This window comes from Nocardia aurea (genome assembly GCF_003123685.1).
Taxonomy (GTDB): Bacteria; Actinomycetota; Actinomycetes; order Mycobacteriales; family Mycobacteriaceae; genus Nocardia; species Nocardia aurea.
On the sequence record NZ_QCYJ01000018.1, the window covers coordinates 113,392 to 171,062 of the forward strand.

A 57,671-nucleotide genomic window follows, 5' to 3' on the forward strand; every position below is an offset into this window, starting at 1 on the left:
ACCGCGTGACTCTCCAGTCCACGGAACCGCCCCGGGCTCTCGATGAATCCGATTCCGGCCCTGCGTTCCAGTACCGCGCGCGCGACCTCGACCGAGTTACCCGACTCCAGCGCGATGGTGGTCTCCGGCGCCGCCTTCCGCAACATCATCAACCAGGCCGGGAACAGGTATTCGGCGACGGTCTGGCTCGCGGCGACCCGCAGCCTGGAATGCCGTTGCGCGCGCAGGGTGTCGATCCCGGCGTCGAGTTGTCGGGCGGCGTCCACCACGCCGCGCGCCCACTCGATGATCAGCGCACCGGCCGGGGTGGGCCGCGAGCCGAGCGTGGTCCGTTCCAGCACCGGCATTCCGACCAGTTTCTCCAGGTAGCGGATCCGCGAGGACGCGGAGGGCTGGCTGATGCCGTGCGCCTGGGCCGCACGCCCGATACTGCCCAGTTCCAGCACCGAGACCAGGAGGTCGAGAGCGGCCAGATCGGGCACGCGCGGTGACAGGGGCATAGAACCAGTCTATGTATTCATAGGCGGACGGTGTCTACGCCGCGGGCCGGGTGGGAGCGAGGCTGGAGCCATGACCGCCACCGTGATGTTCGAGACACCCCGGCGACCGGCGCCCGCGCGGCGTCGCTCCGTCGTGAGCACCGACACCCGATTGCGCGAGCTCGGTCCGAACTGGTTCGCCATCGTGATGGGCACCTCGATCGTGGCCACGGCCGCCGTCACCCTGCCGCTGCGCTTCCCCGGTCTGCGCGCCGCGGCGACCGTGATGTGGGCGCTGGCCGCGGCGGTGCTGGTGGCGCTGACGGTGGCGTGGGTCGCGCAGCGGCTCCGCTGTCCGGAGGCCGCGCGGGCCCACCTCGATCATCCGGTGATGACGCATTTCTTCGGCGCTCCCCCGATGGCGCTGGTGACCGTCGGCGCGGGCACCCTGCTACTCGGCGGTGATGTGATCGGCATGCCCGCCGCCGTGGCCGTGGACTGGGTGTTGTGGACGGCGGGCACCGTCCTCGGCGTGGCGACCGCCTTCGCCATCCCCTACCGGATGATCACCCGTCCGCGCGTCGAACCCGCCGTCGCCTTCGGCGGCTGGCTGATGCCCGTCGTCGCGCCGATGGTGTCGGCCGCGCTCGGCGCACTGCTCGTCCCGCACACCCCCGAGGGACAGTGGCGGCTGACCATGTTCCTCGGCTGCCTGGCGATGTTCGGGCTGAGCCTGATCGCGGCGATGCTGACCATCTCGGCGATCTGGTCGCACCTGCTGCGTCACGGCGCGCCGCGCGGTGCCATGACGCCCACCCTGTGGCTGGTTCTCGGTCCGCTCGGGCAGTCGGTGACCGCCGCCGGACTGCTCGCCGACGCCGCACCGCTCACCGTGCCCGCCCCCTACGCCCGAGGGCTGTCCGTGTTCTCGGTCGTCTTCGGGCTCAGCACCTGGGGTTTCGCGATGCTGTGGCTGGCACTGGCCGCCGCCGTCACCCTGCGGACGGCCCGTTCGGGCGAATTGACGTTCAGCCTGACCTGGTGGGGGTTCACCTTCCCGCTCGGCACCTGCGTGACCGGCAGCGCGGTGCTCTACCACCACACCGGCGCGTACCTGTTCGCGGGCGCGGCGGTACTCATGTACGCGGCGCTGGTCGCGCTCTGGGCGGTGGTCGCGACGCGCACGGTCCGCGCGCTGATCGACGGCTCGCTGTTGAGACCGGCGAAGAAGTTTTCGCATACCGTCCCGCTTCCGGTATGAAGGACGGTATCTTGGGTGACGAAACCGCCTCCGGGCGATGGGGTTACGGCGCCGAGGGGTAGCCGCGACCGCCCTCGCGCGGCGGATGAGCAGCCATGCCGACCACTCGATTCTCCGGGCGAGCGACCTCGCGCGCCCATGGTCGGCCCGGTGCGGATCCACGGAGCGCCGACTCCCGCCGCGCCCGGTGGGCAGAGGACGAAGAGGTGCGCCACGTCATGACGAAATCCGCCGTGGAATTCGATCCGTTCTCCGAGGAGTTCTACGCGAATCCGTACGAGATCTACCGCCGGATGCGCCAGGACGCACCCGTCTACTACAACGCCGAATACGACTTCTACGCGCTGACCCGGCACGAGGATGTCGCGGCGGCGTTCAAGGACCACCAGACCTATTCCTCGGCGCGCGGTGTCGATCTGGCCCAGATCAAATCCGGCGTGCCCCCGCACAGGTCGATCATCTTCATGGATCCGCCGGATCACCGGCATATGCGCAATCTGCTCAGCCGGGCATTCACCCCGCGCGCGATCCAGACCCAGCGCGACACCGTCGTCGAACTGGTCCGCAAATACCTCGACCGGGTCGACCCGACCGGCTTCGACCTGATCCAGGATTTCTCGGCCCTGTTCCCGGTGGAAGTCATCACCCGGATGGCGGGCGTGCCCGAGGAATTCCGCCAGCAGGTCCGCCTGTGGATCGATGAGACTTTGCATCGCGAACCGGGGCAGATGGAGTCGACCGAGGCCGGCGCCCAGGCCGCCGCCGACACCGCGATCTTCTACTACAACCTCGTCCAGGAACGGCGTGCGGACCCGCGCGACGACATGATCAGCACCCTGATCGCCGCGGAGATCGAACGCGACAACGGCGAGATGACCAGTCTCGACGATCTCGAGATCGCCGCGTTCGCCACCCTGCTGGGCGGGGCCGGGGCCGAGACGGTCACCAAACTGCTGGGCAACGCGATCGCGACCTTCGCCCGTCATCCCGATCAATGGCGCACACTTCTCGACGATCGCTCCAGGATTCCGGCGGCGGTCGAAGAGATCCTGCGCTACGAAGGGCCGGTCCAATACAACGTCCGCTGTACCCGCAAAGCGGTGCGGGTACACGAGATCACCATCCCCGAGGGCAAACCGGTATTCCTCATCGGCGCGTCCGCCAACCGCGACCCGGACGCGTTCACCGACGCCGACACCTTCGATATCGATCGCGACCGCACTCAATCGCAGAATCTGGGACTCGGCTACGGAATCCACAGTTGCCTCGGCGCGGCCCTCGCGCGTTTGGAGACGACGATCGCGCTCGACCATCTCCTCGATTTCATGCCGCGCTACGACATCGACTGGGAGCGTTGCGAACGGGTCACCATGCAGAATGTCGCCGGGTGGTCCCGGCTGCCGGTGCGGGTGCTGTCATGAGAATCGAAGTGGATTTCGGACTGTGCGAGAGCAACGGCGTCTGCATGGGCATCATCCCCGAGGTCTTCCAACTCGGTGACGACGACCAGCTCAGCGTCGCCCGCACCGACGTGACCGAACAGATCGAAGCGCCGGTGCGCGACGCCGTCCGTCAGTGTCCACGGCAGGCGATCACCGTGGTCGACTGACAGACCGCGCGCACGACTACTTCGCGACGGCCTTGGCGCCGTTCGGCGCGACCGCGAACCACGTTCCGCCGACACCCTGTCCGAGCAGATCGCCGGGCCTGGCGTCCTTGGAGAAGTAGTACACCGGCCAGCCGCCGACGGTGATCTGGCAGGTGCCGTCGGCGCGCTCGATGAAGCCGACCTGCTGGGGATCCACGCCCGCCGCGAACAGCGCCTGATCCCGGTTCACGGTCAGCGGCGGCCACGTCACCGCGCACTGGCCGGAGCAATTGGACGCCGACGGCTGCGCGGTGTCCTTGTCGAACCGGTACAGCGAGCGGCCCGCGCCGTCCGAGACGTACTTCCCGACGGCCGGGTTGTCGACGATGTTCAGTTGGACCGCGCTGGTACCGGCCGGAGCGGTGCCCGCGTAGATCTTCAGCCAGCCCTGGGTCTTCGCCACCGTCGGCGCCTGGCCCGCGACCGGTGCGGACGCGGCGGCGGTGGCCTGCGTACTCGCTGTCGCGGCGGTCGCGGCGGGCACGGCCTGCGATCCCTCGTCGCTGCCGCACGCGCTGAGCAGGCCGACGAGGACGACGGCCGATGCCGCGACGGGAACCATGGAACGCGTGATCCGCTTGGCAGAAAACATCTTTCACCCTCCGGTGCTTTTCGGCGTGGCATTCCCGCGCCTTCTCACCCCATTCCACGAGCCCGGGCCGACTCCGGTTCACCGCCGAATCCGGAACGACGATGAGTGCTGCGTCACAGTCGTCTCGCGGCCTACGGCACGCCGGGTGCGAAGCCGTCACGCGGCGGTGATCTAAGCTGCTGTTCAAATGGCTCTCAACGCGACAGTGCACAATTTCACCGTTCAGGTGGCCGACGTGGACCGTGGCGTCTACGAGGATCTGTCGTTGCGGCTGGCGCGTCACCCGTCCGAGACCGCCGAATTCATGCTGACGCGACTGCTCGCCTACTGCCTCGAATACGAGGAAGGCATCACGTTCAGCGAGGGCGGCGTCTCCTCGACCGACGAACCCGCCGTCCTGGTGCGCGATCTCACCGGCCGCGTCACCGCGTGGATCGAGGTGGGCGCACCGGACGCCGAACGTGTGCATCGCGGCAGCAAACTCGCAGGCCGGGCCGCCGTGTACACCCATCGCGACCCCGCCAAGGTGCTGGCCCAGTTCGCGGGCAAACGCATCCACCGGGCCGAGGAGATCCCCCTCTACAGTTTCGACCGCGCCTTCGTCGACGCCGCGGCCGCCGCGATCGAACGGCGCAACACCGTCACGCTGTCGGTCACCGAACGCCTGATGTACCTGGATCTGAACGGGATCAGCCTCAGCGTGCCCGTCGAAGAGCACCGTCTCGGGTAGTTCCACGCACGAGCCCGGACAGGAGTACCGATGTCGGTCCATATGATCGAGGATCTGATCGAAGGATCGATCCGGTTACTGGACAAGCACTTTCCCGCCGAGGATCGACGCGTGCGGGACCGGATCTCGGCGCTGTACCGATTCCAGGACATCTTCGACTGCTCGTTCACGCATTTCCGGGTGATGGAGGTGCTTCTGAAGCGCGGATTCACCTACCGCGTCCCCCTGACCGACCATCCCGAATATCCGCGACGGCAGACGTATTTCGACGCCCTGACGGAATTCACCGCCCTCGCACCGATCGAGGACGACGAAGACCCGAGCGGCTGGCTGGACCAGGGTTACGTCGACCCGCCGCACCTCTACTGCGACGCGGGCACCACGCTGTGGACTCGGCTCGTGGAATCCGGCAGGATCCCGGCCGAACCGGCGCAGCGAATCCCACTCGTGGACGTGGTGCGCGACGTGGTGACGGCGGCCGAAACCGACGGCGATGTCGAACTGATCGCCCTGTGGCACGCGATGGGCTGGGACATGCTCGTCGGCAGCGGGTACGTCGACGATCCCCGCGAGTCACCCGAACTCGCCGCCGTCCGTTCGGTGGCGATCCGGACGGGGGCGACGACGTTCGCGCTGCCTGAGGGCTACCGACCTCACGCCGAGTACTACGAGGACGACGAGATCGGAACCTGGTGGGCCGGAATTAATTCCGATTGGGAGTGAAATTCGGGATCGAGACATATGGTCGATGGGCAAGCCATGTCACCAACCGTGCGGAGGTAATCGGGTGAAGTCCGCGACCCGCGGTGCCGAACCGCCGACCGAACTCCGCGTCCGGCACCTGCTGCCGATCGCACCGCCTATCGGTCAGCAGCCCGCGATGTAGTCGTGGGCCGGGACGGCGTCGACGAAAGTCTCGACCCGGCAGGCCCATTCCCGCATCGTGTCCTCGCCGAGCATGGCGAGCAGGTCGGCGGTTTGGGTCGCCTGGGCGCGCAGGGCGACCAGTTTGCGGTCGGCGGCGGCGTCATCGAGGTGCAGTTCCACGGCGAGTTCGTCGGGCCGGGCGCGGGCGGGGAGGTCGTCGCCGTCGAACATGGCGAGGCGGGCATAGAGGTCGCGCCAGGTGTCGAAGAAATCGGCGGTGCCCCGCGCGTGCAGCAGTCGGGCGCGCGGGGCGGCCAGGTCACGGGTCGCGCCCGCCCAGGCGGAGACGATGCGGTGGTCGGGGTGGCCGGTGAAACCGTCGGGGCCGAAGGTGAGCACGACCTCGGGGCGCACCTCGGCGGCGATCGCGCTGAGGCGTGCCACCACCGCGTCGAAAGGCGCCGCGGCGCAATCGCCGTCGGGCAGGTCGAGGTGATGGTGTTCGGTGACGCCGAGTGCGGCCAGGCTGGCGCGCAGTTCGGCGGTGCGGACCCGCGCCAGGCGCGCGGGCGGCCAGCGTTGGGGATCGGCGGTGCCGTGCTCGCCCCTCGTCGCGGTGACGCAGACGACGCGGCGACCCGAATCCCGGGCGGCGGCCATCAGACCGCCGGACAGGTAGACCTCGTCGTCGGGGTGTGCCCAGATCCCCAGGACGGGGCCGGTGCCGGGCAGTTGGTGAACAGTCATGGGAAACAGTGCCTTTCGTGGGCCGGGGGCCGACATCACGGTGTCGACCCCCGGACCGCGGTGGTTCGAGGAGCAGCGGTGACGCGCGGCCATCGGACAACGGCGTCACCGAAAGGGGACGTTCAGGCGGTGATCTCGTACAGGATGTTGAAGGGGTTCTCCATCTCGACCCGGCGGACCGTGCCGAAACCGGCCCGCGCGCACATCTCACGCGCGGTGTGTTCGGGGAAACCGCAGGTGCCCAGGCCCGCGCCGCCGTCGGCGAGCGAGGTGGTCATGCAGAACAGCACGCTCACGCCGTAGAAGTAGGCGGCGACCGGGCCCGCGTTGTCCTCGAGGCGGTGGCTCGCGTTGATGTCCAGGCACAGGTAGCGGCCGTCGGGGCGCAGTGCGGCGCGGATGGCGCGCAGCATGCCGAGCGGGTCGGCGGCGTCGTGGATGACGTCGAAGGTGGTGATCACGTCGTAGTCGCCGGGCAGTTCGCCCGAGACGTCGCGGCATTCGAATCGCACCCGGTCGCCGACACCGGCGGCCAGCGCCGCCGCACGGGCCGCTTCGATGGATTCGGGGTGCACGTCGAAGCCGACGTAGCGGCCCGCGGGGAACTGCTCGGCCAGGCGGATCAGCGCCCGGCCCCGACCGCAGCCGACGTCGGCGACGTCGGCGCCGCGACGCAGCGTCTCGTGCAGATCGGGCAGCGCGGGCAGCCAGACCTGCGGCAGCAGATAGTCGAACCAGCCCGCGCTGAATCGCTCCAGGCCCTGCCACCAGTCCGTCGGGTAGGCCGACATCGGCACGCCGCCGCCGTAGCGGAAGGAGTCCAGTACCGCGCCGAGAATGCCGGTGAGGCCGAACAGCGCCTGGTGCAGGCCGCCGATGTGGGCGGGACTCTCCACCGCGAGGACCGGGACGTGGGCCGGAGGCAGGGTGAAGCGCGCGGACTCGGGGCTGTGGGTGAGGTAGCCGTGCGCCGTCATCGACGACAGCCATTCACGCACGTACCGTTCGTCGGTGCCGGTCGCGGCGGCCAGTTCGACGGCGGTGACCGGGCGGGAATCGGCCATCGCGCGCCACAGTCCGAGCCGGTCGCCGAGCATGGTCATGGTGGTGACCATCCAGGTCGCCGCGTCGCCGACGGCGCGCGCCGCGAAGGCTTCGATCTCGGCGGGATCGGGCGCGGTGGCGCCGGTGATGGGATCGAGGGTGGAAGTCATCGTCCTCGTACCTCCTGTTCGTTGGGGGACGATGCGAGGATGGAACGGCGCTGTTGCAGCACGGCTGCAGCGCGGTTGCGGCCGAGGACGGTGAGGTGGACGGGCCGGATGGAGTTCGGGGTGCTCGGAGCGTTGCGCGTGCGCGACGCCGACGGCGACGTGCGGATCGGCAGCCCGTCGCAGCGGCGGGTGCTGACCGCGCTGCTGGTGCACGCGGACACCGTCGTCTCCGTCGACCGACTGATATCGGCGCTGTGGGACGAGCGACCGCCCGAGACCGCGATCCGCACGCTGCACAGCTACCTCGCCCGGCTGCGCGGCGTACTACACGCCGACGGCGTCGAACGCCTGGTCACCCGGCCGCCCGGCTACCTGCTGCGCCTCGACGCCGCCGACCGATTCGACGCCGCCCGTTTCGACGAGTTGGTCAACGCCGCGCACCGTGATCCCGAACGCGCCGCCGCCCTGCTGGACGAGGCGCTCGCGCAATGGCGTGGCCCCGCCTACGCCGAATTCGCCGACACCGAATTCGCCCGCCCGGAGGCGCAGCGGCTGGACGCGTCACGACTGGACGCGATCGAGGAACGTTTCGAGATCGGACTGGCGCACGGCGCGCACGCCGAATGGATCGCCGCGCTCGACGCGCACGTGCGCGCCAATCCCCTGCGCGAACGCGCGGCATCGCAGTTGGTGCGCGCGCTGTACCGGGTCGGCAGGCAGGCCGACGCGCTGACGGTGTTGCGCACCGTGCGCACCCGGTTGGACGCCGAACTCGGCGTCGCACCGTCACCGGCCCTGCGCGCGCTGGAAACCGCTGTGCTGCGCCAGGATCCGGCGCTGGAAGCCCGAGTTCCCCCGACGCAGACCTCGATGCCCGTCGCGCGCCCCACCCCGGATAACTCACACCCCCGGCTTCCACCGGTCGCCGCCGCCCCCGTATCCCCCACCAGCACCGCGCACCACGCGCCCGCGTCGACTCCTGGGCACGCGGCACCCGTCCCGGCGGACGCACAGCCCATGCCCACCCCGACCATCACACAACCCGCGTTCAGCGCGACTGCCGCAGAGTCCACGCCCACGCCTGCCACCGGCAACTCGGCGCCCGTGCCGAGCACCGCGCACCCCGTACCCGTGCCGATCGAAGCCCTGGTTGGCCGCGAGGACGATCTCGCCCTCGTGGCCGCCGCGCTCGGGACGCACCGCATGCTGACTCTCGTCGGCCCCGGTGGTGTCGGGAAGACGACGTTGGCCCAGCACGTCGCCCATGCCGTGGACGGTGCCGTCGCGTGGTGTGAACTCGCACCGGTCACCGACGGCGGCGCGGTCGCCCTCGCCGTCGCGACCGCTTCGGGGGCACGCAGGCAGCCCGGCGCGGATGCGACGGAATCGCTGATCGCCTTCCTCGCTTCCCGCGAGATCCTGCTCGTGGTCGACAATTGCGAGCACGTGCTCGCCGACGCGGCCGAACTGGTGACCCGCATCCTTCGTCGCTGTCCGGCGGTGACGGTTCTCGCGACCAGTCGCGCCGCGCTCGGCGTCCCCGGCGAGCACCTGCATCCGACCGCGCCGCTCCCGGTACCGGACGGAACCGGTGACGCGGCGGCGTCACCCGCGGTGCGGCTGTTCACGGCACGGGCGCGGGCCGTGCGGCCGGATCTCGAACTGGACGCCGCGAATCTCGCGCATATCGCCGAGGTGTGCCGCCGCGTCGACGGACTGCCGCTGGCCCTGGAGTTGGCGGCGGCGCGGTTGCGCTCACTCAACCCCGCCGACCTCGCCGCACGACTCGTCGCCCCGCCCGACCACGCGCCACGGCCGGTCGTCCCCACCGAGCAGTCGGCCTCCCGCATCGGCCACGCGGTCGGGCCACCGACCGCCGTCGACGCCGCGCGGCCGGTCTCCCCCGCCGACCTGCTCACGGGTCCGCGCACGGCGGAACCGAGACACAGCATCCTGCGCGCGGTGATCGACTGGTCCTATGCCCTGCTCAGTCCCGCCGAACAGCGACTGTTCGCCCGACTCTCCGTGTTCGCGGGCGGTTTCGGTCTCGCCGCCGCCGAACAGGTCTGCGGGGAACCGGCACTGCTCGACGTGCTCACCGCGCTGGTGGACAACTCACTGGTCACCGTCGGAACGGCGGCGGGAACCGTGCGCTACTCGATGCTGGAGACGTTGCGCGATTACGGTCGCGACCGCTCGGCGCGACGCGGCGAAGCCGACACCCTGCGCGACGCGCATGCCGCGTGGTGTGCGGCACTGGCCGAGGAAGCGGGACGCGGCCTGCGCGGGCCGGAGGAAGCCCGCTGGATCACCACCGTCGCGGCCGACCTCGACAACCTGCGCGCGGCGCATCGGCACGCGGTGCGCCGGGGCGACACCGACCTCACCCTGCGCCTTTCGGCCGGACTGGCGCTGTCGGTGCTCTATCGCTTCCCGGACGAGGTGGTGGCGTGGAGCGAGACCGCGTTGACCCTGCCCGACGCCGCCGCGCATCCCCGTTACGCGTCGGTGTGCGGCGCGGTGGCCGAGGCGCTGACCTTCCGCGGCGAACACGAACGCGCCTTGCGCATCTGCGAACCAGCGCTGGACGCGCTACCCGATCCGCACGACGCGCGCCGGATGCCGCTGCTCAAGGTCGCGGCGGCCGTCGCGCTGTATCGAGGACAGTGGGCGGAATGCGCTACCGCGACCACGGCGCTGCTCGCCCTGGCCCGAGCGCACGGGGACGGCTGGTACGTGAGCGAGGCATTGCTTTTCGCGGGTTTGGCGCGCACGTACTCCGGCGATCCGGCGGGCGGCCGCACATCGGCCGCCGAGAACCTGACGGTCGCGCGAGCGGCGGGCAATCCCAGTCAGATCGCCTGGGCGCTCTACAGCGAGGCCGAGGCGCTCGCAGGCGATACTCCCGACCGCGCGCGCGATCGCTACCGCGAGGCGATCACCCAGGCCGCGCCGGTCGCGAGCATTTTCGTCACCAATGTCGCGCACGTCGGCCTGGCCGCCCTGCATACCAGGGCCGGAGCTATCCCCTCGGCACTGGCCGAATTCCGTGCGGCCGTGCGCGGCTGGCGTCGCATGCAGGTGTGGCACCACCAGTGGACGACACTGCGCAACCTGCTCCTGCTGCTGGCCGGCATCGACGCCGAGGCCGCGACCATTCTGTCCGGAGCATTGAACACCCACGCGGCCAACGGTTTCGGAGCCGATGCCGCCGCCGAGGCCGAAACCGTCGACATCTTGCGCGCCGATCTCGGCGAAGCGCGCTACGCCATCGCCCGAACGCACGGCGCGACATTGTCCCCCGAAGCGACGGTCACCTTCGCGCTCGATGTACTCGACCGGAATATCGAGGCCGAGCACTGATCCGCGCGAGCCGGATCCGCGCTACAGATCCGTACGAGCCGGATCCGTGCTCACGCCTCGACCACGACGGAATCCGGCTCGCGTGGCATACCGTGTAGACGGGCATGGGCGGGCGTGCGACGCGAGACATAGCGATGGGAAATACCCTGGTACGCCGCGGAATCGGACAGTCGAGAACTCCGGGAGCAGGAACGGCGCATGCGATCGAAGACAGTGGTAGCCGACGACGGGATCCCACTGCATGTCGGTGTCACGGGCGCGGGCCCGGATGTCGTCGTGCTGTCCGGCGGACCTGGCTGTGTCCATTACCTCGAGCACGACGAGTTGGCGCCGCGCGGCATGCGGGCGTGGTACCCGGAGCCGAGGGGTGTGGGTCGGTCGGGCGGCGGGCCGCATGACCTCGAACGCGCCGTCGCCGATCTCGAGGCGGTCCGGCGAGCGGGAAACATCGACAGCTGGGTTGTGCTCGGGCATTCGTGGGGCTCGGATCTGGCTGTGCGATACGCCCTCGATCATCCGGACCGGGTACGGGCGGTCGTCGGTGTCGCCGGACACGGATTGCACAAGGACCGCACCTGGTCCCGAGCCTACGAGTCCGGCAAACATCGGGAGGCCGCGATCGAGATCGACGGGGAGCCGGACGTTCACGCCGCGCTGAACGCTTCATTCATCCGATGGATCCACGAACCCGACCTGTTGCGTCGACTGGCCGACTCGACCGTTCCCATGACCCTGGTCGCCGCGCGAGACGATATCCGTCCGTCGTGGCCGCTGAGGCAGTTGGCCACCCTGGTCCCCCACGGCAGGTTCGAGGAATTGCCCGGGGTCGCACATCACTTGTGGTCGACCGATCCACAGGTATGGGTCGATCTGGTGACGAGCGCCTGCCGCGAATAGCGCGATCACCGGTCCTGTGGGTCGTCAGGATGTTTCCGGCGCGAACCGACAGGTCCGCCTGTGACGCTCACCACCGACCATCCGGTCCGATTCACCGCACCGCCCGAGCGGCAGTCGGGCGAAATCCCCGGCGATGGAGATATTTCCGTAGTCAACACGTAGAAATTTGCCCGAGACGCGAGTGTTAACCGACAGACCCCTATTCAGTAACATATTTGCCATGATCCAGTTACATATCTACTATCCAACTACGTAGATAACAGAGCTTCACGGACGAGATCTCCCCGGTGCGTTACTTCACCTCGGGACCTCCCCCTCATCAGCCCCGTGGTGTGGTGTGTCGCGGAACGGCCTGGACAACCGCCCGCACGCTCGCGCCGGTCGAGTTCGTTCGTGATCCACCGCCCCCGAGGTCGGCGCCGGCACGCCCACCCGGGGGCGGTCCGCGTTCGGAGGGGGTTTCGGTACCGGTCACGTTGCCGCACAATCGATCCATCGGCGATTGTGCGCAACCTCATACGTAGCGTTAGCTTTCCGTATGCTCGTACCCGGGTAGCTCGACGCACCGCTTTTCCGACGCAGCGAGACGTGAGCGCATGGTTGCAGTCCTGTTCGATGGAGTGTTCTTGTGAAGTGGTTTAGTTCCCGCACGGCGCGTAAGGCTTTCGCCGTCTGCGCACCGATCTGCCTGGCCGCCGCGGTCGCCAGCGCATGTACCGCCGTCGACGAGTCGACCTCTATCGACGGCGGAGCCCCCGGCCCCGCGCCGACCGCCTCGATATCGGGCAGAGATATCGGCGAGTTGGTGGAGAAACTGGCCGAAGCGCCGGAGGGTTCGATGTCGGGCTACAGCCGAGAGGAATTCCCGCACTGGGATTCCAACAAGCCCGAACACGGATTCGGCGACGAATTCGCGCAATACAGCCGTTGCACCAGCCGCGAGGTGATGATGTTGCGCGACGCCGTCGGCACCGTCACCCTCGATCCCAAAACCTGCGACCTGAAAGTCGGCAAGGACGGCGGCTGGCGTGACGCGTACGGGTTTCTCGACTCGAAAACCGGGAAGCTCAAGGAATACAAGTTCATGACCGACCCGGCCAAGGTCGACGCCGAACATATCGTCGCGCTGGCCGAGGCGTGGCGATCGGGCGCGAACAAACTCGATGAGGACACCCGCCGCCGCATCGCCAACGACGCCATCAACCTGGAGGCCTCCGACCCGTCCGCGAATCGCTCCAAGGGTGATCAGGACGCCGCCAACTATTTGCCGCCGGGCAATTTCCGGTGTGTCTATCTCGAGCGCTACATCACGGTCAAAGTAAAGTACGGGCTGACCGTCGATCCCGCCGAGCACGGCGCATTGCGCACCGCAGTCGCCGATTGTGTCAGCCGAGGAGAGTTCAGATAAACGACATCATCGAGATCACCGTCAAGGCAGCCGTCCTCACCGAAGAAGAGGGGACGATGTCCGGTGATCTCGATGTCACCGTCGATGACACGGGAAAAGGCCTGGTCCGATATCGAGAGACCGAAGCCTGGTACACCATCGGCAATTTCGACGCGGAACCGCCGCGCGTCTGGAAGACCGTCTCCGAACTCGCCGCGGCGATCGAGGAAAGCGCCGGTGCGCGCGACGCGGCGGGCAATACCGTGCCCTTCGAAGCCTGACTCCAGCTTTCACGGCATGCCGACGACCACTTTCCCGAACGGATTCGCGTCGCGGTAGTACCTGTAGGCCTCGACCGCCCGCTCCAGGGGAAAGATCCGATCGAGCACCGGACGGATTCCGTGCTCGGCCATCGCCTCGTTCATCGCCTCGAACTGGGTTCGACTGCCCACCGCGATACGCCGGATCGACAGGTAGGCGCCGCCGAACGGATTTCCGTCACCGTCGATGGGCGCGGGGCCGGGACTCGCGCCGACAAGGGTGAGCTCGGCGTTGTAGGCCCCGGACCGAACGGATTTCGGCAGCGTCGGCATGCCCACCGCGTCCACGACCCGATCGACCCCGTCACCGCCGGTCAGGCTCCGGACCCGCTGATCCCAGTCCGGATACTCCACGCTCACGATCACGTCGTCGACGCCCATCGCGCGCAGCCGTTCGGCTTTCGCCGGTGTCGAGGTGACCGCGATGACGTCCGCCCCGAACGCGCGGGCGTGTTGGATCGCGAACAACGCGACCGGTCCGGTGCCGACGACCAGCACGCGCTGCTCCGGCCGTACCGGTTCCGGGGTGGTGAGTGCCGCCCAGGCGACGACACCGGCGCAGGTCAGGGTGGCCGCCTCGGCGTCGGAGAGGTGGGCGGGCACGTGCACCACCGAATCCTGTTCCAGCACCGCGTAGGTCGCGAGCATGCCGTCGTGGTTCGCGCCGTACTGTTCGACGACGTGCGCGAGGCGCTGCGGTCCGTCGATCCAGCGCACGAAATACGACGCGGTGACCCGGTCGCCGAGTGACGCGCGAGTGACGTTGTCGCCCAGCGCTATCACCTCGCCCACGCCGTCGGAGAGCGGGACGACGCCGGGGTTCGCGGGCAGCGGGTAGGTCCCGTCCATCAGCATGAGATCGCGCCGGTTCAGCGAGGCGGCCCGAACGCGGATGACCACCTGATCCGGGCCAGGTACGGGGACAGTCTGTGGTCTCGCGATAACCCCGTCGAGTCCGCGCATCGGATCGAGGTGGTAGGAAACGGCGTTCACGGTGTGCCGACTTCCGGCGCTGTGTCGTTGTTCATGGCACCGAGCTTCACGAAGGTCGTGCGAATTCGCGATTCCCCGCGGGGAATGGCACGCGGCCCACACCGTCGGCTATCACTGAGACATGACAGCAGTGGCAATATGACAGCGGTGGACGAGCCGACCGCTTTCGCACGTCAGCTCAAACATTGGCGCACCCTGCGCCGGTTCAGTCAGCTGGATCTGGCGATCAGCGCCGATACCAGTCAGCGCTACCTGAGTTTTCTCGAACAGGGCCGATCGCGCCCCGGACGGACCATGGTGGTGCGCCTGGCCGAATCACTCGGGCTGTCCCTGCGCGAACACAACGCTCTGCTGCTCGCGGCGGGTTTCGCACCGATCTTCCCCGAGTCCACGCTGGAGACCCCGGAACTGGCGCCGATCAAGGCCGCGCTCGACCGCATCCTGGACGGACATATGCCGTATCCGGCGGTCGTGGTGCGGCCGTACGGCATTCTGGTCGGCGCCAACGCGGCCTTCGACGTCCTCACCGAGGGCAGCGCGCCCGAACTGCTCGCACCGCCGATCAACGTGCTGCGGTTGGCGCTGCATCCGCGGGGCCTGGCACGGCGGGTGCTCAACCTGCCGGAATGGGGCAGGCATGTCACCGAGTCGCTGCGCAACCGCGCCCTGCGCAGTCCCGACCCCGAACTCGACGCCTTCATCGCCGAATTGGAGAGCTATCTGCCCGAGGCCGATCCCGGCCCCGACCATCTCGGTTTCGCCGTCCCGCTGCGGCTGCGGTCCGACCAGGGCGAACTCCGGTTGATCACCACGGTGACCTCGTTCGCCACCGCGGTGGATATCACCCTGTCCGAACTGCACCTGGAAGCGTTTCTCCCGGCCGACGAACACACCGCCGAGATCCTGCGCCGCCGCCGACGCTGACCCGCCTACCTGCGGCTGGCTCGGCGGTAGCCGATGACGGCGGGTACCGCGAAGACCACGATCGCGCCGACCGACCACGCGACGGTCAGGATCAGCGGCCGCGCGAGCGGCCCACCCAGCGACAGCGCCTTCATGGCGTCCACGGCCACCGACATGGGCTGATTGCGCACCAGCGGCTGGATCCATTCCGGGTAGGCGGGCAGCGGAACGAATCCGGTGCTGAAGAACATGAGCAGCGAACTGAGGATGGTGATGCCCTCCACCAGGCTCGCCTTCGCGGTGAAGACGGCGATGGCCGTCACCATGGTGGCGAACGCCAGGCCGAACAGCACCGGGATCACGATGAACAGCAGCGCCGCCGCCGGACCCTGCTGGAAACGGAAGCCGAGCAGATAGCCGACGACGATCACGGCCAGCGTGCCCGCGAGGATGCGGCAGCCCTCGGCCAGGATGCGCGAGATCAGGCCGGAGGCGCGGTGTACCGGCAGCACCCAGAATCGGGCGAGCAGACCCGCGTCGCGTTCACGGCCGAGCATCACACCGCTGGCCACCGCGCCGGACAGCGCGCCGACGATGGCGACCATCGGCACCGACCCGTACAGGGCGTTCGTGCCGACGAATTTCTCGATCTGGCCGCCGATCACGATATCGAGCATCAGCAGCAGCAGACACGGGATGATCAGGGTCTCCAGCAGCGCCACCGGATTGCGCGACCAGCGCAACAGCAGCCGCTGGGTCTGAATCGCGGTGTGCCGCAGCAGCGAGGCCGGTGCGGTTTCGGAGTTCACGGTCCGAATTCGTGCGTCGGTGTACACCATCACGCCTTCCTCGAGCTCAGCCGGATGGCCAGTGGCAGGCACACCACGAGAATTCCGATCGCCCACAGCAGCGGCGGGCCCATGAGCGCCCAGCTCACCTCGCCCGCGTTACCGTTCGGATCGCCCGCGAGCGCACGCAGCGCGATCGACCACTGCGATATCGGCTGGTTGCGGACGAAAGGTTCGATCCAGTCCGGGAATTGGCTCGCGGGCGCGAGTCCGGTCGACAGCATGCCGAAGATCAGCGGCGGCAGCACCAGCGCCTGGGTCGTCGCCTCGGGGCTTTTCGACACCGTGCCGATGACGTCGGCGCCCAATGTCAGCGCCACTCCGATCAGCAGGGAGAACAGCACCCAGCCGAGGGTGTACCAGGGCCCCTCGTGGAACCGGAAGCCGATGACGTGTCCGCTCACCACCGCCGCCGCCAACGCGATGAGCAGCCGGAACAGATTGCCCGACATGCGCGCGGCCACCGGGACGAGCGACCCGATGGGCATGGACCCGAATCGACGGTCGAGTCCGGCGACCGCGTCGGTGGCCGAGCGGAAGGCCGCGCCGATCGCGGTGAACGCGGCGGCTTGCAGGATCACCAGCGGCATCATGAACTGCGCGTAACTGCTGAACCCGTTGCCGGAGAACATCATCACCGTCTTCAACGGGATGTAGAAGCTGGCGGTGAAGGCCGCGGGGGCCAGTACCGAGGAGAGCACCTCGCCGGTCTTGACCGAGGGCACGACCAGTCGGGAGGTCAGCACCCACCACTGCTGGACACGGAACGGAGTGGCGCGGGAGTCGGCCAGCCAGGCCCCGGTCGTCATGCGACTTCCTCTTTCGTTTCCGCGAGATGACCGGTCAGCTTCAGGAAGACATCGTCGAGGGACGGGCGGCGCAACGCGATGTCGACGAGTTCGACACCGGAGGCGTCGAGTCGGCGCAGCGCCTCGGCCAGAGTGCGGGCGCCGTCGGGGGCGGGGATCGCGATGCGGTCCGATTCCGGGGTGAGCGCGGCCCGATTGCTGTCGGGCAGCAGCGAACCCAGCGCGGCCGCGATGGCGGGCAGATCCTTCAGATCCAGCGGCACCACCTCGCAATAGCTGCCGCCGGTACGGGATTTCAGTTCGTCGGCGGTGCCCTCGGCGATGACGACACCGTGGTCGATGACGATGATCCGGTCGCACAGGGCGTCGGCCTCTTCCAGGTACTGGGTCGTCAGCAGGGTGGTGATGCCGTGTTTGCGGAACCCGGCGACCAGATCCCACACGCCCTGCCTGCTGCGCGGATCGAGTCCGGTGGTCGGTTCGTCGAGGAACACCACGTCGGGGCGGACAACGAGTCCGCACGCGATATCGATTCGCCTGCGCATACCGCCGGAGTAGGTGCCGACCCGGCGGCCCGCCGCGTTCTCCAGATCGAATTCGGCCAGCAGTTCGTCGGCGCGGGCGCGGGCGGGCTGTTTGCGCAGCCCCATGAGCCTGCCGAACATCACCAGATTCTCGTAACCGGTGAGCATGTCGTCCAGGGCGGCGAACTGCCCGGTCAACATGATGGCGCGGCGCACGGCGGCCGGATCGGCGACCACGTCGTGGCCCGCGACCGTCGCCCGGCCCTTGTCCGGGGCGATCAGCGTCGACAGGATGTTCACCGTGGTGGTCTTGCCCGCGCCGTTCGGGCCGAGGATGCCGAGCACCTCCCCCTGCGCGGCCACGAAATCCACACCGCGCAGGGCGTGTACGGCCCCGAAGGACTTCTCGATGCCTTCGACCACTACTCCGGTCTCGCTCACTGCTCTGCCTCCTGTGTCTGGCGGGACTTCCGCGCCGTGAAATGCTCGTCGAGCACGCGCGCGATGATCGGCAGCACGTGTGGTGCGGTCAGTTCGTCGTGGCTGACGTCCACGTCGAAGTTGGTGATCTCCCCGGTGACGTACGGTCGCCAGCCTTGCGGGCCGAAGATGTCCGAAGTGTCGACGGTGGCACTGAAATACAGCACGTCACCGTCGAAAACCGGTCGCTGGTAACCGGTTCTGGTCCTGGCCGAGGCGTTGTAGGAACCGGCCATCCGTTCCAGGGTGTCCGCGTCGACCAGTTCCACCCCGCCCGTTCGTTCCCGGATGAGGTCGGCGGCTTCCTGGGCCGTGGCCTCCTCCGGTACGTCCTCGATGCCGAAGACCGCGCCGAAGGTACTGATGAACGCGCCCGCGGTGAGTTTCTCGATGCTGTCGCCGTCGATATCGGCGGTGTCGGCGTCGAGCAGGGCGACGATGCCGACCTCGTGACCGGCCTCGGTCAGTCGGGTGGCGATGGCGTGGGCGATGAGCCCGCCGAACGACCAGCCGAGCAGGTGGTAGGGCCCCTGCGGCTGCACGGCGAGGATCTCGCGCACGTACCGGTCCGCGAATTCGTCGATACTGCGCGCCGACGGTTCCTTGCCGCTCAGATCCGGGGCCTGGAGACCGAAGACCGGACGGCCGGGAGCCAGCGCTTCGGCGAATCCCAGGTAGGTCCAAGCCATTCCGGACGACGGATGGACGCAGAACAGCGCCGGTTCGTCGCCGCCGGGCCGGATCGGCAGCAGGACGTCGAGTCCGAGCGCGTTCCCCGGCTGCGCCGTCGCGGCGGCCGCTTCCGCCATCGCCAGTTCTTCCTCCGCGCCCGCCCGGATCGCCTCGGGGGTGCGGGCGAAGGCCGCCGCCGCGCCGAGCGCGTCCACCCACAGGCGGGCGAGTTCGGCGACGTCGTCGTAGTCGAACAGATTCGCGGAGAATCCGAAACCGGCGGTCAGCCGGTCGCCGACCACGACGGCGTTCACGTCGATCTCCGATTGCAGTGGGACATCGGGGTATTCGGCGGCGGGCAGCTCGCCGAGTTCGTCGGTGGGCAGCCAGCCGAGACCTTCCAATCCCGCCGGGATATCGCCGGTCGAGTACCGGCCCAGGTAGTTGAATCCGATCCGGCCGGGCAACGCGCGCGGCAGCTGCCGGGCGGTCTCGGCGTTGAGGTAACGCAGCAGGCCGAATCCGATGCCCTTGTCCGGCACCGCGAGCAGCCGGTGCTTGGCCGCGCGGATGGCGGTGCCGAGATCGGGGCCGTCGGTGGACGCGGCATCGATACGCACCGGGTAGACGGTGGTGAACCAACCGATGGTCCGCGAGAGGTCGGCGCCGGGCACGATCTCCTGCTGACGGCCGTGGCCTTCGAGTCGGATCAGGACGCTGTCGTCGTCGGTGGCCGCGTCCCTGCCCGCACGCCACCGGCGCACGGCGAGGGCGAGGGTGGCGAGCAAGGTGTCCTCGACCCCGCCGTGGAACAGGCCGGGCAGCGTGGTCAGCAACGCGGCGGTGACCTCTTCGGACACCTCCACCTCGATCTGACTCAGGGTGCCCGCCCGGTCGAGCGCCGGGTCCAGGTCGCGGGCGCCGAAACGCGGATCCGGTCCGTCGATCACCCCGCGCCAGTAGTCGAGTTCGGCGACCCGGGTCTCCCGGTGCGCCTCCTCGGTGAGCGCGTGCGACCAGCGACGCATGGAGGTGCCGGTATCGGTGAGCACCGGTGTGCTGCCCGCGGAAACCTGGGCCCAGGCGGCCATCAGGTCGGGAACCAGGATCCGCCACGACACGCCGTCGACCACCAGGTGGTGGGCGATGACGATCAGGCGTCCGGCCCTGGTGCGGTCACCGGCCTCACCCACCGGATCCAGCCACAGGAATCGCAGCACCCGCCCGGCGGCCGGATCGAGCCGGTTCATCGCCGAATCCAGCTCGGTGATCGCGAATTCGCGCAGATCGACGGTATCGGCGTCGGCCGCGAATTCGACGCGGCGGATCATCGCCGCGATATCGACCGAACCGGGTTCGGCGACCTCCAGCACGTGGTCACCGTGCGGCCCGCCATTGCCCTCCGGACGTATCCGCTGGTAGAGGCGGGAACGGAGCATATCGTGCTTGTCGACCACCGCCGCGAGCGTCGCGACGAGCTGATCGTGGCGGATGCCCGCGGGCAGTTCGAGTACCGCGGTCTGGGCGAAACGGCGGTAGTCGCCGCCGCGTTCGAGCATGTAGCCGACGATGGGTGTCAACGGCATCTCGCCGACGCCGCCGCCTGGCAGTTCGTCGAGGGTGACGGCTTCGCCCGCCGCGTCCGCCGCCGTGGCGAGGGCCGCCACGGTGCGATGTTCGAAAACCTGCAACGGCGTCACCGTGACGCCCTGCGCGCGAGCCCGCGACACCAGCTGGATCGCCAGGATGCTGTCGCCGCCGAGCGCGAAGAACGAATCGTGCACGCCGACCTTGTCGCGGCCGAGCAACGCCGCGAACACCTCGGCCAGGATCTCCTCGGTGGGCGTTCCCGGCGCGACGTATTCGGTCTCCTCGGCGGCGAATACCGGTTCCGGCAACGCCTTTCGATCCAGTTTGCCGACCGCGTTGAGCGGGATCGCGTCCATGACAACGATCGAGGACGGCACCATGTACCCGGGCAGCGTGTCGGTGGCGTGGGCGCGCAACGCCGCGACGTCCAGATCTACCCCTGGCTCGTGCACGACGTAGGCCGCGAGCGCGGTGGATCCGGCCGGACCTCGGACACCGAGCGTCACCGCGAATTCCACACCGTCGGCGCGACCGAGCACCGCGTCGATCTCGCCGAGTTCGATACGCTGACCGCGCACCTTCACCTGGAAATCGGTGCGCCCGATGTATTCGAGCCGCATACCGGCCGCCGTGCCCGTCGCGCGAATCCAGCGCACCAGGTCGCCGGTACGGTACATCCGCTCCCCCGGCGCGCCGTGCGGATCGGCGACGAATCTGGCGGCGTCGAGATCGGGCCGCGCGTGATATCCGCGCGCCAGCGCGGGGCCGGTGAGATACAGCTCCCCCGCCACCCCGACCGGAACCGGCCGCAGTCGCTCGTCGAGGACGAGCACCGCCGCACCCCGGATCGGGCCGCCGATGGTCACCGGTTCACCGACCTTCAGCGGAGCCGAACCCGTTGCCCAGATGGTGAATTCGGTGGGACCGTACAGGTTGACCATGGTGCGTCCGACCGCCCAGCGCTCCACGAGTTCCGCGCCGACCGCCTCACCGGCCACCGCGAGCACCCGCACACTCGACACCCGCTCCGGATCCACCGTCGCCAGCGCCGAGGGCGTGATGACCATATGGGTGACCCGCTGCGCCTCCATCAGCTCCGCGAGCGCGTCACCGCCGTAGGCCTCCGGCGGTGCGACGATCGCCGCGCCGCCCGATCCGAAGGCCATGATCGCCTCGAAGATCGAGGCGTCGAAACTCGGCGAGGCCACCTGGAGGACACGGGAATTCTCGTCCACCCGCAGCGACTCCTGTTGGGCCGCGACGAGATCGGCGAGGCCGCGATGGGAGACCGTGACGCCCTTCGGTGTTCCGGTCGACCCCGAGGTGTAGATCATCCACGCGGCATGGTCGGGGCGGATCGGGGCGCGCAGATCGCGTGAGCGCACCGTGCGTGCGTCGGCGGCCGCCCAGGTCGCGACGAAGTCGGGGTCGTCGAGTACCAGCCAGAGCGCCGAATCCGGCAGTCCCGGCCGGTGCGCGCCGACCGTGAGTCCCAGTGCCGCGCCGGAATCGGTGAGCATGTGCTCGATCCGGTCGAGCGGATGTTTCGGATCGACCGGCAGGAATGCCGCGCCCGCCTTGGCCGCCGCCCACACACCGGTCAGCAGTTCCGCGCCCCGGGTGAGTCCGAGGGCGATCACGGTCTCCGGTCCCGCGCCCGCCTCGATGAGCAGCCGGGCCAACCGGTTCGACCGCGCGTCGAGCTCGCGGTAGCTGGTGGCGACACCGTCGACCACCAGGGCCGGGCGGTCGGGATAGGCGGCCGCCGACTCCGCCAGCAGCCAGGGCAGCGGCACGGTGCCGACGGTGCGCGGGCCGCGTACCGGGACCAGCGCCGCGCGTTCGCCCGCGGCGAGGATGTCGATATCGGCGATCGTCAGATCCGGGTCGGCGACCACGGCGGCGAGCACCCGCTGCCACCGCTGCGCGAAGGCCGCGACGGTGGCCGGGTCGAACAGATCGGTGGCGTAGGTGAGTACGCCGTCGATACCGGCGACGTCCGTGCCCGAGAAACGTTCGCGCAGGTCCAGCGCCAGATCGAATTGCGCGGCGTCGCGGTCGAGATCCTCGACCTCGATGCGCAGGCCGGGCAGTTCCAGCACCGGTTCCACGAAATTCTGCAACGACAGCGACACCTGGAAAATCGGGTGGTGTGCCGTGGACCTGGCCGGATTCAGCACCTGCACCAGTCGTTCGAACGGCACGTCGGCGTTGGCGAAGGCATCCAGATCCGAGGTTCGCACGCCCCGGAGGAATTCGCGGAATCCGGCATTCGGATCGACCGGCGTCCGCAGTGCCAGGGTGTTGACGAACATGCCGACCAGACCGTCGAGCGCCGCCTCGCCGCGTCCGGCCACCGCCGTACCGACGACCACGTCGTCGGTGCCGCCGAGGCGGGCGAGCAGCACGGCGAGCGCGGCGTGGATCACCATGAACAGGCTGACATCGGTGGCGGTGGCGAGTTCGGCCATGCCTCGGTGCAGCGCCGGATCGACGGTGAACGCCACGTCGGCGCTGCGCATGGACTGTACCGCCGGACGCGGGCGATCGCCGGGCAGTTCCAGCAGATCCGGTGCGCCGGTGAGAGATTCGGTCCAGTGTTCGATCTGGCGCGCCGCCAGCGACTCCGGATCGGATTCCGCGCCGAGCAGTTCCCGGTGCCACAGCGCGAAATCGGCGTATTGCACCGGCAGCGCGGGCATTTCGGCTTCGACGCCCATAGCCCGGGCGGCGTAGGCGGTCATGAGGTCGGTGGCGAGCGGGGCCATGGATGTGCCGTCGGCGCTGATGTGGTGGACGACCAAGACCACCACATGCACGGGGGCTCCCGACACGTCGTCCCCGGCGTCGTGGACACGGAACAGTCCGACCCGCAACGGCGGTTCGGTGGCGAGGTCGAATCCGACGCCCGCCAGTTCCGCGATCCGCGCACGCAGGGCGGCCGAACCGTCGGCGTCCACCGAGCGCAGGACCGGTGCGGCCACCTCGACACCGACCACGACCTGACGCGGCCCGTCGGCGTCGGCGGGGTACATGGTCCGCAGACTCTCGTGCCTGGCGACCACGTCGGACAACGCCAGTCTCATGGCGTCGACGTCCAGGTCACCGGTCAGGCGCAGCGCGACCGCGATGTTGTAGGCGGGCGAACCGGGATCGAGCTGGTTGAGCACCCACATCCGCTGCTGCGCGGGTGAGAGCGGGATGCGGTCGGGCCGGATCCGTGGCGCGAGGCCGAAGCGGGCCCGCGCCCCCGCGCCCGCGGGGACGACACGGGCCGCCAGCTGGGCGACGGTCGGGGCGTCGAACAGATCGCGCAGGGCGATCGTCGAGCCGAGCGCCGCGTTGATCCTGGCGATCACCCGGGTGGCGCTGAGCGAGTTGCCGCCCAGTTCGAAGAAGGAATGGTCGACGCTGACCCGTTCGGCGTCGAGCACCTCGGCGAATACCTCGGCGACGGCGTGTTCGACGGGGGTGCGCGGCGCCAGGTAGCGGCGCTGAAAACTCTCGAAGTCCGGCATCGGCAGGGCCTTGCGGTCCAATTTGCCGACCGGGGTGAGCGGAACGTCGTCGAGCACGATGAGGTATCCCGGCACCATGTATCCGGGCAGCGCGCCCGCGATTCGGGCCCGCAGCCGCTCGGTGTCGAATTCGACGCCCGCGCCGACCGACGCGCGCCAGGCCTGGGTGGGTACCACGTAGGAGACGAGGACGGTCTCCCCGGCCGGACCGGGGGTGCCGATGGTCGCGGCGTATTCGACCTCGTCGTCGGCCGACAGCACGGCGTCGATCTCACCGAGTTCGATGCGCAGACCGCGGATCTTGACCTGGAAATCGCTGCGCCCCAGGTATTCCAGTTCCAGGGTGCCGTTCCAGTCGACCCAGCGCACCATATCGCCGGTGCGGTACATCCGTTCCCCGGCCGCGCCGTGGGGGTTGGCGACGAACCGGCCCGCGGTCATCGCGAAACGGTTGAAGTACCCGCGGGCGATGGCCGGTCCCGCCAGGTACAGCTCGCCTTCGACGCCGACCGGCACCGGACGCAACCAGCCGTCGAGCACCATCAGTTCGGCGCCGCGGATCGGCCCGCCCATGGTGACGGGCTCGCCCGCCTTCAACTCACCGGGACCGCTGGCCCAGATACTGAATTCGGTGGGCCCGTACAGGTTCGCCATCCGCCGCCCGACCGACCACTGCGCGGTCAGTTCCGCACCGGCCGCCTCGCCCGCGACCGAGAGCACCCGCAGATCGGGCAGTCCCGTCGGATCCATGGTGGCCAGCACCGACGGCGTGATCACCGCGTGGGTGACGCGCTGGGCGCGCAACAGCTGTTCGAGTTCGGAGCCGCCGTACACCTCCGCCGGGGACAGCACCAGCCGCCCGCCGACGGCGTGCGCGGTCAGCAGTTCGAAGACCGACGCGTCGAAACTCGGTGAGGCGACCTGCAACGCGCTGGCCGTCGGATCCAAATCCAGCGTTTCCCGCTGTGCCGTCACCAGATTCGCGATACCGCGGTGGCTGAGCAGCACGGCTTTGGGTTTGCCGGTGGAGCCGGAGGTGTAGATCAGGTACGCGGTCTGATCCATCCGGATCGCGCCGCCGCGCTCCTCGTCGGTGATCGGCGCGTCGGACACGGTCATCACGCGCCGGATGGTGTTCAGATCGTCCAGCAGCAACCAGTCGATGGTGCTCGGCAGCGTCTCGCCGGTGGCCCGGACGGTGACGCCGATCGGCGCCTTGGAATCGGTGAGGATGTGCTCGATCCGCTCCACCGGATAGTTCGGGTCCAGCGGCGCGAAGGCCGCGCCGGTCTTGGCCAGCGCCCATACCGCGACCACCGACTCCACCGAACGGGTCAGTGCGAGGACGACGAAGACCTCGGCACCGATTCCCCGGCGCAGCAGTACCCGTGCGAACCGGTTCGACCACGCGTCGAGTTCGCCGTAGGTCATCCGGTCACCGCCCGCGTCGATCGCGACGGCGTCCGGATCGATCCGCGCCCCCGCGCCGAGCACCTCGGGCAGGGTGCGCTGAGGAACCGACTCGGGCCCGCGCACCGGCAGCAGCGCGGCACGTTCGTCGGGGTCGCAGTGGTGCAGTCGCGCGACGAGCGATTCCGGCCGGTCGGCGATCTGGGTGAGCAGCAGCACGAAGCGGTCGAGCAGTCGCCGCGCCGAGGATTCCGTCAGATGGTCGGCCAGGAATTTCACGGTGATGCGCAGGGTGTCGTTGCCACCGGGCATCCCGTGCAACGGAATCACCATGAGGTTCAACGGATACGGGGTGGCGTCGGTGCCCTCGACGTCGAGGATGCGCATTCCGGCGATATCCATCGACTTCGACAGTGCCTCGCGGTCGATCGGATACGACTCGAAAACCGTGAGTGTGTCGAATAATTCGGCGAGGCCGACGGCCTGGTGGATGGCCGCTAGTCCGACGTGCTGGTGATCGAGCAGCCGCGCCTGTTCGGTCTGCACCCGCGCCAGCAGATCGCGCACCGACTCCGAGGGGTCAAGCCGCACCCGCACCGGCAGGGTGTTGATGAACAGGCCGACCATATCCTCGACACCGGCCAGTTGCGGCGGCCGACCGGAGACGGTGCCGCCGAACACGACATCGCTACGCCCGGTGAGCATGGCGAGCAGCAGTGCCCACGCGGCCTGCACCGCGGTGTTGACCGTCGCGCCCGCGGCCCGGGTGGTGGCTTCCAACCGCGCGATCAGTTCGGCGGGCAGGTCGACCGAGACCATGCCGGATTCGGTGGAGTGGATATCGGCCAGGGTCGCGATGGCCCTGGTGGGCGCGTCGATTCCGGCCAGCGCCGCACGCCACACGGCGACGGCGGCGTCCGAGCCGCCGAGCGCGTTCCCGGCCGCGGCGTCGTCGTCCTGTTCGGCCAGCCAGGACAGGAATTCCCGGTAGGACGGTGCGGGCGGCAGAACATCGGCGATCGCGGCGCCCGCGCCCGTCGCGATGTAGACGGTGAGCAGTTCGCGCACCAGCAGCGGCGTCGACCAGCCGTCGAGCACCAGGTGGTGATTGGTCATCAGCAGCGTGTAGGTCTCGGGTCCGGTGCGCAGCAGCAGGAACCGCAGCAGCGGCGCGCGGGTCAGATCGAAACGGCTGTGCGCGTCGACCGCGATCAGGCGCTCGAGTTCGCGCTCACGCTCGGCCGGATCGGCGAGGCGCGTGAGATCGATTTCCTGCCAGCGCACCTCGGCGGTGGACAGCACGAGCTGACGCGGTCCGTCCTCGGTCTCGACGAACACCGCGCGCAGATTCTCGTGCCGGTCGACCAGAGTCTGTGCCGCCGTGCGCAATCGGGCCGCGTCGACCCGGCCCGCGAGGGTCAGCCGGGTCTGCACGGTGTAACCGTCGGCGGTGTCGGTGTCGTACCAGGCGTGGAACAGCAGACCGTATTGCAGCGGCGACAGCGGCCACACCTCGGCCAGATTCGGGTAGGTGCGCGCCCAGCCGTCGATCTGACGCTGCGTCACGGTGGTCAGCGCGAAATCCGACGGGGTGTGACCACCCGCGTCCGGCGCGCTCGCGTGCGCGGCCAGCGCGCCCAGCGCCTCGGTCCACAGTCCGGCCAGTTCGGCGACCTGGTCCGCGTCCAGTACACCGGAGGCGTAGGCCCAGGTGACCTCGAGCGCGGAGGCGCCCATGATCGCGTTGATGTCGACGACCGCGGGCAGCGGCGCGTGATCGTCCTGGGTCGAGGCGAAACGCCGTGGCATCCAGGCCTCGTCGGTTCCGCCCGCGCTTCGACCGAGGTAGTTGAAGCTGATCTGCGGAACGGGTGCGTCCGCCAGCGCCGCCGCGCCCTCCCGGTCCAGGTAGCGCAACATGCCGTAGCCGACACCGCGATCGGGCACCGCGCGCAACTGTTCCTTGGCCGCCTTGATCGCGGCGCCCGCCGCGGGACCACCCGCGAACGCCTCGTCCAGGTCGATGCCGGTCAGATCGACGGCCACCGGGTAGACGCTGGTGAACCAGCCCACGGTGCGCGCGACATCCGCGCCCGGCAGCACGGATTCCTCGCGACCGTGTCCTTCCAGCGTGAACAGCGCGCCGGTGCGGTCGCGCCAGCGGCCGACGGCCATCGTCAGCGCGGCCAGCAGCACGTCGTCCGCGCCGCAGTGGAATCGCGCGGGGGCGATATCGAGCACCGCGTCCGCGATCGCGGCGTCGACGGTGGTGGTCAGTTGCGCCATGGTGGAGACCACGTCGACGGCCGGATCGGCGGCGCGGTGGCCGATCGCGGGGTCGTCGGTCCGCAGGATCCGCTGCCACAGCGGCAGTTCCGCGCGCCGCGAGTCCGTCTGTTCGGCGATGGCGTGTGCCCAGCGGCGGAAGGAGGTCCCGACCGGATCGAGGGTGCCGCCGAACCACGCGGTCGCCAGATCGGGCAGCAGCACGCGCCACGACACACCGTCGGTGACGAGGTGGTGCAGCACCAGCCAGAGCAGCGAACCCTCGCTCTCGGAGGCCGGAGCCGAACCGGATTCCGGCACCCCGCCGTGCCGCAGCGCACCGTCGCTCTCGGCGTACTCGTCGCGGCTCGAACCGGAGCCCGACCCGAGCCCATCCGGATTCGGCGAGCCGGAGCGCGCGGCGCGATCGCCGCCCGGCTGGATCACCACGAACCGTGCGACGACGCCCGCCGCCGGATCGAGCCGATCGGCGGCACGCTGCAAGGCGCGCTCGGTGACCTCCTCGAGGTCGCCCTCGGCCGTGACCACCTCGATCAGGTCGGCGGCGTCGACCGAACCGGGCTCGCCGACCACCCATTCCCAATCGTCGCCGGATCGGCGCAGGGTGCTGCGCAGCAGGTCGTGGTGGTCGATCAGGGTCCGTACGGCACCGGTCAGCGGGGCGGGGTCGATACCCGCGGGCAATCCGATCAGCACGGCCTGGCTGTAGCGCTGCCAGGTGTCGCCGTGTTCGAGCATGGCGTGCACGATCGGGGTGAGCGCGACCGGCCCCACACCGCCGCCGGGCAATTCGACGACGGCGCTGTCGGCCACGTCGGTCGCGGCGGCGGCCAGCGCGGCGACGGTCTTGCGTTCGAAGACGTCACGGGCGCTGAACTGCATTCCCGCGGCCCGCGCCCGCGACACCAACTGGATGGAGATGATGCTGTCGCCGCCGAGTGCGAAGAAATTCTCGTCGACGCCGACCGAATCCAGTCCGAGCACCTCGGCGAAGATCGCGGCGAGGATCTCCTCGCGCGGTGTCGACGGCGCCCGGTGTTCGACCGCCCGCGCGCCGAAATCCGGTGCGGGCAGCGCCCGTCGATCGACCTTGCCGACCGGGGTGAGCGGCAGGTGATCGAGCACCATCACCACCGAGGGCACCATGTACCCCGGAAGATTCTGTCCGACAGCGGCTTTGAGCGCCTCGGGCAGTACTTGCGCACCGGGCACCGGGAGTACGTAGGCGACCAGCGCGGTGACGCCCGCGGGGGTGGTCGCGCCCAGGGTCAGGGCGAAGTCCACACCCGGCTGCTTCTGCAACGCGGCGTCGATCTCGCCGAGTTCGATGCGATATCCGCGCACCTTCACCTGGAAATCGCCGCGCCCGGCGTACTCCAGTTCCAGCCTGCCGTCACGGTGGCACCAGCGCACCAGGTCGCCCGTGCGGTACAACCGTTGACCCGGCGCATAGGGATCGGCGACGAACCGGCTCGCGGTCAGGCCGTTGCGGCGGTGGTATCCGCGGGCGACGGCGGGTCCGCCGAGGTACAGCTCACCCGCCGCACCCGGCGCGACCGGGCGCAACCACGGATCGAGCACCACCGCGCGCACGCCGCGGGTGATACCGCCGATGGTGATCGGGGATTCGGGTGTCAGCGGCTCGCTCAGCGTCACCGTGATGGTGGTCTCGGTGGGTCCGTACCCGTTCAACAGCCTGCGTCCCGACCATTTCGCGACCAGTTCCGGCGGGCAGGCGTCACCGCCGACGATGACGGTGCGCAGTTCGGAAAGGGTCGCCGGATCGAGCGAATTCACTACGGCGGGAGTCACATTGAGGTGGGTGGCGCCGTAGTCGCGCAAGACCCGCGCCAGCTCCTCACCCGCGTAGGCCGCGGGCGGGACGACCGCGACCGTCGCACCCGCCGCGAGCGCGACCAACAACTCTTCGACCGAGATGTCGAAACTGGGCGAGACCGCGTGGGCCACCACCGAATCGGCGGTGACCTCGAATCCGGCGCCGGAGTTCGCGACGAGATTCGCCAGACCGCGATGGGAGACCATGACGCCCTTGGGCAGACCGGTCGATCCCGAGGTGTAGATGAGGTAGGCGGTCTGGTCGAGACGCAGGGCCGCCGTCCGGTCGACGTCGGTGATCGCGCCGAAATCCTGTTCGGCGACGGCACTGTCGGTCGCGGCGTCGTCGAGGACCAGCCAGGTCACCTTGTCCGGGAGCGAATCCCGGGCAGCGGCCACGGTCAGCCCGGCCACCACACCGCTGTCGTCGACCATGTACTCGATACGGTCGGCGGGGTATCCGGGATCGATCGGCACGAAGGCCGCACCGGTCTTGGCGACCGCCCACATCGCCAGTACCGACTCCACGGAACGCGGAATCGAAATCGCCACGGCCCGTTCGGGTCCCGCACCGGAGGCGATCAACAGCCGGGCCAGCCGGTCGGTGTACTCGCCCGCTTCGCGGTAGGTCAGCGTCCGGTCCCCGGCGCGGATCGCGACCGCGTCGGGGGCGAGCGCCGCGCCGTCGGCGAGGATTTCCGCCAGGGTGCGCGCGGGGACATCCTCGCTGCCGCGGGCGGGAACCAGTTCGGCGGATTCCTCGTCCGACAGCACCGGAACGGTCGCCACCGGCGCGTCGGGTCCCGCGACCAGGAAACGGTGCAGGAAGGCGAGGAAGCGACGGTGCTGGGCGGTCAGTTCGTCGTCGGTGTAGAGATTCGGGTTGGCCTGGAAGTCGATATGGGTGCTCTCCCCGCCGACGCCCGGATACAGGTTGAGGAACAGATCCTCGATCAGCCCCGAGGTGAGCACGTGCATACGCCCGGTGACCGGGCCCAGCGCGATCCTGGTGTCCATCATCATCAGGTTGACCGTCGGCCCGAAGGACGCGGCCTCGTCCACCGCCCAGCCGAGATCGCGGACGATGTCCTCCTGGCGATACCGCTGCCTGCGCAGCGCCGAGGTCAACTCCGACTGCGCGGCGCGGATCAGCGCACCGGTGGTGACGGTGGCGTCCAGGCGCAGCCGCAGCGGCACCACATTGGCGACCATGCCGCCTGAGCGACGCAGCGAGGCGGTGGTCCGGCCGGAGACCGGCAGGCTGAGCATCACTTCGGGCGCGCCGGTCATCGCGCCCAGGTAGGCGCCGAACGCGGCGACGACCACCGGCGCGACGCTGGAATTCTCCGATTTCGCCACGGCGTCCATCAGCGCGGCCGTCGCCGCTGGCAGTTCACCGGTGACCAGGCTGGGATGCGCGTTCACCTCGGCCGCCCGGCCGGCGAGACTCACCGGTTCTGCCATACCCGCCAGGTGCTCGCGCCAGTGCTGACCGTCGGCCCGGAACCGGTCGGAGGCACGGTAGGCGAGGTCGGCGTCGATGATCTTGCGCAGATCCTCGGCCTTGCCCCGCGGCAGCTCCCGTCCGTCGGCCATCGCCTCGTACAACTCGGCGACCCGCTGGAGCAGGGTCATCGCGCCGAAACCGTCGAGCACGATGTGGTGGATGCGCTGGTACCAGAGCCAGTGCTGTTCGCCGACCCGCAGCATCGTCATGGTGGCCAGACGATCGCTCAGTAGATCCAGCGGTGCGCTGTATTCCGCGCGCATCCAGGACTGCGCGGCCGCCATCGGATCGGATTCGCCACGGAAATCCACCACGACCAGATCGTCGTCGAGGGTCGGATCGATGATCTGGTACGGGAAACCGTCCACGTCGATCAGCCGCAGATAACCGGTGCCGAATTCCCGTCCCGCCAGGCGCGAGGCCGCCGCGAGCATTTCGAGATCGATCGGTCCGTCGAATTCGGTGTATTGCGCGATGGAGATCGGGGTCCGGCCGGCGAAATGCTGGGCGAACCAGATTCCGCGTTGCGCGGCGGACAGGGGGAAGGCTTCGGCGGGCAACGTGTCGTCCGACGTAACCGGCGAAAGAGAGCGCTGTGGCATGGGTGATTCCTGCGTACTCAGGCGAGGGTCATTGTGGACAGAGCGATACGCGCGCAGCACCGAGCCGGGGCATACGCGCTGTCGGCCGCGGGAAACCTGCTCGATCGGAATGGAACGAGCCGTCGGTCAGGTGATTCGACCAGCGTGCGCATGTGTTGGGTCCCCTCGGAATTCTATCCCCGGCGGCGCTGCGGTATCCGATAATCGGCCTGCCGTGGCGGGATCTCGGTCCTGGCGCGTTCGCACCCGGATAATCGGCCGAAAGCCGGGAATCGACAGACGATTTTTCGTCGGTCGATTCCCGGTCGGTCAGCGGGTGGTTCCTGTGTCAGGACGCCTGGAGAACCGGCATGCGGTCGGCATCGGTGAGGGGGGCGTCCGAGCCGGTCATGTAGCGAACCAGGGTCGAGCGGTCGTCGAGAACGAGCCAGTCGACCGAATCCGACAGCGCGGCGCGGCGGGCCTTGGTGGTGACACCGATGTCGATGCCGAAGGGGACCAGATCCCCGTCCACCGCGGTCGCGCCGGTCTTGGCGACGGCCATGCGGGTGACGGCCGCCTCGATGGCGGGGTCGACCGCCACCGCGATCCGGGCGCCGGGACGCGCGCCCAGTTCCACCAGCACCCGGGCCAGGCGGTTCGACCAGGCGTCGAGCTCACCGTAGGTGAGGTCGCAATCGGCGGAGGACACCGCGACGGCGGCCGGGTCGATGGTCTCGACCAGCGCGAAGGCGTTGGTGCGGGTCTCGGTGGCTGCTGTGGCGTACATATCGTGTCCCCTTAGGAGAGTTTCTCGTGTCGTTCTCGGTATGCCTCTAATCTCCTCCGGAAAGACCTCCGTCGACAGGAACCCCAGTGCTGTCCCCCGACCCTCCGAGGGTTACCGAATCCCCACCCTGGGGTCACCCCCGAACCGCTCCTACCTGGGGTTTCTCCTGACACGACTTAGGGGGTGGCGCGCGCGCCACCCCCCGAAGCCACCCTCGCTACACCGGTGTCGGCTCCGGCTGGACCGGTGCGTCCCAGTCGATGCGATAGCGCTGTTCGTGCCCCATCGTCTTCTCCGGATCCATCACCGTCCTGGTCATCAACGGCATCAGCAGGGTCATCATCGTGCGGGTGACCGGCCCCGGGGTCTTGCTGTGGTTGATCCGCGCCGCCCGCTTGGCCACGCCTTCCACCCGATCGCGGCGCAGCGCCTCGTACGCGGCGAAGGCGGCGCCGGGATCGGGCAGGTCACGCAGGCAGCGCGCCACCTGCACCGCACTCTCCACCGCCAGTGACGCGCCCTGCCCCGAACTGTTGGACGGCGCGTGCACCGAATCGCCGACCAGCACCATCCGGCCCCGATACCAGTGCCGTACCGGCGGCATGATGTGCAGCGCGCCGACCGTCTCCAACTGCTCGGCGGTGGTGCGCCGCGCGAGTTCGCCGCCGGGTGTGTCCTCGCCGTAGCTCTCCCGGATGATTCGCAGCCAGTGCTCGGCCGGGATCGCGCGGGCCTCGGTGAGCGAGAGGTATCGCTTGTGCGGCAGGTTCACCCCCCAGGCGACCCGGCGGTCGTCGTGACGCCAGTAGAGGTAGTACGCCCGTTTGCCGTAGGCGAAGGTCATGGTGTCGGGCTCGACGTCGAGATCGCATTCGGTCAGCGCCCCGAAGCCGAGCATGCCGGTGTAATCCGGTCCTTTCGCCTGCGGATCGATCAGTCGGCGCACCGTCGACCGGATACCGTCCGCGCCGATCAGCACGTCGGCGGTGGCGGTGGTGCCGTCGGCGAAGCGCGCGGTGACGCCGTGCGCGCCCTCGTCGACGTCGACCAGTCGTTTGCCGTATTCGAAGGCCACGCCCGCGGCGCGCGCGTGGTCGTGCAGGGTGCGGTGCAGTTCGGCGCGATCGACCACCTGCAACGGCGGCATATCGGCCAGGCCGGGCAGGGCCAGGATCTTGCCGTTCATGGACAGTCGCGTGTGCGACACCGGGGTGGCGATGGCGCGCACCGGATCGCCCGCGTCGATGACGTCGAGGGCGGCCAGGCCGTTCGGGGCCAGGGCGAGCCCGCTGCCGATGCCGTCGGACGGGCCGGGGTAGGCCTCGTAGACGCGGGGTTCGATACCGGCTTTGGACAGGGCGGTCGCGGCGACCGGTCCGGCGATGCCGCCGCCGATCACCAGTGCGGTACGGGTGGTGGACATGGGTGTCTCCCAGGGTTCGGTGAATTCCCCGAACCGTCGCGCGCACCACCCGGTTATCCTGTGGTTGCCAGCCTCGTGGCCGGGTGCGCTTCGCGCGGGCACGGTTCGAGACGGTTCGATCAGGCTCGGCGGCGGTGTTGCCGCACCCCGCCGGGCCTCGGTCTTCGCCCGGGCGTCGCCGGGCGGTTTCTGTTCGGTGCTCCGAGGTCTACTCCGGTGTCATCCCCCTCTCCACCGCGTCGATGACCTCGCCGGGGTCGATGCCCTCGGCGTGCATGTGCCGCCAGAATCCGATATCGGGGAAGGTTCCTTCGACGAGTTCGGCGCGCCAGGAACGCGCCCACTCCGCCTCCGCCTCCAGCATCGCGATGCCGTATTCGGATTCGATGACGAAAAGCCGGGGTAGCGCGGCGGCCCGCAATGCCGCCAGTTCGGCTCGGCCCGTCGTGATCGCCTGTTCGAGCGCGGCGATCCGCTCACCGAGCAGATCGACGACCTCGTCGGGCGGCAGCGTGCCCACGACCGATAGTCCGGCCGTGAAGCGAGCCGGTTCGGGTTGCGGCGAGGCGATCAGTTCCCTTGCCCAGTCCGACATTTCGGCACGACCGGCGTCGGTGATCCGATAGATCACGCGCTCGGGCCGCGCGCCGTCGCGCTCACTGCCGACAACCTCGAGGAAGCCCGCCTTCTCCATGTTCTGCACGACGGTGTACAGCGAGCCCCACTTGATGTCCATATCGCGGTCTTTGCCGCGTTCTCGCAGCTTGGAGGCGATTTCGTAGCGATGCATCGGCCCTTCGACGCTCACCGAGAGCACCGCGAGCGCCAGCAGATTGCCGACCTTGCGTTTCTTCGCCACGAACCCTCCCTACTCGTCTACGAATATACGTCCACGAGTATATGGGCACAAGCGGAGCGAACGCGGCTATGTCCCGACGCTGGTCGTATCTTCCTCGTGCAGTTGTTCTTTCAGGAGTTTGGTCGCGATATTGCGCAATGCCTGATCGAGCAGCGCCCGGTCGACGGGGTCGCGATCGTCCCAGGTGTCGAGCCTGGTGCTCAGCCAGCTCCGCCACGCGGCTTCCACCCGGTCGACCTCGGCCTGACCCGCCGGGGTCAGCCGCAGATAGCCGTCCTCGGCGTCGACGAGCCCGCCGCCGATCACCTTCAGGAAGATCGGCTCGATCACCTCGTCCGGTACCCGATGCGCGACGGCGATCGTCTCCAGCCGCGCGGTCCCCCGAATCTTGTTGTGCAGGAACACCTGTCCCACCGCCCATGCCTCGCCGCGGCTCAATCCGCTGCCCGCGTCCGCCAGCATGCGCGGCATGACGGGACCGGACCGGCGCGCTCGACGCATGGTCGAGGACACCGAACGCTCCAGCAGCGCGACCCGGTCGGAGGTATTCGGCACCGAGAAACCCTCGCCCACATCGCCGGCGCCGACCCGCGCGCTGTCGCGCAGCGGCACCTCCTTCAGGAACCACGCGATCACGAAACCGAGCAGCGCGACCGGAACGACCCACAGGAAGACGAAGTCGACGGCGTCGGCGTACGCGTCGATGATCGGGGCGGCCTGTTCGGCGGGCAGATTGCGCAGGGCCTCCGGATTCGTGGCGACCTCGGGCGGCACCACCCCGACCTCGGTGAGCGCGTCGGACAGCCCCGGGGTCAGCCTGCTCGTGTAGAGCGTTCCGAAAATCGCCGTGCCGAAAGCACTTCCGAGGGTTCGGAAGAAGGTGACACCCGATGTCGCCGTACCGAGGTCGGCGTAGGGCACGGTGTTCTGCACGACGATGGTGAGCACCTGCATCGCCAGGCCGATCCCGAGACCGAGGATGAGCATGTAGAGCGATTCCAGCCACACGCTGGTGCCACGGCCCATCGTCGACATCAGATACAACCCCAGCGCCATGACCGCCGTGCCGACGATCGGGAAGATCTTGTAGCGCCCGGTCACACCGACCACCTGCCCGGACACGATGGAGGTGACCAGCAGCCCGGCCACCAGTGGCAGCGTGCGCAGTCCGGACATGGTGGCCGAGACACCGTCCACGTATTGCAGGTACGCGGGCAGGTAGGTCATCGAGCCGAGCATCGCGAATCCCACGATGAAACTCAGGATCGAACAGACCGTGAACACATTGCTGCGAAACAATTTCATGGGCAGCATCGGCTCCACAGCCCGCAGTTCCACCGCGACGAAGGCGGCGAGGAATACGACGGCGACGACGAAGAGACCGATGATCTGCCACGAGGCCCACGGATACTCCTGCCCACCCCATTCCAGTCCGAGGATCAGGGCCGAGACACCGAGCGCGACCAGGCCGATGCCCGCGTAGTCGATGATCGGCTTGGCCTGCGCCCGCACACGCGGGATGGTCCGCGCCGCCATCACGATCATGAGCACCGCCACCGGCACGTTGACGTAGAAGCACCAGCGCCAGCTCGCGTTATCGGTGAAAAGCCCGCCCAAAGTCGGTCCGATGACCGTGGTGACGCCGAAGACCGCGCCGAGCGCGCCCTGATATTTGCCGCGTTCGCGCAGCGGGATGATGTCGGCGATCAGCGCCATCGCCGTCACCATGAGACCGCCCGCCCCGATGCCCTGCACGGCACGCGCGACGATCAGCAGCAGCATGCCGTTGGACAGCCCCGCGACCATCGAGCCCGCGATGAAGATCACGGCGCTGAGCTGGAAGATCAGTTTGCGGCCGAAGAGATCGCCGAGTTTGCCCGCGAGCACCGTCGCCACGGCCTCGGCCAGCAGGTAGGACGTGACCACCCAGGCCATGTGCCCGGCCCCGCCGAGATCGGCGACGATCGTCGGCAGCGCGGTGGAGACGATGGTCTGATCCAGCGCGGCCATCAACATGCCGAGCACGATCGTCGCGAAGACGATATTTCTCCGCGCGCCCGTCAACGGAGTCGGAGCGGGTTTTTCGGCGACAGCAACTGCACCGGTCATTGGGCCAGTATGGTCGGATGCTGCCCGCTACCGTGTCCAGCGACACGGTAGCGAACGGCGGGTTCCCGGTACGATCGGCGCGGTTCGACCGCCCTCGGGCGAGGATCGGCCACCCGTAGGCGGCTCGGCGGCTCGGGTGCGCCTGCCCTAGATCCGGTCCGGGCTCTCGACCAGGGCGACGGCGACCGGGACCAGCAACTCGACCAGCGCGTCGACCGGCGGCCGGGGCCGGGCGAGCAACCATTCCTGCGTCAGTCCGTTGATCGCGCCGATCAACGCCGTCGACGCCAGCCCCGGCGCGCCGCGCACACGTCCGCCGGGGACGACGATCGGCACCACCGTCGATTCGATGACCGCGGACCAGGCGTGTCGGCGTTCGCGGCGATGCTGTTCCATCCGCTCGCTCACCCCGACGACCTCGATGAAGGCGACCTTGGCCCGATACGGGTCGGCGCCGATCGAACCGACGTAGGCGGAGATGATCGCGTGCATCGCCGCGTGCGGGTCCATGCGCGGATCGAGTTCCGACAGGCCGGCGACTACCGCGGCGGCGGCCTCGTCCTGGATGCGGTCGTAGGCCGCGACGAGCACGTCTTCCCTGGTTTCGAACTCCTCGTAGAACTGCCGCTTCGACAGTCCGGCCGCGGCGCACACGTCGGCGAGCGAACAGTCGGTGTACCCGCGCTCGGCGAACAGCCGGGTGGCCGCCTCCAGAAAGCGGAGCCGACGTTCGGCCTTCCGTTCGGCGACGGCGCGTCCGCCGTACTGCCTGCCCACGATCGTCACCCATCCACGGTATCCCCAGCGGCGCGCGCACCTCTCATCGGGAACGACGGGGATCGGCGTCGTGACGGTGGTTGTGATCGAGGTCATGTTCGGTGCATACTCGCCTTCATTCTGAAACCAATCGGGCTCAGTTACTCGGCCCGCGGAACGAAGAGGTTCACCCTTGGCAAAGCACGCATCGAAGCTGCTGACCCTCTCGGTCGCCCTCGCGGCCTGTCTGCCGTTCGTCCTCGCCACCTCGGCGGCGGCGGATCCGGCGCCGGACGCCCCGGCGATCGCACCCCCGCCCGCCTTCCCCATCCCGCCGATGCCGCCGGGTTTCGATCCCGCCTTCTACCGTCCCGCCGCCGACAGATTCGCCGATCTGGAGCCGGGGCAGCTGATCGCGGCACGCCAGGTGAATCTGGCGAACCTGTCGCTGCTCCCGGTCAATATCGACGCCTGGCAGCTCTCCTATCGGTCGACCGACACCGGGGGTGAACCGATCGCCGCCGTCGCGACGGTGATCAAGCCGCGCGGCGACATGCCCGACCGGCCGCTGCTGTCGTATCAGATCGCCGAGGACTCGACCGGCAACTACTGCATGCCCTCCTACCAGCTACAGATGGGATCCATCCCGGCTCCCCTCACCGGATCGATACTGGTGGCCGCGCAATTCCTCGAAGTCCAGGCGGCGCTCGCCCAGGGCTGGGCGGTCGTCGTCCCCGACCACCAGGGCCCCGACTCCGCCTACGCCGCCGGTCCGCTGGCCGGGCGGATCACCCTGGACGGCATTCGCGCCGCACAGGATTTCGCGCCGATGGGACTGCCCGGCGACAACACCAGGGTCGGACTCATGGGTTATTCCGGCGGCGCCATCGCCACCGGCCACACCGCCGAACTGAAACAGAGTTACGCGCCGGAATTGAATATCGTCGGCGCGGCCGAGGGCGGCATTCCAGCGGATCTGTCGGCGGCGTTGAAATTGGCCAACCGGAATCTCTCCTCCGGGTTGATCATGGCGGGCGTGGTCGGCGTCTCGCGCGAATACCCGGCGCTTCGCGAATTCCTCGAGCGTCATTCGACGCCCCTCGGCCGTTTCATGCTGGCGGCCAAGGACCAATTGTGCGCGAGTTACCAATCGGCGCTCTTCCCGTTCGGCGACAATCTCGGCATGCTCGACGCCGACCCTTTCAGCGATCCCGGCGTGGTCGACACCCTGGCGAAAACTCGCATGGGACAGCAGGTTCCGGATATGCCGATGTTCATGTTCCAGGCGAATATGGATTGGCTGATCCCGGTCGGCCCGGTGAACACCCTCGTCGACACCTACTGCGCGGACCCGACGGCGCGGGTGCGGTACATCCGGGACCACTTCAGCGAACATCTCACCCTCGATCCCATCGGCGCGCCGAGCGCGCTGCTGTGGTTGCGGGACCGCTTCGCGGGGGTGCCGGTGGCGCAGGGCTGTTCGACCAGTGACGTCGGGTCGATGATGCTGGACGGCGACACCTGGCGGGTCTGGGAAGAGGTCGTCGGCGTGACGCTGGCCGCGGCGTTCGGAGCGCCGATCGGCGCGGGCCGCTGATATTCCGACGGCGCGGGTAGGTCGTTTCGGCGCGGAAACGACCTACCCGCGGCGTATGGTGCGTGCGGGTCCGCATTTCGCCACTTCCCCCAGAACTTACTCCAGAGTAAGGTTGCGGCCATGGCGTGGAAACCTACTGAGATCCCGGATCAGACCGGGCGCACCTTCGTGATCACCGGTGCGAACGGCGGCCTCGGCACCGAAACCACCAAGGTGCTGGCGGCCAAGGGGGCGACCGTCATCATGGCCTGCCGCAACGCGGCCAAGGCCCAGCAGGTCGCCGACGCGATACCGGGTGATGTGCGTACGGCCGCGCTCGACCTGGCCGATCTGGGTTCGGTGCGTGAATTCGCCGAGAACACCGCCGAGTTCGACGTATTGATCAACAACGCGGGCCTGATGAACGTCCCGTTCACCCGCACGAAGGACGGTTTCGAAACCCAATTCGGCGTCAACCACCTCGGCCATTTCGCGCTGACCGGGCTGCTGCTCGACCGCATCGGCGACCGGGTCGTCACACTGGCGAGTATCGCCCACAAGCAGACCCCGAAATTGTGGATCGACGACCTGAATTACGAGAACCGTCGCTACCAGCGCAATCTCGCCTACGCGCAGGCGAAACTGTCGAACCTCATGTTCGCCAGGGAACTTCAGCGCAGGCTGGGCGAAGCCGGTTCCGCCAAACGCTCCTACGGTGTGCACCCCGGCGTCTCGGCGACCGATCTGTTCACCCGCACCGAAACCGTGGTCGATCGGATCAGCAAACCGTTCATCCGGCTCATCGGCCACGCTCCGGCGAAGGCGGCGCATTCGACCCTGTTCGCCGCGACCGTTCCCGACGCCGACCCCGAGACCTACTGGGGTCCGACCCGGCTGATGCAGAGCCAGGGACCGGTGGAAGCGTCGCCGTCGACCAAGCTCTCCAAGAACCGGGAGCTGTGGACGCGGCTGTGGGAGGAATCCGAACGCATGACCGGGGTCACCTACAAATTCTGAGGCGGACCCGCAGTGCCGTCCCGCTCGCCCGCGGGACGGCGCTCGACCGCACCACCTGGTCCTACGGCCCGCGTAGTAGACGGGTACCGTGGTAGCCGTGTCCGCTCCTCCCCGCCGCTCGGCACACAATCGCCCGGCCCTCATCACCCTGGTGATCGTGGCCGCGCTCGCCTGCCTCGCGCTGGGCTGGTGGCAGTGGGAACGGTTCGAGTCGGCCAGCGGAACCGGACAGAATCTCGGGTACGCGCTGCAATGGCCGCTGTTCGCCGGATTCGCGGTTTTCGCCTATTTCCGGTTCGTCCGATTGGAACGCGAGGCCGACGAACCGGCCGACGCGGCGTCCACCCGGACACGGATGAAACAAGCGGCTCCGCGTGAGATCCCCGCGGGCATCCTGCCCGAGCGGCCGACCGCCGCCCGCTCCGAAGACCCGGTACTGGCCGAATACAACCGATACCTGGCCGAATTGCACGCCGACGATATCGACGTCCAGGTCCGTAAGGCCGGCCTCGACGCTCGCGACACCGAGAGGAGCGCCGGTTGAGCGCCAGCGAGAACGCCACCGAGGCCACCGCCTCCACCCCGACCCTGGACAAGGCCGTCGAGACCCCCGCCACCGGCGCGAAAACCGCCAAGATCGCGAGCGCGCTGCTGCGCTATCGCGTGCTCGCCTGGGTGACCGGCCTCTGGCTGTTGCTGCTGACCGGCGAGATGATCGCCAAATACGGCTTCGACGTGCACACCCCCAGTTGGATCGCCGTGGTCCACGGCTGGGTGTACTTCGTCTACCTGCTGCTCACCGCCGACCTCGCCGTCAAGGTCCGCTGGCCGATCGGCCGCACCGTCGGCACCCTCGTCGCGGGCACCATCCCGCTGCTCTCGTTCTACGTCGAACATCTCAACGCGAAGAAGGTCAAGCGGGACTTCGCCCTGTGAGGCGTCAGCGGTTCCAGCAGGCCTCGCGGTAACGAGCGCGGGACCGGGTCGTCGGCGACGCCCCTACCCGCGCCCGCCGGGCTCAGTCCTCGGCCAGCGCCGCGAGCGCGGGCAGCAACAGTTTCAGGGCACGGCCGCGATGGGAGACCGCGTCCTTCTCGGCGGGCGTCAACTGGGCGGCGGTCACCGTCGCGCCGTCGGGGACGAACAGCGGGTCGTAACCGAATCCGCCGTCGCCGACCGGAGCGCGATTGATCGACCCCGGCCATTCACCGCGCACCACGGTCTCCCGGCCGCCGGGCACGACCAGCGCGCAGGTGGAGACGAAACGCGCACCGCGTCGCTCGTCGGGGACATCACCGAGTTGGGCCAGCAGCAGGGCATTGTTGGCCCCGTCCTCGCCGTGGCCGCCCGACCAGCGTGCCGACAGCACGCCCGGCATCCCGTTGAGCGCGTCCACCTCGATACCGGAATCGTCGGCCACGCAAGCCAATCCGGTGGCGGCGGCACCGTCGCGCGCCTTGGCCACCGCGTTCTCCTCGAAGGTCGCCCCGGTCTCGGGAGCCTCCTCGTAGGGCGGCACATCGTCGAGTCCGACGATCTCGATCCCAACGACACCAGCGACCTCGAGGATGCGACGCAATTCCTTCAGTTTCTTCGCATTACGACTGGCGAGCAGAACGCGGGTCATCATCTCTTCTTCGAGGTCTCGGCGGGTTCGGGGAGGACGCCGGGATACGGCAGGGCCAGAGCTTCCTTCTGCACGGCGAACAGGTGATCACAGCCCGCGAGCGCCGAATCGAGCAGTTTGTCCAGCGTGGAACGCGGGAAGGTCGCGCCTTCGCCGGTGCCCTGCACCTCGACCAGGGTGCCGGTATCGGTGGCGACCACATTCATATCGACCTCGGCGCGCGAATCCTCTTCGTACGGTAGGTCCAAACGGACACGGCCGTCGACGACGCCGACGCTGACCGCGGCGATGGCGCACGAGATCGGCTGCGGATCGGCCAGGCGGCCCGCGGCCGCGAGATAGGTGACCGCGTCGACCAGCGCGACATACGCGCCGGTGATGGCCGCGGTGCGAGTACCGCCGTCGGCCTGGAGTACGTCGCAGTCGATGGCGATGGTGTTCTCGCCGATGGCCGCCAGATCGATGCAGGCCCGCAGCGAACGCCCGATCAGTCTGCTGATCTCCTGGGTGCGACCACCGACCTTGCCCTTCACTGATTCCCGACCGGAGCGGGTGTGGGTGGCGGCGGGCAGCATCGCGTATTCGGCGGTGAGCCAGCCGAGTCCGGAATCGCGCCGCCACGGCGGCACGCCGTCGTTGACGCTCGCGGTGCACATCACCCGCGTCTGCCCGAATTCCACCAGCACCGAACCGGCTGGATGCGTGGTGAATCCACGGGTGATCCGTACCTCGCGGAGCTCATCGTCCGCCCTGCCATCGGCTCGTCTCGACACGGGGGTAAGCGTACTGGTTGATATCTTTCGCGCCTGCGGCACGCCACGCCCCCGGATATCTCACCGGACAGCGGCGGTCAGATATCGAACATCTCACCCGGTGCGACCGCGTGCACGGGACCGGAGAACACCGCCTTCGCCTCGGCGATCACGTCCTCGCGAGAAGTCCACGGCGGAATATGGGTGAGCAGCAATTCCTTGACGCCCGCCTCGGCCGCGATCAGCCCCGCCTCGGTTCCCGAAAGGTGAATTCCGGGCGGGCGATTGGCCGGATCGTGGGTCCAGGACGCCTCCGACATCAGAATGTCGGCTCCCTGCGCCAATTCGTGTACCGACTCGCACATCGCGGTATCGCCGGTGTAGACGAATACGCGCCCCGAGGCGGTGACGAACCGCAATCCGTAGGATTCCGGCGGGTGGTACATCCGGCGGGCCGTGACCGTGTGGCCCGGACCGAATTCGACCGTCTCCCCCTCGCGCCACACCCGATGGTCGATCACATCCGACCAGTCGTCGCATTCGCCGCCGACCTCGGCCGACGCGTTGCCGATGCGCACCGCCGCGTCCGACGGACCGCGCACGATAGCGCGCCCCACCGGCGGAGTCGGATGGTAGCGCCGCCACACCAGCAGACCCGGTAGGTCCAGACAGTGATCGGCGTGCAGGTGGGTGAGGAAGATATCGACCTCACCCGGGTCGGCGTGACGCTGGAGCGCGCCGAGAACACCGGGGCCGAAATCGATGACGACCGGTGACATGCCCGGACCGCTCAACAGGTATCCCGACGCTGGGGAGTCCGGGCCGGACACGCTGCCCGAGCACCCGAGGACGGTAAGGCGCATTCCCTCATGCTGCCACGACGAATTCTCGGTCACGAAAGGATCCCCCAAATTCCTGAGCGGGCCGCACTCTCACCGTGGCGACGCAATGACTCCGGACTGATCCCCGCGACGTTTTCGGCGTGCATCACCAGAGAGTACCCAGCCCGCAAACACTCCACCCATCGCCCCGAAAAGATGCCCCTGCCAAGATATTCCAGGTGGCCCGGGCAGCACGCCCCACAAAAGCGATCCGTAGACGAAAAGAACCCCGATACCGATCAGGATGTGGCGGACGTTGCCCGCGAACCACCCGCGACAGATCAGATAGGTCAACCAGCCGAAGACCAGCGACGACGCGCCGATGTGCACGCTGTTGTCCGCGCCGGTCAGCCAGGTGCCGACCCCGGCGACGAGCCAGATGATCCCGGTGGCGGCGAGCCCGCGCAGGACACCGGAGAGCAGGACGAGGAAACCCATGATCAGCAGCGGCAGGGTGTTGCTCATCAGGTGATCCCAGCCGCCGTGCAGCACCGGGGCCCAGACGATGCCGGACAGCCCGTCGACCTCGCGCGGCTCGATACCGGCCGCGTCCAGATCACCGCCCCCGATCTGGTCGACGCCCTCGATGGCATAGAGCAGAACGACGAATCCGCAGATCAGCGCGGCGGCACGGAACCACGGCTGTCCCGCGGCGGCGAAACCACGCGGCCGCGCCGGGCCCGTCGGCGCTACCGGTACCGGCGGTGTGCCGCCCGGTGTCGAGAACCGGGCACGCAGTGCCGCGATCCGATCGGAGTCGAAGGACGACCCCTGCCCCGCACCCCCGGTCATGGCATACCTCCTCGTGAGCGCGGATCCTGCGCTGTCCTTCGAGGGTACCGACCGGGACGAATCCCGCCGGATAGTGCGACAACACGCCCGCGCGGCGATCGCGCGGGCGTGTCGCAAGGATCGGTCAGGCCCAGAGCTGGCCGTCGAGGCGTTCCTCGGCCTCTTCCAAGGTGCCGTCGTAGGCGCCGGTCGACAGATATTTCCAGCCGCCGTCCGCGACCACGAAGGCGATATCGGCCCGAGTACCCGCCTTGACCGCCTTACGGGCCACGCCGAGCGCGGCGTGCAGGATCGCGCCGGTGGAGATTCCGGCGAATATCCCCTCTTCCAGTACCAATTCGCGGGTCCGCTTGACGGCGTCGAAGGGACCGACGGAGAACCGAGTGGTCAATACCGACTCGTCGTACAGCTCCGGGATGAAACCCTCGTCGATATTGCGCAGCCCGTAGACCAGTTCCCCGTAGCGGGGTTCGGCTGCGACGATCTCGATCTCCGGCACCTTCTCGCGCAGGAATCGGCCGGTTCCCATCAGCGTGCCCGTGGTGCCGAGACCCGCGACGAAATGGGTGATCTCGGGCAGGTCGGCGAGAATCTCCGGGCCCGTGGTCTCGTAGTGCGCGAGCGCGTTGGCGGGATTGCCGTACTGGTACAGCATCACCCAGTCCGGGTTTTCGGCCGCGATCTCCTTGGCCAGCGCGACGGCCTGGTTCGATCCGCCCGCCGCCGGGGAATCGATGATTCGCGCGCCGAACATGGTGAGCAGCTGCCTGCGCTCGACCGAGGTGTTCTCCGGCATGACGCACACTAGCGCGTACCCCTTGAGCTTGGCCGCCATCGCCAGCGAGATACCGGTGTTTCCGCTGGTCGGCTCCAGGATCGTGCAGCCGGGGGTCAGCAGACCGTCGGCCTCGGCCTGTTCGATCATCCGCAGTGCGGGCCGGTCCTTGATCGACCCGGTGGGATTGCGGTCCTCGAGTTTGGCCCACAACCGCACGTGATCCTCGCCGTCCCATCGGGGCGAGAGCGTGCGCAACCCGACCAGCGGGGTGTCGCCGAGGGTCGCGATCAGCGATTCGTAGCGCGCCACGGCGGCGATCAGCCTCCGGCGACGGCGGGCAGGATGGTCACCGAAGCGCCCTCGGGCACCTCGGCCGCGAGACCGCCGGTGAAACGCACATCCTCGTCGTCGACGTAGATGTTGACGAAGCGGTTCAGCTTGCCGTCCTTGAGCAGGCGCTCGGCCAGTCCGGGATGGTTGGCGTCCAGGTTCTCGATCAGCGCCGACAATGTCGCGCCGTCGGCCTGCACACGCTTCTCGCCTCCGGTGAGGCCGCGCATGATGGTCGGGATGGACACGGTTACCGACATGGGTACTCCTCGATTTCGACCGTACTGGCCACTGGGTTGAACACACCGGCCCGACTGCACCGGTCGAGCTGCTATTCGGGGTCGTAGGCGTCGACGATCCGCACCGGTTCCTCGGTGACCTCCCCGTCGACGATCCGGTAGCTGCGCAGCTCGTGCTGTTCCGGATCGCGGGTGGAGATCAGCACGTAATGCGCGTAGGGCTCGGAGGCGTAGGAGATATCGGTGCGGCTCGGATACGCCTCGGTGGCGGTATGCGAGTGGTAGATCACCACCGGCGTCTCGTCGGCGTCGTCCATCGCGCGCCAGACCTTCAACTGTTCGCCGGAGTCGAACCGGTAGAAGGTCGGCGAACGCTCGGCGTTGATCATGGCGACGAAACGCTGCGGGCGATCCGAACCGTCCGGGCCCGCGATGATTCCGCACGCCTCGTCCGGATGGTCGGCCCGGGCGTGCGCCACCATCGCCTCGACGAGGTCGGCCTTGATCACCAGCACGAGTCACCCTTCCACGGTCGGCACACCGCCGTATCGGCACGCCGCCGACCGGCACACACTGCCGACGTATTCGCCATCGACAACGAGTCAGAATATTCGGCTATTCCCCGCCCGCGCTCCCCCGGTACCCGTTTCCGAGGGCCACGTCACTTCGCGAGCACGGTGTACCGGCCGGCGGGTCGGCGGAAAGTTCACCGCGGAAACAGATCGGTGTAGGCGGGGATGTCGGCGACCGAGACCGCGCGCAGGATCGCGTCGACCACGGCGCGTTCGACGCAGACCGCCGCAGCCGTGCACACCGCGTCCAGGATCAGCAGATCCGCCGGGAAGGCGGGCGGTACCGGTACCGACGGCGGCACCACCGCCCCGGTGGACAACGCGAAGAGGGTGTCGCCGTCCAGCGGCGAATGGGCGGGACGGATGGCACGGGCCAGACCGTCGTGCGCGGTCATCGCCATGCGGCGACAGCCGCTCGGATCCAGTGCGACGTCGGTCGCGACCACGCCGATCGTGGTGTTGAGCACCGTGCCCTTCACCGGCAGCGCGTTCGCCTTCGCCAACTGTCGTTTCGTCGGCGGGCGCAGGCCGAAGAACTCCGGTCCATCGGTGCCGACACCCCACGGCAGCCCGGTACGCGGATCGAAGACCGAGCCGACCGGGTTCGCGACGATCAGCGCAGCCACCGTCACCCCCGCGGCCGGACCGTCCTCCAGCACCAGGCTCGCACTGCCGATCCCGCCCTTGATCGAACCGGCGCGCGCACCGACGCCCGCGCCCACCGAACCCCGCGCGAAATCCGTCGATGCCGAAGCGGCGGCCCGGTACCCGAAATCGGCGGTCGGCCGCACGTCCCACCCGCCGACCGGAAGGTCGAAGATCACCGCGCCCGGCACGATCGGCACCACCCGGCTCGCGTCGGACGGGTCCATCGGAATGCCTTCGCCGTGCTCCTCCAACCACCGCATCACGCCGTCGGCGGCAGCCAATCCGTAGGCGCTGCCGCCGGTCAGCAGGATCGAATGCACTTGGCGCACAGTATTACTCGGGTCGAGCAGATCGGTTTCCCTGGTTCCAGGGCCACCGCCGCGCACATCGACCGCCGCCGTCGCACCACCGGGTGCGCGCACCACGGTGCACCCGGTCGCCGCACCGGAACCGAGCGCGGCATCGGCGTCGATGACGTGATGGTGACCGACAAGCAGCCCGGTCAGCATTTTTTGCGGCCGGGGCCGCGTGGTCCGCGGCCCCTATGTCTCGCGCCCGAACAGCCGAGACTCGCACCTTCGGCGCATGCGCTTCGGCTGTTCGGGCGCGAGACGGCCGCGAACCGGGCGCTCGTCGGGCTCGCGCCGGGGGCGCTGGGCTGGGGCTGGATCTCGCCGGGTGGGCCGAGCGGGCCCGGTGTGCGAGGTCCGCTGGGTGCACCGAGCACGTCGGGCCCGCTGGGGAGCGTGTGGCTGGGGCGGGCCATGGCTATGGGGCCAGGGCCTGGAGCAGGGAGTCCTGCATCCAGGTCAGCCAGTGGTAGACGTCGAGGTGGGGGCCTCGGGGGTCGTCGGGGTCGAGTTGTTCGGGGGTGTCGGCGTCGATGCCGAGGACGGTGCCGAGGGCCAGGCGGACGTCGGTCAGCGCGGTCAACCAGGCGTCGGCCTGTTCCGGGGTGAGAACGATCTTGCCGCCGTCGCTGGGGACGGTCTCGAGCACCACGGATCCGGCGGCGAGTTTGCTGTCGATGATCTCCGGCTCGTGCAGGCCGCGCAGCGCGCTGTTGAGGTCGGCGCGGTCGGCGTCGGGAGAGCCGGGCTCGCTGCGATGGAAATCGGGCAGCAGCCGGTGCAGGCGGGGATCCTCGGGCGGGACGGTGTTGCCGGTCCGCAATCCGGTGAGGGCGGCGAGTTCGTCGTCGGGGGCCGACCGGGCTCGCTCGGTGAGCAATCCGGACACCGCGCCGACCAGCGACCGCAGTACACCGGCCTCGCGCGCGTCCATCTCGGATCGCAACTTGAGGCCGCCCAGTGAGTTCTTCCTGCTCCACTTACGCACGGCGCACGCTCCAGTTCGGCACGCCGTCGAGGGTAGTCCTTACGCTCAGTCGTCCCGCTGCATGGTGGCCCACAGACCCGCGGCGTGCAGCCTGCGCACGTCCTGCTCCATCTTGTCGCGCGAACCCGACGACACGACGGCCTTGCCCTCGTTGTGTACCTGCAGCATCAATTCGGTCGCCTTCGCCTTGGTGTAGCCGAAGAGCTTCTGAAAGATGTAGGTGACGTAATGCATCAGGTTGACGGGGTCGTCCCAGACCACCGTCACCCACGGACGGTCTTCCGCCTCCAGGATCTCGGTGTGTTCCACCGTCTCCGGAGTCGCCTGTGCCGCCGACAGCGTTGCTTCTGTTTCGCACAAGCCCATGATGTCCAGGGTACGACTCACCCCCCGATCCACAACACCCGTCCCGCCACCTCCGCACGGGTCAGCGAACCGGTAGCGGCACCACCTCCGCGTCGATCCCCGCACCGGGTGTCGGCTGTCTACAGTTGCTCGGGTGGAGATCCGCGACGACCTCGCCAGCACCGCGTTGCTGACCGATCAGTACGAATTGACCATGTTGGCCGCCGCCCTCGCCGACGGGTCGGCGCACCGCCGCTGCACCTTCGAGGTGTTCGCCAGGAGATTGCCCAACGGCCGCCGCTACGGCGTCGTCGCCGGTACGGGCCGACTGCTCGACGCCCTGCCGCGGTTCCGTTTCGGCGAGCGGGAACTCGAGGTCGTCGCCCCGTTCCTCGATCGACGCACCGTCGACTGGCTGCGCGACTACCGCTTCACCGGCGATATCGATGGCTACCGGGAGGGCGAGCTGTATTTCCCCGGCTCGCCGGTCCTGTCGGTGCGCGGCAGCTTCGCCGAATGCGTCCTCCTCGAAACCCTCGCCCTGTCGGTGCTCAACCACGACAGCGCCATCGCCTCGGCGGCGGCGAGGATGGTCAGCGTGGCCGCGGGCAGGCGGATGATCGAGATGGGATCGCGGCGCACCCACGAACTGGCCGCGCCGTCGAGTTCGCGGGCCGCGTATCTGGCCGGATTCGACGCGACCTCCAATCTGGAGGCCGTACGAAATTTCGGCATCCCCGGCGCGGGCACCAGCGCGCACGCCTTCACGCTGCTGCACAGCGGCGCGGACGGGGCGCACGAGGCCGAGGCGTTCCGCAGTCAGGTCGCCGCGCTCGGCGTCGGGACGACGCTGCTCGTCGACACCTTCGACATCACTCGCGGCGTCGCGACGGCCGTCGAGGTGGCCGGTCCGCGCCTCGGCGGCGTGCGCATCGACTCGGGCGATCTCGGCGTGCTGGCGCGCCAGGTCAGGGATCAACTCGACGCGCTCGGCGCGACGTCGACCCGCATCGTGGTCTCCGGCGATCTCGACGAATACGCCATCGCCGCGCTGCGCGCCGAACCGGTCGACGTGTACGGCGTCGGCACCTCGCTGGTCACCGGATCCGGTGCGCCGACCGCGGGCATGGTCTACAAACTCGTCGAGGTCGACGGCGTTCCGGTCGCCAAGCGCAGCAGTCACAAGGAGTCGCGCGGGGGTACCAAGAAGGCCGTACGGCTCGCGCGCTCGACCGGGACGATCATCGAGGAGATCATCTATCCCGCGGGGAGCCCGAAACCCGACCCCGGCGGGTCGGACGTCCGCGAACTCCAGGTGCCACTGGTCCGCGCGGGCGAGGTGCTCGACAATCTGCCGACGCTGACCGAGAGCCGCGATCTGGTCGCGCGCGGGCTGGTCAGCCTGCCGTGGGAGGGGCTGAAACTGTCCGCGGGCGAGCCCGCCGTCCCGACGACGTTCGTGGGCTGAGCAGACCGCACCACCACTGCGCCGCGCCACCGCCGACCAGGGCGACGGCGCCCAGTCCGATCATCGTGACCACCCAACCGAAATTCGCGAGCGACAACGACAACGCGGCGAACACGGCCCAGTACGCCGCGAAACCCGCCCCGATTCTGGCCGTGGTCACGGAGTCGCCCTATCCGACTCGCTCACCTCGCGCGCCCGCTGTTTGCGTTTGCCCGCCAGTATCACCACGTAGACGGCGACACCGACGAACAGGAAGCCCTTGGCCGCCGACAGCATCCAATCGATGACGCTGTCCGGGCGCACCCCGAGCATCCATCCCATCGTGACGTACGCGCCGTAGCCGATCACGACGGCGGCCAGGATCCGCACCGTGTTCTTGCTCATGAAGCCTCCTCTGCCTCGCCCACCGACTGAACGGCGGCACAAGGTAATAGCCTCGCGGCGTAGTCTTCGTTTACACCGGGCGAAAGGTAATGCGTCATGAATCGGGCGTTGATCATCGTCGATGTGCAGAACGACTTCTGCGAGGGCGGCTCGCTCGCCGTCACGGGCGGCAGCGCCGTCGCCGAACGCATCAGCCACTATCTGACCGGCGCGAACTACGCCGCCGTCGTCGCCACCCGCGATTACCACATCGATCCGGGCGCGCATTTCTCCGAGCAGCCCGACTATGTCGATTCGTGGCCGCCGCACTGTCGCGTCGGCACGCCGGGCGCGGAATTCCATCCGAATCTCGATACCGCGCCGATCGAGGAGATCTTCTCCAAGGGCGAGTACTCCGCCGCCTATTCGGGTTTCGAGGGCGCGGCCGCCGACGGCGCGACGCTCGCGGACTGGTTGCGCGCCAGGGATATCGGCGAGGTCGACGTCGTCGGGATCGCCACCGATCACTGTGTCCGCGCCACCGCGTTGGACGCGAACGCGGCGGGGTTCGACACCAGGGTGCTGCTCGATCTCACCGCGGGCGTCTCCCCCGCGACCACCGCCGACGCGCTCGACCGGCTCCGCGCCGCCGGGATCGTGCTGTCCGGCACGATCGGATAGCGCGGCCGTTCGCGAAGCGACGGGGCCGGTCCGCCGACAGTGTCGGTGCCGCGCAGTAGGCTGCTCGCGTGCCCGAACTGCCGTCCGTCCCGGAGCTGTTGTCCACCGCCGTGCAGGCGCTCGGAGGTAAGGAACGCGACGGGCAGGTGACGATGGCGACGGCGGTCGACCACGCCATCGATACCAAGGAACACCTCGCGGTGCAGGCGGGGACCGGCACCGGTAAATCCCTCGCCTATCTCGTGCCGAGTCTGCGGCACGCGGTCCGCACCGGACGCACCGTCATCGTGTCGACGGCGACGATCGCCCTGCAACGGCAGTTGGTCGACCGCGACCTGCCCCGGCTCGCCGACGCGCTGAGCGGCAAACTCGGCAGGCAGGCGAAATTCGCGATCCTCAAGGGCCGCAACAACTATCTCTGCCTGAACAAGATCAACAGCGTGCTGCCGGAGGAGCCCGCCGAGGCCGAACTCTTCGACGCCTTCGCCATCTCCCGGCTCGGTCGGGAGGTGCAGCGGCTCAACGAATGGGCTTCCGACACCGAGACCGGCGACCGCGACGAACTCGCCCCGGGCGTGACCGATCGGGCCTGGCGGCAGGTCAGCGTGTCCTCCCGTGAATGCCTCGGCAAATCGCGTTGTACGTTCGGTCAGGACTGCTTCGCCGAACGCGCGCGCGCCGAGTCCGCGCAGTCCGACATCGTGGTCACCAATCACGCCCTGCTCGCGATCGATGCCATCAGCGGAATCCAGATCCTGCCCGAACACGATGTCGTCGTCATCGACGAGGCGCACGAACTCGTGGATCGTGTCACCGGCGTGGCCACCGCCGAGTTGGCGCCCGCCGCTATCAGCGCGGCCGCCCGGCGCTGCACCAAGCTCATCGATGAACGCGAAGTCGATCGACTCGAGGGCGCGGCCGAGGCCTGGCACGAAATCCTCGACGAACTTCCCGCCGCCCGGTGGGACACGATGCCCAACGGCGTCGCCCCGGCGCTCGCGCTGGTTCGCGACGCCGCGTGGAACGCCCGCACGGCCCTGAATCCGCCGGGCAGCACCAGCGCCCAGGGTGATCAGGACGCCGCTGCCGCCCGCACACAGGCCCTGGCCGCGATCGATGAAGTGCACGACAGCGCGGTGCGCGCGCTCACCGCCTTCGACGAACCCGATCCGGCCGCGCGCCGCGACGTGATCTGGCTGGCCGCCGACGATATCCGCGGCGTGGCGCGTAAAACGCTGCGGATGGCCCCGCTTTCGGTCGGCGGACTGTTGCGCGCCCGATTGTTCGGCACCGCGACGGTGGTGCTGACCTCGGCCACGCTCCAGATCGGTGGCAACTTCGACGGACTCGCGATCACCTGGGGCCTGCCCGCTCGCTCCTCGGCGCGCTCGGACACCGGTGCCGCGAACGGCGCCGAGGCGCCATCGGACGCCGACACGGTGCGCTGGAGTTCTCTCGACGTCGGCTCGCCGTTCGACCACGCTAAATCCGGAATCCTCTACGTCGCCAAACACCTGCCCGCGCCCGGCCGCGACGGCCTCGCCCCCGCCTACCTCGACGAGATCGAGCGACTCATCACCGCGGCCGGTGGGCGCACCCTCGGGCTGTTCTCCTCGATGCGCGCCGCCAAGGCCGCCACCGAGGCGCTGCGCGAGCGGATCGACACACCCATCCTGTGTCAGGGTGACGATTCGACCGGGGCGCTGGTGCGCAAATTCGCCGACGATCCGGAGACCTCGTTGTTCGGCACGCTGTCACTGTGGCAGGGCGTCGACGTTCCCGGGCCGTCGCTGAGTCTGGTGATTCTCGACCGTATTCCGTTCCCCCGGCCCGACGATCCGCTGCTGACCGCGCGCCAGCGCGCGGTCGAATCGCGCGGCGGGAACGGATTCATGGCCGTCGCGGCGAATCACGCGGCCCTGCTGCTCGCACAGGGCACGGGACGCCTGTTGCGCAGCGTCGATGATCGCGGTGTGGTCGCGATCCTCGATTCCCGTTTGGCCACAGCACGATACGGCGGGTACCTGCGCGCGTCGTTGCCGCCCTATTGGGAGACCGCGAACCCGGAGGTGGTCGTCAAGGCGCTCCAGCGCTTGACGGCGAACTGAATCCCAGCCGACACACCGCGCGCCCCTCCCTCCATTCGCTTCCGCGCAGAAGTAGATTCGACCTCGATGCTCCGGCGCGATCCGCAGGGCCCGCGTCGGAGATGTCGGCCATCCCCGCGCCACGCCCTGCACGCGGCGCGGGGATCGCTATCGCATATTCCCTTTCGCACTCGGGCCGCACGTGAGAGCGTGTCCGGATGGAGCACCCACCCGACGCCGATGTGCTCGGCGAATTCCTGATCAGCGCAAGGTCTTTGGATGAATACCGGGCAATCTTCGCGCTCACCGACACCGAACTGCGCGACCGCAGGATTCTCGACTGCCCCGGCGGAGCGGCGAGTTTCACGGCCGAGGCGAGCGAACTCGGCGCGTATGTCACCGCCGCGGATCCGATCTACGCCCGCCCGCCCGCCGAGCTGCGTGCGCTGGCAGTCACCGAGACCGATCGCGCGAGCGCGTGGACGCGCGCGCATCGCGACGGCTACCTGTGGGACTGGTACGGCTCACCCGACCGGCATCACGCGATGCGCGCCGCCGCCGCGGCCGGATTCGGGACCGACATCACCACCAACTCGCACCGCTACATCGCCGCGAGCCTGCCCTCACTGCCTTTCGCCGACAACAGTTTCGACCTCGTCCTCAGTTCGCACCTGCTGTTCAGCTACGCCGATCGCCTCGACGCCGAATTCCACGTGGCGGCGCTCCTCGAGTTGTCACGGGTCGCGAGCGGCGAAACCCGGCTCTACCCGCTGGTCGACAACCTCGGTCGGCCGCAGGACGAGCTGCTGACTTATATTCGAAAGGAACTGCGCGACAAGGGGATCGAAACGAGTCTTCGCACCACCGAATACGAGTTCCACCACGGCGCGACGTCACTGCTGGTGCTCCACGCTCCCGGCGGGAGCTGACGCCGATCCCCGGCGCCGGCGGGTCCGGCCATGTGACCGGGAACCCCTATTCGGCCAGGAAGAAGAAGTAGCCGAGGAATACCACCGTCAGCACCCACATCGCGGGATGGACTTCCCTGATGCGCCCCTTCGCGACCATCACGACGGGATAGAACAGCATGCCCATGGCCAGGCCGTTGGCGATCGAATAGGTGAGCGGCATCATCACGACGGTGATGAAGGCGGGTATCGAATACTCGAGTCGGTTCCAATCGATCTCGCCGAGCGCCCGCGACATCAGGACGCCGACCACGATCAACGCGGGCGCGGTGATCTCCGGCGAACCCGCCACGACCGCGAACACCGGGTAGCAGAACGTCGCGAGCAGGAACCATCCGGCCGTGGAAATCGCCGTCAATCCGGTCCGGCCGCCCGCGGAAACGCCAGCGGTCGATTCCACATACGCGGTGGTGGTCGACGTGCCGATGACCGCGCCCGCCATGGTGCCCACCGAATCGGCGGCGAACGCGCTGGCCGCGCGCGGCAGTTTGCCGTCCTCGTCGAGCAGGCCCGCCTGGTTGGCGACGCCGATCAGGGTGCCGCCGCAGTCGAAGAAGTCGACGAAGAGCATGGTCAGGATGACGACGGCCATCTGCGCGGTGAAGGCGTCGGGGAGGTGCGCGATGGCCTGGCCGAAGGTCTGATCGAGTCCCTTCGGCATCGCGGCGATCCCGTCCGGCAGGTCGACCAGACCGGTGACGATGCCGAGTCCGGCCGTCAGCACGATGCCGTAGAGCACCGCGCCGTGCCATCCGATGACCAGGAAGACCACGGTGACCAGCAGACCGAACAGGGCGAGCAGGGTCGTGCCCGCGGTGAAATCACCGAGGGTGACCAGGGTGGCGTCGCTGTTGACCACGATGCCCGCGTTCTTCAACCCGAGGAAGGCGACGAACATGCCGATACCCGCGCCGACCGCGAATTTCATCGGCATCGGTATCGCGTTCAGAATGCGCTCGCGGACCTTGGTGACCGCGAGCACGAAGAACACGACGCCGGAGATGAAGGTCCCCGACAGCGCGACCTGCCACGGAATGCCCATCTCCAGCACCACCGAATAGGCGAAGAAGGCGTTGAGCCCCATTCCCGGCGCGAGTGCGATCGGATAGCGGGCCCACAGCCCCATCACGAGGGTGCCGAAGACCGCGGCGACCGCGGTGGCGGTGAATACCGCCTGGATGGGGATGCCCTTGTCGCCGAGCGCGCCCTGGTCCCCGAGTACGGCGGGGTTCACCGCGAGCACATACGACATGGCGAGGAACGTCACCGTTCCCGCCATCAGCTCGCGCCGCATGGTGGAACCGTTCTCGCTGACGCCGAAGTACGCGTCGACGCGACCGCGGGTACGGGTCAGCACATCGGTGGCCATGATCTCTCACGGTAGCCGACGATTCGCCGGACGGTGATCCGTCCGGCGTCGCGTCCGGATCAGGCGTTCGGCGCCGCCACCAGACCCAGTTCGGCGTCCGAGGCGAGCAACTCGTCGTGCGGCAGTACCCGGACCGTGTAGCCGACCGCGCCCGACAGCGGAACCGGCGTCCGCACCGAGAAGAGTTCCAGCCCGGAATCCGAGCCGACGTGCGACATCGCGACCACGGTGGTGTCGGACAGATCGTCGGCGGTGGAGACGCGACCGAGGACGGCCTGCACCGCGACATCGGAGACCGAGAGACCACCGAGATCGATCCGCGCGGTCAACGACAGCTCGGCCCCGATGACGGGAGTGTCCGGCAGGCCCGCGCTGTCGACGTTGACCACCTTGACCGAGGGCCACGCGGCTTCGACGCGCCGCCGATAGTCGGAAACGGTACGCGCGCCCGCGAATTCGTCATCGGTGGCCGCGCGATAGGCGGCGGCCGCCTGCGCGTAGTACTGCACGGCGTAGTCGCGAACCATGCGGGAGGCGAGCACCTGGGGGCCGAGGGTCTGCAAGGTGTGGCGGACCATTTCGACCCAGCGCACCGGCATGTCCTGGTCGTCGCGATCGTAGAAACGGGGTGCGACGGTGCGTTCGAGCAGTTCGTAGAGCGCCGCCGCCTCCAGATCGTCGCGCCGATGTTCGTCGGACACCCCGTCGGCGGTCGGGATCGCCCAGCCGTTCTCCCCGTCGTACATCTCGTCCCACCAGCCGTCCCGGATGGAGAGATTGAGTCCGCCGTTGAGTGCCGATTTCATGCCGGAGGTACCGCAGGCCTCGAGCGGGCGCAGCGGATTGTTCAGCCACACATCGCATCCCCAGTAGAGGTAGCGGGCCATCGACATGTCGTAATCGGGCAGGAAGACGATCCGGTGGCGCAACTCCGGGTTGTCGGCGAACCGCACCACCTGCTGGATCAGCGATTTGCCTCCGTCGTCGGCCGGATGACTCTTACCCGCCACCACCAGCTGCATCGGTCGTTCCGGATCCAGGAGCAGCGACCGCAGCCGCTGCGGATCGCGCAGCATCAGCGTCAGACGCTTGTAGGTCGGCACCCGGCGCGCGAATCCGATGGTCAGCACGTTCGGATCGAAAACCTGGTCGACCCAGCCCAATTCGGCCTCGGCGGCGCCGCGTTCGAGCCAGGAGGCCCGCACCCGGCGGCGCACTTCCTCGATCAGGGTGGCGCGCAGGGTGTTGCGGGTCGACCAGAGTTCGCCCAACGGCGCGTCACGCAGCCGTTCCCAGCCGCGCGCCTCCTCCACCAGTTCCGCGCCGACGTGCTCACGCGCCTTGTCGAGCCATTCGCGCGCCGCCCAGGTGGGGGCGTGCACACCGTTGGTGACCGATCCGATCGGCACCTCGGACGCGTCGAATCCGGGCCACAGCGCGGAGAACATCGAACGGCTGACTTCGCCGTGCAACTTCGACACACCGTTGGCACGCTGGGCGAGTCGCAGACCCATATGCGCCATGTTGAAGAATTCGGGATCGGTCTCGCGCCCGAGCGACACGATCCGGTCCACCGAGAGTCCCGGCAGCAGCGCGGATTCCGATTCGCCGTGCCCGCCGCCGAAGTAGCGGCGCACCAGCGGCATCGGGAATCGGTCGATGCCCGCGGGCACCGGTGTATGGGTGGTGAAGACGGTGCCCGCGCGCACGGCGGCCAGCGCGGTGTCGAAATCGAGTCCGGCCGCGACGTATTCGCGGATCCGTTCGACGCCGAGGAACCCCGCGTGTCCCTCGTTCATGTGGAAGACGTCGGGATCGGGCAGACCCTGGGCGTTGGTATAGGCACGAACCGCCCGCACCCCGCCCACCCCGGCCAGAATCTCCTGTTTGATGCGATGATCCTGGTCGCCGCCGTAGAGCCGGTCGGTGACCGCGCGCAGTTCCGGATCGTTCTCCGCGATATCGGAATCCAGCAGCAGCAGCGGCACCCGCCCCACCTGGGCGATCCATACCCTGGCCCGCAGCACCCGCTGATCCGGCATCGCCACGTGCACCAGCACGGGCGAACCGTCGGCGGTGAGCAGACGCAGCGGCAGGCCCTGGGGGTCGAGCGCCGGATAGTGCTCGAGCTGCCAGCCGTCCGCCGACAGCGACTGACGGAAGTAACCGGACCGGTAGAGCAGCCCGACCGCGATCAGCGGCAGCCCGAGGTCCGAGGCCGCCTTGAGGTGATCGCCCGCCAGGATGCCGAGACCGCCCGAGTAGTTCGGCAGTACCTCGGTGACGCCGAACTCCATCGAGAAGTAGGCGATGCCGCGCACCCCGGGTTCGGTTCGCTGGAACCAGCCCGGCGAGTCCAGGTAGCCGCGCAGATCGGCGGCGGCTTCGTCGACCCGACGGGTGTAGTCCGCGTCGGCGGCCAACTCGTCCAACCGCGCGGC

At 68.7% G+C, this 57,671-nt stretch carries 45 protein-coding genes (2 of these 45 only partly in view); 18 read left to right on the forward strand and 27 right to left on the reverse strand.

From position 1 onward, the window contains the following. Window positions 1–500, reverse strand: partial view of a LysR family transcriptional regulator gene (locus DAT37_RS04780; protein ID WP_109523457.1) — the 5' portion only. 406 nt of this gene lie to the left of the window's left edge; only the first 500 of its 906 coding nucleotides appear in the window; its start codon is at window positions 498–500; the stop codon falls past the left edge of the window. Between the two features lie 70 nt (window positions 501–570). On the opposite strand from DAT37_RS04780, the gene DAT37_RS04785 reads away from it, so the two are divergent. The 3 genes from DAT37_RS04785 (at window position 571) to DAT37_RS04795 (ending at window position 3,349) form a co-directional block, all read left to right on the forward strand. Then, window positions 571–1,740: a TDT family transporter gene (locus DAT37_RS04785; protein WP_232839519.1), complete on the forward strand. Its 1,170-nt coding sequence runs from the start codon at window positions 571–573 to the stop codon at window positions 1,738–1,740. A gap of 218 nt (window positions 1,741–1,958) precedes the next feature. Then, the gene (locus DAT37_RS04790; RefSeq protein ID WP_109523458.1) at window positions 1,959–3,161 is read left to right on the forward strand and encodes a cytochrome P450; all 1,203 of its coding nucleotides are present in this window, start codon (window positions 1,959–1,961) and stop codon (window positions 3,159–3,161) included. After that, window positions 3,158–3,349, forward strand: a complete 192-nt coding sequence (locus DAT37_RS04795) for a ferredoxin (RefSeq protein WP_109523459.1) — start codon at window positions 3,158–3,160, stop codon at window positions 3,347–3,349. Before DAT37_RS04790 ends, DAT37_RS04795 begins: the two co-directional genes overlap by 4 nt. 16 nt (window positions 3,350–3,365) lie before the next feature. Here DAT37_RS04795 and DAT37_RS04800 read toward each other — a convergent pair whose 3' ends face one another. Beyond that, window positions 3,366–3,980, reverse strand: a complete 615-nt coding sequence (locus DAT37_RS04800) for a hypothetical protein (RefSeq protein WP_109523460.1) — start codon at window positions 3,978–3,980, stop codon at window positions 3,366–3,368. A 187-nt stretch (window positions 3,981–4,167) separates the two neighbouring features. Here DAT37_RS04800 and DAT37_RS04805 point away from each other — a divergent pair, with 187 nt between their 5' ends. Both DAT37_RS04805 and DAT37_RS04810 read left to right on the forward strand, forming a co-directional pair. Further along, window positions 4,168–4,710: a YaeQ family protein gene (locus DAT37_RS04805; RefSeq protein ID WP_109523461.1), complete on the forward strand. Its 543-nt coding sequence runs from the start codon at window positions 4,168–4,170 to the stop codon at window positions 4,708–4,710. Window positions 4,711–4,740: 30 nt separating this feature from the next. Beyond that, a complete protein-coding gene (locus tag DAT37_RS04810) occupies window positions 4,741–5,433 on the forward strand; it encodes a hypothetical protein (RefSeq protein ID WP_157978279.1) in 693 nt (230 codons plus the stop codon). 144 nt (window positions 5,434–5,577) lie between these two features. Here the strand turns inward: DAT37_RS04810 and DAT37_RS04815 are convergent, their stop codons facing one another. Together DAT37_RS04815 and DAT37_RS04820 are read right to left on the reverse strand one after the other, a co-directional pair. Continuing rightward, window positions 5,578–6,324, reverse strand: a complete 747-nt coding sequence (locus DAT37_RS04815) for a PIG-L deacetylase family protein (protein WP_109523516.1) — start codon at window positions 6,322–6,324, stop codon at window positions 5,578–5,580. A 122-nt stretch (window positions 6,325–6,446) separates the two neighbouring features. Continuing rightward, window positions 6,447–7,538 (reverse strand): class I SAM-dependent methyltransferase, encoded by a 1,092-nt coding sequence (locus DAT37_RS04820; RefSeq protein ID WP_109523463.1) that lies wholly within the window; start codon window positions 7,536–7,538, stop codon window positions 6,447–6,449. Window positions 7,539–7,646: 108 nt separating this feature from the next. Here DAT37_RS04820 and DAT37_RS04825 point away from each other — a divergent pair, with 108 nt between their 5' ends. From DAT37_RS04825 to DAT37_RS04840, 4 genes are all read left to right on the forward strand, one after another. Next, window positions 7,647–10,901, forward strand: coding sequence for an AfsR/SARP family transcriptional regulator (locus tag DAT37_RS04825; protein ID WP_198654095.1), 3,255 nt, complete (start codon window positions 7,647–7,649; stop codon window positions 10,899–10,901). A 198-nt stretch (window positions 10,902–11,099) separates the two neighbouring features. Beyond that, window positions 11,100–11,798 carry an alpha/beta fold hydrolase gene (locus DAT37_RS04830; protein ID WP_109523465.1) on the forward strand — a complete coding sequence of 233 codons (699 nt, stop codon included), beginning with the start codon at window positions 11,100–11,102 and terminating at the stop codon, window positions 11,796–11,798. A 628-nt stretch (window positions 11,799–12,426) separates the two neighbouring features. Beyond that, window positions 12,427–13,206 carry an HNH endonuclease family protein gene (locus DAT37_RS04835; protein WP_232839520.1) on the forward strand — a complete coding sequence of 260 codons (780 nt, stop codon included), beginning with the start codon at window positions 12,427–12,429 and terminating at the stop codon, window positions 13,204–13,206. A gap of 56 nt (window positions 13,207–13,262) precedes the next feature. Further along, window positions 13,263–13,466, forward strand: a complete 204-nt coding sequence (locus tag DAT37_RS04840; protein WP_109523466.1) for a hypothetical protein — start codon at window positions 13,263–13,265, stop codon at window positions 13,464–13,466. A gap of 9 nt (window positions 13,467–13,475) precedes the next feature. Here the strand turns inward: DAT37_RS04840 and DAT37_RS04845 are convergent, their stop codons facing one another. Continuing rightward, complete coding sequence (locus DAT37_RS04845) at window positions 13,476–14,498, reverse strand: zinc-dependent alcohol dehydrogenase family protein (RefSeq protein WP_232839521.1); 1,023 nt, start codon at window positions 14,496–14,498, stop codon at window positions 13,476–13,478. A gap of 138 nt (window positions 14,499–14,636) precedes the next feature. Between DAT37_RS04845 and DAT37_RS04850 the strand changes: the two genes are divergently transcribed. After that, window positions 14,637–15,422 carry a helix-turn-helix domain-containing protein gene (locus DAT37_RS04850; RefSeq protein ID WP_109523467.1) on the forward strand — a complete coding sequence of 262 codons (786 nt, stop codon included), beginning with the start codon at window positions 14,637–14,639 and terminating at the stop codon, window positions 15,420–15,422. A gap of 5 nt (window positions 15,423–15,427) precedes the next feature. Here DAT37_RS04850 and DAT37_RS04855 read toward each other — a convergent pair whose 3' ends face one another. From DAT37_RS04855 to DAT37_RS04895, 9 genes are all read right to left on the reverse strand, one after another. After that, window positions 15,428–16,240, reverse strand: coding sequence for an ABC transporter permease (locus tag DAT37_RS04855; protein WP_109523468.1), 813 nt, complete (start codon window positions 16,238–16,240; stop codon window positions 15,428–15,430). After that, on the reverse strand, window positions 16,240–17,058 hold the full coding sequence (locus DAT37_RS04860) for an ABC transporter permease (RefSeq protein ID WP_109523469.1): 819 nt from the start codon (window positions 17,056–17,058) through the stop codon (window positions 16,240–16,242). Before DAT37_RS04860 ends, DAT37_RS04855 begins: the two co-directional genes overlap by 1 nt. Then, complete coding sequence (locus DAT37_RS04865) at window positions 17,055–18,023, reverse strand: ATP-binding cassette domain-containing protein (RefSeq protein ID WP_109523470.1); 969 nt, start codon at window positions 18,021–18,023, stop codon at window positions 17,055–17,057. The genes DAT37_RS04860 and DAT37_RS04865 overlap by 4 nt, the downstream gene beginning before the upstream one ends. Next, window positions 18,020–31,483, reverse strand: a complete 13,464-nt coding sequence (locus DAT37_RS04870) for a non-ribosomal peptide synthetase (protein ID WP_109523471.1) — start codon at window positions 31,481–31,483, stop codon at window positions 18,020–18,022. Before DAT37_RS04870 ends, DAT37_RS04865 begins: the two co-directional genes overlap by 4 nt. A 328-nt stretch (window positions 31,484–31,811) precedes the next feature. Beyond that, a complete protein-coding gene (locus DAT37_RS04875; protein WP_109523472.1) occupies window positions 31,812–32,252 on the reverse strand; it encodes an AMP-binding protein in 441 nt (146 codons plus the stop codon). 217 nt (window positions 32,253–32,469) lie between these two features. Beyond that, on the reverse strand, window positions 32,470–33,675 hold the full coding sequence (locus DAT37_RS04880) for an FAD-dependent monooxygenase (RefSeq protein ID WP_109523473.1): 1,206 nt from the start codon (window positions 33,673–33,675) through the stop codon (window positions 32,470–32,472). A 208-nt stretch (window positions 33,676–33,883) separates the two neighbouring features. Then, entirely contained in the window at window positions 33,884–34,534 is a 651-nt protein-coding gene (locus DAT37_RS04885) for a PadR family transcriptional regulator (RefSeq protein WP_109523474.1), read from the reverse strand. Between the two features lie 66 nt (window positions 34,535–34,600). Then, window positions 34,601–36,643, reverse strand: a complete 2,043-nt coding sequence (locus DAT37_RS04890) for an MDR family MFS transporter (RefSeq protein ID WP_109523475.1) — start codon at window positions 36,641–36,643, stop codon at window positions 34,601–34,603. 147 nt (window positions 36,644–36,790) lie between these two features. Beyond that, window positions 36,791–37,516 carry a TetR/AcrR family transcriptional regulator gene (locus DAT37_RS04895; RefSeq protein WP_109523476.1) on the reverse strand — a complete coding sequence of 242 codons (726 nt, stop codon included), beginning with the start codon at window positions 37,514–37,516 and terminating at the stop codon, window positions 36,791–36,793. Window positions 37,517–37,592: 76 nt separating this feature from the next. Between DAT37_RS04895 and DAT37_RS04900 the strand changes: the two genes are divergently transcribed. The 4 genes from DAT37_RS04900 (at window position 37,593) to DAT37_RS04915 (ending at window position 40,928) form a co-directional block, all read left to right on the forward strand. Further along, window positions 37,593–38,996, forward strand: a complete 1,404-nt coding sequence (locus tag DAT37_RS04900) for a lipase family protein (protein WP_232839522.1) — start codon at window positions 37,593–37,595, stop codon at window positions 38,994–38,996. 120 nt (window positions 38,997–39,116) lie between these two features. Beyond that, window positions 39,117–39,992, forward strand: coding sequence for an oxidoreductase (locus tag DAT37_RS04905; RefSeq protein ID WP_109523477.1), 876 nt, complete (start codon window positions 39,117–39,119; stop codon window positions 39,990–39,992). 97 nt (window positions 39,993–40,089) lie between these two features. Continuing rightward, window positions 40,090–40,536 (forward strand): transcriptional regulator, encoded by a 447-nt coding sequence (locus DAT37_RS04910; RefSeq protein WP_109523478.1) that lies wholly within the window; start codon window positions 40,090–40,092, stop codon window positions 40,534–40,536. Window positions 40,537–40,580: 44 nt separating this feature from the next. Beyond that, complete coding sequence (locus DAT37_RS04915; RefSeq protein ID WP_109523520.1) at window positions 40,581–40,928, forward strand: DUF3817 domain-containing protein; 348 nt, start codon at window positions 40,581–40,583, stop codon at window positions 40,926–40,928. 82 nt (window positions 40,929–41,010) lie between these two features. Here the strand turns inward: DAT37_RS04915 and rdgB are convergent, their stop codons facing one another. The 10 genes from rdgB to clpS all read right to left on the reverse strand — a co-directional run bounded on the left by rdgB (window position 41,011) and on the right by clpS (window position 48,315). Next, window positions 41,011–41,622: an RdgB/HAM1 family non-canonical purine NTP pyrophosphatase gene (gene rdgB / locus DAT37_RS04920; RefSeq protein ID WP_109523479.1), complete on the reverse strand. Its 612-nt coding sequence runs from the start codon at window positions 41,620–41,622 to the stop codon at window positions 41,011–41,013. After that, entirely contained in the window at window positions 41,619–42,392 is a 774-nt protein-coding gene (rph, locus tag DAT37_RS04925) for a ribonuclease PH (RefSeq protein ID WP_109523480.1), read from the reverse strand. The genes rdgB and rph overlap by 4 nt, the downstream gene beginning before the upstream one ends. A 77-nt stretch (window positions 42,393–42,469) precedes the next feature. Further along, window positions 42,470–43,234 (reverse strand): cyclic nucleotide-degrading phosphodiesterase, encoded by a 765-nt coding sequence (locus DAT37_RS04930; protein ID WP_198654098.1) that lies wholly within the window; start codon window positions 43,232–43,234, stop codon window positions 42,470–42,472. A 69-nt stretch (window positions 43,235–43,303) separates the two neighbouring features. Then, the gene (locus DAT37_RS04935) at window positions 43,304–44,044 is read right to left on the reverse strand and encodes a rhomboid family intramembrane serine protease (protein WP_109523482.1); all 741 of its coding nucleotides are present in this window, start codon (window positions 44,042–44,044) and stop codon (window positions 43,304–43,306) included. Between the two features lie 124 nt (window positions 44,045–44,168). After that, the gene (locus DAT37_RS04940) at window positions 44,169–45,131 is read right to left on the reverse strand and encodes a PLP-dependent cysteine synthase family protein (protein WP_109523483.1); all 963 of its coding nucleotides are present in this window, start codon (window positions 45,129–45,131) and stop codon (window positions 44,169–44,171) included. A gap of 8 nt (window positions 45,132–45,139) precedes the next feature. Next, window positions 45,140–45,412: a MoaD/ThiS family protein gene (locus DAT37_RS04945; RefSeq protein ID WP_109523484.1), complete on the reverse strand. Its 273-nt coding sequence runs from the start codon at window positions 45,410–45,412 to the stop codon at window positions 45,140–45,142. Between the two features lie 71 nt (window positions 45,413–45,483). Beyond that, window positions 45,484–45,906 carry a Mov34/MPN/PAD-1 family protein gene (locus DAT37_RS04950; RefSeq protein ID WP_109523485.1) on the reverse strand — a complete coding sequence of 141 codons (423 nt, stop codon included), beginning with the start codon at window positions 45,904–45,906 and terminating at the stop codon, window positions 45,484–45,486. 191 nt (window positions 45,907–46,097) lie between these two features. Next, a complete protein-coding gene (locus tag DAT37_RS04955; RefSeq protein ID WP_109523486.1) occupies window positions 46,098–47,120 on the reverse strand; it encodes a P1 family peptidase in 1,023 nt (340 codons plus the stop codon). Window positions 47,121–47,379: 259 nt separating this feature from the next. Beyond that, on the reverse strand, window positions 47,380–47,949 hold the full coding sequence (gene aosR / locus DAT37_RS04960) for an oxidative stress transcriptional regulator AosR (RefSeq protein WP_109523487.1): 570 nt from the start codon (window positions 47,947–47,949) through the stop codon (window positions 47,380–47,382). Window positions 47,950–47,994: 45 nt separating this feature from the next. Continuing rightward, on the reverse strand, window positions 47,995–48,315 hold the full coding sequence (clpS, locus tag DAT37_RS04965) for an ATP-dependent Clp protease adapter ClpS (RefSeq protein WP_109523488.1): 321 nt from the start codon (window positions 48,313–48,315) through the stop codon (window positions 47,995–47,997). A 133-nt stretch (window positions 48,316–48,448) separates the two neighbouring features. Here clpS and DAT37_RS04970 point away from each other — a divergent pair, with 133 nt between their 5' ends. After that, window positions 48,449–49,762, forward strand: coding sequence for a nicotinate phosphoribosyltransferase (locus DAT37_RS04970; protein WP_109523489.1), 1,314 nt, complete (start codon window positions 48,449–48,451; stop codon window positions 49,760–49,762). Window positions 49,763–49,918: 156 nt separating this feature from the next. On the opposite strand, the gene DAT37_RS04975 is transcribed toward DAT37_RS04970, so the two are convergent. Beyond that, on the reverse strand, window positions 49,919–50,146 hold the full coding sequence (locus DAT37_RS04975) for a hypothetical protein (protein WP_109523490.1): 228 nt from the start codon (window positions 50,144–50,146) through the stop codon (window positions 49,919–49,921). A gap of 96 nt (window positions 50,147–50,242) precedes the next feature. Between DAT37_RS04975 and DAT37_RS04980 the strand changes: the two genes are divergently transcribed. The 3 genes from DAT37_RS04980 (at window position 50,243) to DAT37_RS04990 (ending at window position 53,822) form a co-directional block, all read left to right on the forward strand. Further along, window positions 50,243–50,806, forward strand: coding sequence for a nicotinamidase (locus DAT37_RS04980; protein WP_109523491.1), 564 nt, complete (start codon window positions 50,243–50,245; stop codon window positions 50,804–50,806). Between the two features lie 68 nt (window positions 50,807–50,874). Beyond that, complete coding sequence (locus tag DAT37_RS04985) at window positions 50,875–52,914, forward strand: ATP-dependent DNA helicase (RefSeq protein ID WP_109523492.1); 2,040 nt, start codon at window positions 50,875–50,877, stop codon at window positions 52,912–52,914. Window positions 52,915–53,111: 197 nt separating this feature from the next. Further along, the gene (locus DAT37_RS04990; RefSeq protein WP_232839523.1) at window positions 53,112–53,822 is read left to right on the forward strand and encodes a methyltransferase domain-containing protein; all 711 of its coding nucleotides are present in this window, start codon (window positions 53,112–53,114) and stop codon (window positions 53,820–53,822) included. Between the two features lie 46 nt (window positions 53,823–53,868). On the opposite strand, the gene DAT37_RS04995 is transcribed toward DAT37_RS04990, so the two are convergent. Both DAT37_RS04995 and glgP read right to left on the reverse strand, forming a co-directional pair. Continuing rightward, window positions 53,869–55,230, reverse strand: coding sequence for an NCS2 family permease (locus DAT37_RS04995; RefSeq protein ID WP_109523493.1), 1,362 nt, complete (start codon window positions 55,228–55,230; stop codon window positions 53,869–53,871). Window positions 55,231–55,289: 59 nt separating this feature from the next. Next, a protein-coding gene (gene glgP / locus DAT37_RS05000; RefSeq protein WP_109523522.1) for an alpha-glucan family phosphorylase crosses the window boundary here: on the reverse strand, window positions 55,290–57,671 show its 3' portion. 186 nt of this gene lie beyond the right edge of the window; the window shows 2,382 of its 2,568 coding nt (coding positions 187–2,568); its start codon lies off the right edge, out of view; the stop codon is at window positions 55,290–55,292.

Bases quoted from the DNA above. Each gene is read 5' to 3' on its own strand.
- DAT37_RS04800 (WP_109523460.1), bottom strand. From the start codon at position 3,980: ATGTTTTCTGCCAAGCGGATCACGCGTTCCATGGTTCCCGTCGCGGCA.
- DAT37_RS04895 (WP_109523476.1), bottom strand. From the start codon at position 37,516: ATGACCTCGATCACAACCACCGTCACGACGCCGATCCCCGTCGTTCCC.
- DAT37_RS04930 (WP_198654098.1), bottom strand. From the start codon at position 43,234: ATGCGCCTTACCGTCCTCGGGTGCTCGGGCAGCGTGTCCGGCCCGGAC.
- DAT37_RS04955 (WP_109523486.1), bottom strand. From the start codon at position 47,120: ATGCTGACCGGGCTGCTTGTCGGTCACCATCACGTCATCGACGCCGAT.
- DAT37_RS04905 (WP_109523477.1), top strand. From the start codon at position 39,117: ATGGCGTGGAAACCTACTGAGATCCCGGATCAGACCGGGCGCACCTTC.
- DAT37_RS04945 (WP_109523484.1), bottom strand. From the start codon at position 45,412: ATGTCGGTAACCGTGTCCATCCCGACCATCATGCGCGGCCTCACCGGA.
- DAT37_RS04790 (WP_109523458.1), top strand. From the start codon at position 1,959: ATGACGAAATCCGCCGTGGAATTCGATCCGTTCTCCGAGGAGTTCTAC.
- DAT37_RS04860 (WP_109523469.1), bottom strand. From the start codon at position 17,058: ATGACGACCGGGGCCTGGCTGGCCGACTCCCGCGCCACTCCGTTCCGT.
- DAT37_RS04805 (WP_109523461.1), top strand. From the start codon at position 4,168: ATGGCTCTCAACGCGACAGTGCACAATTTCACCGTTCAGGTGGCCGAC.
- DAT37_RS04850 (WP_109523467.1), top strand. From the start codon at position 14,637: ATGACAGCGGTGGACGAGCCGACCGCTTTCGCACGTCAGCTCAAACAT.
- DAT37_RS04830 (WP_109523465.1), top strand. From the start codon at position 11,100: ATGCGATCGAAGACAGTGGTAGCCGACGACGGGATCCCACTGCATGTC.
- DAT37_RS04855 (WP_109523468.1), bottom strand. From the start codon at position 16,240: ATGGTGTACACCGACGCACGAATTCGGACCGTGAACTCCGAAACCGCA.
- DAT37_RS04825 (WP_198654095.1), top strand. From the start codon at position 7,647: ATGGAGTTCGGGGTGCTCGGAGCGTTGCGCGTGCGCGACGCCGACGGC.
- DAT37_RS04810 (WP_157978279.1), top strand. From the start codon at position 4,741: ATGTCGGTCCATATGATCGAGGATCTGATCGAAGGATCGATCCGGTTA.
- DAT37_RS04880 (WP_109523473.1), bottom strand. From the start codon at position 33,675: ATGTCCACCACCCGTACCGCACTGGTGATCGGCGGCGGCATCGCCGGA.
- rdgB (WP_109523479.1), bottom strand. From the start codon at position 41,622: ATGATGACCCGCGTTCTGCTCGCCAGTCGTAATGCGAAGAAACTGAAG.
- DAT37_RS04815 (WP_109523516.1), bottom strand. From the start codon at position 6,324: ATGACTGTTCACCAACTGCCCGGCACCGGCCCCGTCCTGGGGATCTGG.
- DAT37_RS04785 (WP_232839519.1), top strand. From the start codon at position 571: ATGACCGCCACCGTGATGTTCGAGACACCCCGGCGACCGGCGCCCGCG.
- clpS (WP_109523488.1), bottom strand. From the start codon at position 48,315: ATGGGCTTGTGCGAAACAGAAGCAACGCTGTCGGCGGCACAGGCGACT.
- DAT37_RS04995 (WP_109523493.1), bottom strand. From the start codon at position 55,230: ATGGCCACCGATGTGCTGACCCGTACCCGCGGTCGCGTCGACGCGTAC.
- DAT37_RS04870 (WP_109523471.1), bottom strand. From the start codon at position 31,483: ATGCCACAGCGCTCTCTTTCGCCGGTTACGTCGGACGACACGTTGCCC.
- DAT37_RS04890 (WP_109523475.1), bottom strand. From the start codon at position 36,643: ATGACCGGTGCAGTTGCTGTCGCCGAAAAACCCGCTCCGACTCCGTTG.
- DAT37_RS04840 (WP_109523466.1), top strand. From the start codon at position 13,263: ATGTCCGGTGATCTCGATGTCACCGTCGATGACACGGGAAAAGGCCTG.
- DAT37_RS04980 (WP_109523491.1), top strand. From the start codon at position 50,243: ATGAATCGGGCGTTGATCATCGTCGATGTGCAGAACGACTTCTGCGAG.
- DAT37_RS04875 (WP_109523472.1), bottom strand. From the start codon at position 32,252: ATGTACGCCACAGCAGCCACCGAGACCCGCACCAACGCCTTCGCGCTG.
- DAT37_RS04795 (WP_109523459.1), top strand. From the start codon at position 3,158: ATGAGAATCGAAGTGGATTTCGGACTGTGCGAGAGCAACGGCGTCTGC.
- DAT37_RS04820 (WP_109523463.1), bottom strand. From the start codon at position 7,538: ATGACTTCCACCCTCGATCCCATCACCGGCGCCACCGCGCCCGATCCC.
- DAT37_RS04990 (WP_232839523.1), top strand. From the start codon at position 53,112: ATGGAGCACCCACCCGACGCCGATGTGCTCGGCGAATTCCTGATCAGC.
- DAT37_RS04975 (WP_109523490.1), bottom strand. From the start codon at position 50,146: ATGAGCAAGAACACGGTGCGGATCCTGGCCGCCGTCGTGATCGGCTAC.
- DAT37_RS04935 (WP_109523482.1), bottom strand. From the start codon at position 44,044: ATGACCGGGGGTGCGGGGCAGGGGTCGTCCTTCGACTCCGATCGGATC.